The 57,671-nt window shown below is 42.1% G+C and carries 49 protein-coding genes (2 of these 49 running past the window's edge); 18 read left to right on the top strand and 31 right to left on the bottom strand.

The genetic code is table 11. The annotated features are described in order from the left end of the window. The 6 genes from MJ612_RS05490 to MJ612_RS05515 all read right to left on the bottom strand — a co-directional run. Positions 1-608 carry the 5' portion of an ABC transporter permease gene (locus MJ612_RS05490; RefSeq protein ID WP_222619605.1) on the bottom strand. 244 nt of this gene lie to the left of the window's left edge, so only the first 608 of its 852 coding nucleotides appear in the window; the start codon lies at positions 606-608; its stop codon lies off the left edge, out of view. A gap of 114 nt (positions 609-722) precedes the next feature. Then, entirely contained in the window at positions 723-1,835 is a 1,113-nt protein-coding gene (gene gmd / locus MJ612_RS05495) for a GDP-mannose 4,6-dehydratase (RefSeq protein WP_187030226.1), read from the bottom strand. Between the two features lie 93 nt (positions 1,836-1,928). Beyond that, entirely contained in the window at positions 1,929-2,873 is a 945-nt protein-coding gene (fcl, locus tag MJ612_RS05500; protein WP_187030228.1) for a GDP-L-fucose synthase, read from the bottom strand. A gap of 107 nt (positions 2,874-2,980) precedes the next feature. Further along, the gene (locus MJ612_RS05505; RefSeq protein WP_187030230.1) at positions 2,981-5,359 is read right to left on the bottom strand and encodes a GumC family protein; all 2,379 of its coding nucleotides are present in this window, start codon (positions 5,357-5,359) and stop codon (positions 2,981-2,983) included. Positions 5,360-5,390: 31 nt separating this feature from the next. Then, complete coding sequence (locus tag MJ612_RS05510) at positions 5,391-6,170, bottom strand: polysaccharide biosynthesis/export family protein (RefSeq protein WP_187030232.1); 780 nt, start codon at positions 6,168-6,170, stop codon at positions 5,391-5,393. Between the two features lie 128 nt (positions 6,171-6,298). Then, a complete protein-coding gene (locus MJ612_RS05515; RefSeq protein WP_187030234.1) occupies positions 6,299-6,973 on the bottom strand; it encodes a DUF481 domain-containing protein in 675 nt (224 codons plus the stop codon). Positions 6,974-7,304: 331 nt separating this feature from the next. Between MJ612_RS05515 and MJ612_RS05520 the strand changes: the two genes are divergently transcribed. Both MJ612_RS05520 and MJ612_RS05525 read left to right on the top strand, forming a co-directional pair. After that, positions 7,305-7,979, top strand: coding sequence for an HD domain-containing protein (locus tag MJ612_RS05520; protein WP_250419063.1), 675 nt, complete (start codon positions 7,305-7,307; stop codon positions 7,977-7,979). A 98-nt stretch (positions 7,980-8,077) separates the two neighbouring features. Beyond that, on the top strand, positions 8,078-10,072 hold the full coding sequence (locus MJ612_RS05525) for a cation:proton antiporter domain-containing protein (RefSeq protein ID WP_187030236.1): 1,995 nt from the start codon (positions 8,078-8,080) through the stop codon (positions 10,070-10,072). A gap of 36 nt (positions 10,073-10,108) precedes the next feature. Here MJ612_RS05525 and MJ612_RS05530 read toward each other — a convergent pair whose 3' ends face one another. Further along, on the bottom strand, positions 10,109-10,705 hold the full coding sequence (locus MJ612_RS05530) for a DUF4136 domain-containing protein (RefSeq protein ID WP_187030238.1): 597 nt from the start codon (positions 10,703-10,705) through the stop codon (positions 10,109-10,111). 200 nt (positions 10,706-10,905) lie between these two features. On the opposite strand from MJ612_RS05530, the gene MJ612_RS05535 reads away from it, so the two are divergent. The 5 genes from MJ612_RS05535 to MJ612_RS05555 all read left to right on the top strand — a co-directional run bounded on the left by MJ612_RS05535 (position 10,906) and on the right by MJ612_RS05555 (position 19,217). Next, the gene (locus MJ612_RS05535) at positions 10,906-12,195 is read left to right on the top strand and encodes an acetyl-CoA hydrolase/transferase family protein (RefSeq protein ID WP_187030240.1); all 1,290 of its coding nucleotides are present in this window, start codon (positions 10,906-10,908) and stop codon (positions 12,193-12,195) included. A 55-nt stretch (positions 12,196-12,250) separates the two neighbouring features. Beyond that, on the top strand, positions 12,251-12,694 hold the full coding sequence (locus MJ612_RS05540) for a DUF1206 domain-containing protein (RefSeq protein WP_250419064.1): 444 nt from the start codon (positions 12,251-12,253) through the stop codon (positions 12,692-12,694). A gap of 140 nt (positions 12,695-12,834) precedes the next feature. Further along, the gene (locus MJ612_RS05545; RefSeq protein WP_250419065.1) at positions 12,835-13,083 is read left to right on the top strand and encodes a DUF1206 domain-containing protein; all 249 of its coding nucleotides are present in this window, start codon (positions 12,835-12,837) and stop codon (positions 13,081-13,083) included. A gap of 224 nt (positions 13,084-13,307) precedes the next feature. Continuing rightward, positions 13,308-14,666 carry a sigma-54-dependent transcriptional regulator gene (locus MJ612_RS05550; RefSeq protein WP_187030242.1) on the top strand — a complete coding sequence of 453 codons (1,359 nt, stop codon included), beginning with the start codon at positions 13,308-13,310 and terminating at the stop codon, positions 14,664-14,666. A 264-nt stretch (positions 14,667-14,930) separates the two neighbouring features. Further along, positions 14,931-19,217, top strand: coding sequence for a PAS domain-containing hybrid sensor histidine kinase/response regulator (locus tag MJ612_RS05555; protein WP_187030244.1), 4,287 nt, complete (start codon positions 14,931-14,933; stop codon positions 19,215-19,217). Between the two features lie 24 nt (positions 19,218-19,241). Here the strand turns inward: MJ612_RS05555 and MJ612_RS05560 are convergent, their stop codons facing one another. From MJ612_RS05560 to MJ612_RS05630, 15 genes are all read right to left on the bottom strand, one after another. Next, positions 19,242-20,054 (bottom strand): ion transporter, encoded by an 813-nt coding sequence (locus MJ612_RS05560; RefSeq protein ID WP_222619606.1) that lies wholly within the window; start codon positions 20,052-20,054, stop codon positions 19,242-19,244. A gap of 161 nt (positions 20,055-20,215) precedes the next feature. Beyond that, entirely contained in the window at positions 20,216-20,581 is a 366-nt protein-coding gene (locus MJ612_RS05565) for a cyclic nucleotide-binding domain-containing protein (protein ID WP_187030248.1), read from the bottom strand. A 62-nt stretch (positions 20,582-20,643) separates the two neighbouring features. Further along, a complete protein-coding gene (locus MJ612_RS05570; RefSeq protein ID WP_187030250.1) occupies positions 20,644-21,555 on the bottom strand; it encodes a universal stress protein in 912 nt (303 codons plus the stop codon). Between the two features lie 151 nt (positions 21,556-21,706). Continuing rightward, positions 21,707-22,438, bottom strand: coding sequence for a sulfite exporter TauE/SafE family protein (locus MJ612_RS05575; RefSeq protein ID WP_187030252.1), 732 nt, complete (start codon positions 22,436-22,438; stop codon positions 21,707-21,709). 2 nt (positions 22,439-22,440) lie between these two features. Continuing rightward, positions 22,441-22,911, bottom strand: coding sequence for a FixH family protein (locus MJ612_RS05580; RefSeq protein WP_187030254.1), 471 nt, complete (start codon positions 22,909-22,911; stop codon positions 22,441-22,443). An 89-nt stretch (positions 22,912-23,000) separates the two neighbouring features. Beyond that, the gene (ccoG, locus tag MJ612_RS05585; RefSeq protein WP_187030257.1) at positions 23,001-24,404 is read right to left on the bottom strand and encodes a cytochrome c oxidase accessory protein CcoG; all 1,404 of its coding nucleotides are present in this window, start codon (positions 24,402-24,404) and stop codon (positions 23,001-23,003) included. Between the two features lie 316 nt (positions 24,405-24,720). Then, on the bottom strand, positions 24,721-25,911 hold the full coding sequence (locus tag MJ612_RS05590) for a c-type cytochrome (protein WP_250419066.1): 1,191 nt from the start codon (positions 25,909-25,911) through the stop codon (positions 24,721-24,723). 17 nt (positions 25,912-25,928) lie between these two features. Next, on the bottom strand, positions 25,929-26,123 hold the full coding sequence (locus MJ612_RS05595; RefSeq protein WP_187030261.1) for a hypothetical protein: 195 nt from the start codon (positions 26,121-26,123) through the stop codon (positions 25,929-25,931). 88 nt (positions 26,124-26,211) lie between these two features. After that, positions 26,212-28,404 (bottom strand): cytochrome-c oxidase, cbb3-type subunit I, encoded by a 2,193-nt coding sequence (ccoN, locus tag MJ612_RS05600; RefSeq protein WP_222619607.1) that lies wholly within the window; start codon positions 28,402-28,404, stop codon positions 26,212-26,214. Positions 28,405-28,658: 254 nt separating this feature from the next. Beyond that, positions 28,659-28,832 carry a cbb3-type cytochrome oxidase assembly protein CcoS gene (gene ccoS, locus MJ612_RS05605; RefSeq protein WP_187030263.1) on the bottom strand — a complete coding sequence of 58 codons (174 nt, stop codon included), beginning with the start codon at positions 28,830-28,832 and terminating at the stop codon, positions 28,659-28,661. Positions 28,833-28,897: 65 nt separating this feature from the next. Continuing rightward, a complete protein-coding gene (locus MJ612_RS05610) occupies positions 28,898-31,303 on the bottom strand; it encodes a heavy metal translocating P-type ATPase (RefSeq protein WP_187030266.1) in 2,406 nt (801 codons plus the stop codon). Between the two features lie 364 nt (positions 31,304-31,667). After that, entirely contained in the window at positions 31,668-32,375 is a 708-nt protein-coding gene (locus tag MJ612_RS05615) for a Crp/Fnr family transcriptional regulator (protein WP_187030268.1), read from the bottom strand. Between the two features lie 164 nt (positions 32,376-32,539). Then, positions 32,540-32,974, bottom strand: a complete 435-nt coding sequence (locus MJ612_RS05620; protein WP_187030269.1) for a helix-turn-helix domain-containing protein — start codon at positions 32,972-32,974, stop codon at positions 32,540-32,542. A gap of 604 nt (positions 32,975-33,578) precedes the next feature. Then, complete coding sequence (locus tag MJ612_RS05625) at positions 33,579-34,106, bottom strand: plastocyanin/azurin family copper-binding protein (protein WP_187030270.1); 528 nt, start codon at positions 34,104-34,106, stop codon at positions 33,579-33,581. Positions 34,107-34,127: 21 nt separating this feature from the next. Continuing rightward, positions 34,128-35,861 carry a L,D-transpeptidase family protein gene (locus MJ612_RS05630; protein ID WP_187030272.1) on the bottom strand — a complete coding sequence of 578 codons (1,734 nt, stop codon included), beginning with the start codon at positions 35,859-35,861 and terminating at the stop codon, positions 34,128-34,130. 285 nt (positions 35,862-36,146) lie between these two features. On the opposite strand from MJ612_RS05630, the gene MJ612_RS05635 reads away from it, so the two are divergent. Beyond that, a complete protein-coding gene (locus tag MJ612_RS05635; RefSeq protein ID WP_250419067.1) occupies positions 36,147-38,045 on the top strand; it encodes a M1 family metallopeptidase in 1,899 nt (632 codons plus the stop codon). A gap of 122 nt (positions 38,046-38,167) precedes the next feature. On the opposite strand, the gene MJ612_RS05640 is transcribed toward MJ612_RS05635, so the two are convergent. Continuing rightward, a complete protein-coding gene (locus MJ612_RS05640) occupies positions 38,168-38,659 on the bottom strand; it encodes a YciE/YciF ferroxidase family protein (RefSeq protein WP_187030274.1) in 492 nt (163 codons plus the stop codon). A gap of 334 nt (positions 38,660-38,993) precedes the next feature. Between MJ612_RS05640 and MJ612_RS05645 the strand changes: the two genes are divergently transcribed. Continuing rightward, positions 38,994-39,887, top strand: coding sequence for a cyanophycinase (locus tag MJ612_RS05645; RefSeq protein ID WP_187030276.1), 894 nt, complete (start codon positions 38,994-38,996; stop codon positions 39,885-39,887). A gap of 36 nt (positions 39,888-39,923) precedes the next feature. Here MJ612_RS05645 and MJ612_RS05650 read toward each other — a convergent pair whose 3' ends face one another. After that, complete coding sequence (locus MJ612_RS05650) at positions 39,924-40,958, bottom strand: isoaspartyl peptidase/L-asparaginase family protein (protein ID WP_394802020.1); 1,035 nt, start codon at positions 40,956-40,958, stop codon at positions 39,924-39,926. A 91-nt stretch (positions 40,959-41,049) separates the two neighbouring features. On the opposite strand from MJ612_RS05650, the gene MJ612_RS05655 reads away from it, so the two are divergent. Together MJ612_RS05655 and MJ612_RS05660 are read left to right on the top strand one after the other, a co-directional pair. After that, entirely contained in the window at positions 41,050-41,421 is a 372-nt protein-coding gene (locus MJ612_RS05655; protein ID WP_187030278.1) for a DUF3127 domain-containing protein, read from the top strand. A gap of 145 nt (positions 41,422-41,566) precedes the next feature. Then, complete coding sequence (locus tag MJ612_RS05660) at positions 41,567-42,187, top strand: AlbA family DNA-binding domain-containing protein (protein WP_187030280.1); 621 nt, start codon at positions 41,567-41,569, stop codon at positions 42,185-42,187. Here MJ612_RS05660 and MJ612_RS05665 read toward each other — a convergent pair. Next, positions 42,184-42,654: a toxin-antitoxin system YwqK family antitoxin gene (locus tag MJ612_RS05665; RefSeq protein WP_187030282.1), complete on the bottom strand. Its 471-nt coding sequence runs from the start codon at positions 42,652-42,654 to the stop codon at positions 42,184-42,186. The genes MJ612_RS05660 and MJ612_RS05665 overlap by 4 nt on opposite strands. A gap of 285 nt (positions 42,655-42,939) precedes the next feature. On the opposite strand from MJ612_RS05665, the gene MJ612_RS05670 reads away from it, so the two are divergent. Then, complete coding sequence (locus MJ612_RS05670; RefSeq protein ID WP_187030284.1) at positions 42,940-44,373, top strand: PhoH family protein; 1,434 nt, start codon at positions 42,940-42,942, stop codon at positions 44,371-44,373. 133 nt (positions 44,374-44,506) lie between these two features. Here the strand turns inward: MJ612_RS05670 and MJ612_RS05675 are convergent, their stop codons facing one another. Both MJ612_RS05675 and MJ612_RS05680 read right to left on the bottom strand, forming a co-directional pair. Beyond that, positions 44,507-45,037, bottom strand: coding sequence for a DinB family protein (locus MJ612_RS05675; RefSeq protein ID WP_187030286.1), 531 nt, complete (start codon positions 45,035-45,037; stop codon positions 44,507-44,509). Positions 45,038-45,041: 4 nt separating this feature from the next. Next, positions 45,042-45,599: an SRPBCC family protein gene (locus MJ612_RS05680; protein WP_187030287.1), complete on the bottom strand. Its 558-nt coding sequence runs from the start codon at positions 45,597-45,599 to the stop codon at positions 45,042-45,044. Positions 45,600-45,811: 212 nt separating this feature from the next. Between MJ612_RS05680 and MJ612_RS05685 the strand changes: the two genes are divergently transcribed. The 4 genes from MJ612_RS05685 (at position 45,812) to MJ612_RS05700 (ending at position 50,116) form a co-directional block, all read left to right on the top strand. Further along, positions 45,812-46,261 carry a YkvA family protein gene (locus tag MJ612_RS05685; RefSeq protein ID WP_187030289.1) on the top strand — a complete coding sequence of 150 codons (450 nt, stop codon included), beginning with the start codon at positions 45,812-45,814 and terminating at the stop codon, positions 46,259-46,261. A gap of 348 nt (positions 46,262-46,609) precedes the next feature. After that, the gene (locus MJ612_RS05690) at positions 46,610-48,913 is read left to right on the top strand and encodes a S46 family peptidase (RefSeq protein ID WP_187030291.1); all 2,304 of its coding nucleotides are present in this window, start codon (positions 46,610-46,612) and stop codon (positions 48,911-48,913) included. 125 nt (positions 48,914-49,038) lie between these two features. Further along, positions 49,039-49,590 carry a cupin domain-containing protein gene (locus MJ612_RS05695; protein WP_187030293.1) on the top strand — a complete coding sequence of 184 codons (552 nt, stop codon included), beginning with the start codon at positions 49,039-49,041 and terminating at the stop codon, positions 49,588-49,590. 82 nt (positions 49,591-49,672) lie between these two features. Next, the gene (locus tag MJ612_RS05700; RefSeq protein WP_187030295.1) at positions 49,673-50,116 is read left to right on the top strand and encodes a hypothetical protein; all 444 of its coding nucleotides are present in this window, start codon (positions 49,673-49,675) and stop codon (positions 50,114-50,116) included. Between the two features lie 42 nt (positions 50,117-50,158). On the opposite strand, the gene MJ612_RS05705 is transcribed toward MJ612_RS05700, so the two are convergent. Then, positions 50,159-51,301, bottom strand: coding sequence for a DEAD/DEAH box helicase (locus MJ612_RS05705; protein ID WP_187030297.1), 1,143 nt, complete (start codon positions 51,299-51,301; stop codon positions 50,159-50,161). An 88-nt stretch (positions 51,302-51,389) separates the two neighbouring features. After that, positions 51,390-53,819 (bottom strand): DUF5686 and carboxypeptidase-like regulatory domain-containing protein, encoded by a 2,430-nt coding sequence (locus MJ612_RS05710; protein ID WP_187030299.1) that lies wholly within the window; start codon positions 53,817-53,819, stop codon positions 51,390-51,392. A 282-nt stretch (positions 53,820-54,101) separates the two neighbouring features. Here MJ612_RS05710 and MJ612_RS05715 point away from each other — a divergent pair, with 282 nt between their 5' ends. Beyond that, positions 54,102-55,259, top strand: coding sequence for an acyltransferase family protein (locus MJ612_RS05715; protein WP_187030301.1), 1,158 nt, complete (start codon positions 54,102-54,104; stop codon positions 55,257-55,259). 163 nt (positions 55,260-55,422) lie between these two features. Here the strand turns inward: MJ612_RS05715 and MJ612_RS05720 are convergent, their stop codons facing one another. Beyond that, on the bottom strand, positions 55,423-56,295 hold the full coding sequence (locus MJ612_RS05720) for an SDR family oxidoreductase (protein ID WP_187030303.1): 873 nt from the start codon (positions 56,293-56,295) through the stop codon (positions 55,423-55,425). A 129-nt stretch (positions 56,296-56,424) separates the two neighbouring features. Between MJ612_RS05720 and MJ612_RS05725 the strand changes: the two genes are divergently transcribed. Next, on the top strand, positions 56,425-56,829 hold the full coding sequence (locus MJ612_RS05725) for a nuclease A inhibitor family protein (protein WP_187030305.1): 405 nt from the start codon (positions 56,425-56,427) through the stop codon (positions 56,827-56,829). Between the two features lie 59 nt (positions 56,830-56,888). On the opposite strand, the gene MJ612_RS05730 is transcribed toward MJ612_RS05725, so the two are convergent. Beyond that, a protein-coding gene (locus tag MJ612_RS05730; protein ID WP_187030307.1) for a DNA/RNA non-specific endonuclease crosses the window boundary here: on the bottom strand, positions 56,889-57,671 show its 3' portion. 105 nt of this gene lie beyond the right edge of the window; the window shows 783 of its 888 coding nt (coding positions 106-888); the start codon falls outside the window, past its right edge — the gene reads right to left on this strand; it ends in the stop codon at positions 56,889-56,891.

Genomic DNA, 57,671 nt, shown 5'->3' on the forward strand with positions numbered 1-57,671 from the left:
ATACCGAATGTTATTAGAAATTTAAGGTCCCTGTATTTGGTGGTCATAGCTGATATCAGCATTCCGAACCCTAAGCCTAATGCAGCCATTAGTACAATCAGGAACGGAACCAGCACTAATGCCCAGTTGGGCTGCACCTGCGCACCTATAACTATAAAATACCCCAGCAATACCAGGAACAGGACAAACTGAACTCCAAATTTGAGAAGGTTGGATACTACTATAGATAGTGGCATAATTAACCTCGGGAAATATACCTTACCAAAGATATTGGCATTTTGGATAAAAGTACTTGAAGTTGAGGTAAGGCATTCGGAAAAATAATTCCAACCAACTATACCAGCTAGGTAGAATAAAGGTCCAGGTATACCTTCGGTTGAGATACCTGCTATGTTGCCGAAAACAATAGTAAAAGTTATAGTTGTAAAAATTGGCTGCAGAAAAAACCATATGGGACCAAGAATAGTTTGCTTATAAACAGCTACAAAATCGCGACGAACAAACATCTGCAACAGATCGCGGTAGCGCCAGACTTCCTTTAGCTGTAAATCAAAAAGACCGGAACTTGGCTTAATAACCAGTGTCCAGTCTTCCTCCTCTTCTTTCATGAAAGTTTTGTTAGTAAGGTGTTCCATAAAAAATACCTCAAAAGGAACTATAAAAATAGTGAATCCTTTTGAGGTATATTAATAAGTGAAGCTATTTTTTTAATTTACATAGCCCTATTCGTGATAGTTCAGCACGCGGTGCCCACCCTCCATCAAATAAGTATCACGCTTAAATAGCTCTATATCTGCCTGCATCATATCTTTAACTAATGCAGGAAGGTCATATTTAGGCTCCCATCCTAGCTTGGTTTTAGATTTGGTAGCATCACCGATTAGCAGTTCTACTTCTGTAGGACGGAAGTAATTTGGATCTACACATACCACTTCCTTGCCTAACTCAATCTGATATTCTGGATTATTGCAGGCAGCAACATATCCTTTTTCGTCTACACCTTCACCTTTAAAGGCAATATCAATGCCTACTTCAGCAAAAGACATCTTCACAAAATCACGAACAGTTGTTGTTACACCTGTTGCAATAACGAAGTCTTCAGGCGTGTCCTGCTGTAGAATCAGCCACATAGCTTCAACATAATCCTTAGCATGTCCCCAGTCACGCTTGGCATCCATATTACCTAAGTATAGTTTGTCCTGCAAACCTAAAGCGATACGTGATGCAGCTCTTGTTATCTTGCGGGTTACAAAGGTCTCACCACGCAGCGGAGACTCGTGGTTGAACAGAATACCGTTGCAGGCAAACATGTTGTAAGCCTCACGGTAGTTCACTGTAATCCAGTAAGCATAAAGCTTAGCTACTGCATAAGGAGAGCGTGGATAAAAAGGTGTAGTTTCAGTTTGTGGTACTGCCTGAACTAAACCATATAGTTCCGAAGTTGATGCCTGATAAACTCTGGTTTTTTCAGTTAATCCTAGAATACGGATTGCTTCAAGAATACGTAATGTACCTAAACCATCGGCGTTTGCAGTATATTCAGGCGTATCAAAGCTAACCTTCACGTGGCTCATCGCTGCAAGGTTATAGATCTCATCAGGTTGTGTTTCCTGAATAATCCTGATCAGGTTAGTAGAATCTGTAAGATCACCGTAATGTAACTTGAAGTTGATGTTCTTCTCGTGCGGATCCTGGTACAGGTGATCGATACGATCGGTATTAAACATAGAACTTCTACGTTTTACACCATGTACTTTATATCCTTTACTTAATAATAGTTCGGCTAGATATGCACCGTCCTGGCCAGTAACACCGGTTATAAGGGCTGTCTTCATTATATTCGATTTGTAAAATAGAGATAAGTATATTTCAGATGCTCTATACTTATACTTCAGAGAATAGTTTCAGAAATTTTATACTTTCTACCATTAAGAAAGTGCAGGCATAGTAAGTTTTTGTTTAAAGTCAGCATATGCCAGTGCGATCCCTTCACGCAAATTAATTTTATGCATAAACCCTGTGTTATGCAACTTGCTTACATCCATTAGTTTACGTGGAGTACCATCTGGCTTTGTAGTATCGAAAACCAATTCCCCCTCAAAACCAATAACGTCTTTTACCAGGAGTGCGAGATCTTTAATCGAGATGTCTTCGCCGGTGCCAATATTAACAAGTTCACGCTCATTGTAATGCTCCATAAGGTAAAGACAAGCCTCAGCCAGGTCATCTGCAAACAAAAATTCACGCATTGGGCTACCAGTTCCCCAAACTACAACTTCAGAGGCTCCATTTTCCTTAGCTTCATGAAACTTACGAATAAGGGCAGGTAAGACATGCGAATTGTTTAGATCATAATTATCGTTATAGCCATACAAGTTAGTTGGCATAACACTAATAAAATTGCAGCCATATTGGTCTCTGTAGGCTTCACATAATTTAATACCTGCAATTTTCGCAATAGCATATGGTTCGTTTGTCTGTTCTAATGCTCCAGTTAATAGATACTCTTCTTTTAGTGGCTGAGGAGCCATCTTCGGATAGATACAGGATGAGCCAAGGAACATCATTTTTTTAACACTGCTCTTAAAAGCAGCATCAATTATGTTAGCTTCTATCATTAAGTTATCGTACAGGAACTCAGCTCTAAAAGTATTATTAGCATGAATACCACCTACTTTAGCGGCAGCCAGAAATACATAATCTGGTTGTTCAGTTGCAAAGAACTCTTGTACTTGTTGTTGATTACGAAGATCAAGCTCTGAGGAAGTGCGTGTTATAATATGATTAAAACCATTTGCCTGAAGTTTACGGCATATTGCGGAACCGACCATTCCTCTATGTCCTGCAACATATATTTTTGAATTAATTTCCATAGTGAAGGGTGTAGAAAAATAATGTAAGTTATAAAGACTAATATTTATAAAAGTAAGGTTTAGCAGTACCTTACGTTGGTACTATACTTTTGGTGCATTACGAAGGCTTAAAATTTAAACTTTTTCCACCACGGTTGGTGCTCTAAGTCATCTGCATAGTAACCGTACCCATAACCATATCCATACCCATAACCATAATTAAGCTTACGGTAATCTACATCATTAAATAAAATTGCAGTATTTCTAATTTTGCCAGATTCATACTGTTGCTGAATATTTGCAAGGAACGACTTCATCGTATAATCTTGTCGCACCATATAGATATTAGCATCTGCAATCTGCATAAGCTCTAAACCATCGGAAAGAATACCAACTGGCGGGGTATCCAAGATAATGTAATCATAAGAGTTTCTAAGCTTATTTATTAAGTCTTCCATTCGCTTATTCAGAAGTAATTCAGAAGGATTAGGTGGGATGTCACCAGAAGGTAGTATGTGTAAATGTTCCTGAATTGACTGATGAATTACATCTTCTAGTTTGGCATAACCTGCTAAATAATTACTTAAGCCTATAGTGCTGCTAACACCATAATCAGTATTATTATTCGGTTTTCGCATGTCTGCGTTGACCAGAAGAGTTCTTTCGCCTGAAATTGAAATAATATAAGCTAGATTTTTAGCAGAAAAAGTTTTCCCTTCTCCACTAATTGAAGATGTAACAACAAAAATCTTCCCTGATCCATTCTCTGCATTAGACATGAATCGTAAGTTGGAGCGAACAGTTCTGAAGGCCTCCGCTAAAGCAGATTTAGGACTTTGATCTATCAGGCTAGCGCTTCCTTTTTTGTTATGCCCAACCATACCAAGAACAGGCAATGTTGTGTTACGGTTGATGTCTTCAAGACTGTTAACTTTATTATTAAAAAAATCTTTCCCAAAAATGAAGCCTACAGGTATTGCTAAACCTAACAATAATGCAGTGATGTAGTTCTTGGATGTATTGGGGGCGGTTTGAGCAGAAACAGCTGCTTCACTAAGTATAGTAACATCAGATGTATTGGCAGCTTTAGCTATACCTGCTTCTGCACGCTTTTCCATCAGGAACACATAAAGATTCTCACTGAGGCTATAGAGGCGCTGAATATTAATCAGCTTTCGTTCAGCAGTTGGTAAGCGCTGCAATTGGCTTGATGCTTCACCTATGCGTCTATTTAAATCCCGAAGGGCAATATTATTGGCAGCCTCTATACTTTTAAGATTTTCAAGTATACTTCGTGTTAACTCGGCAACCTGCTGTCTTTTAACTTTTAACTCGTTTGCTACAATGGGATTAGAACCAATGTCATTTTTATTTATTACTTCTATCTCACCTTGCAATTGTACGATGTTACTTATCAACCCATTTAGAATGGGATCATTTATACCTAAATTAGATGGAATGACTAATTGATCTAAAGTTTTGCCTTGTTGTAAGTAGTTGCGCAGGTAATTATAGTATTTATCATTTACTAGAAGTAACGCTTTCTCTTCTTCTAATGTCTGAATCTGTTGTGCAAATTTATTTCCCTCGCTGCTTACATCTAATCGTGAATTATCTTTCTTAAAAGATTCTAATCTACTTTCAATAAAGTAAAGTGAATCACTAATTTGCTGGAGCTGCTCATCAATAAAATCAAGGGTATTTATAGCATTTGAGTTTTTAATGTACAGGTTATTTAACCTGTATGTCTCCATGTGCGCATTAAGAAACTCTTTTTCTTTCTCGGGTGTGGTACCACTAATTTTTAGAACTAATGCAGAAGCGCCACCGGGCATTTGTGAGATATCGAGCCTTGAAGCATATGCTCCGGCCAGGTCTTCTGTTTTATTAATGCTAAACAATAGTTCATTGGGAACATCTGTAACTCCCGAGTTTTTAAGGGATATTGAAAAGGTAAACTTGTCAATACTGTAGTTTCTTCCTGACTTATACCTTTTACCAATGACAAGATTATTCCAGTGGGAGTTCTCAGTACTTAATGTGTACTCTGTAGAACTAATGGGTGTAACCTTAAAAAGTATACCATATGGTATGTTTAACGAAGAAGAATCAAAATGTACAACAAAAGGTGATAGTGCTTTATACACCTCAGTTAATTTTACATTTCCCTGCTGATAATAACTAACCTCAAATTCTAACTTATTTAAAGTTTGCTTGACAAGACTTTTAGTTTTTAAAAGTACAGATTCATTTGTTAGGTCACGGGAACCTTCAAAGACCTCATCCCCATAAAGCAATGCTGCTGCAGATGCCCCCTGCTCCACCGGCTTTACGATCATTACAGAAGATTTTACTTCATATAATGGAATTGTATATCTATTAATCAGGAAAGCAGCTATGAGTGCTATAAGCACCGAAGCTACTACCCAATACCAGTATCTTAGTACTTTTAAGAGCAGATTCTGAAAATCAAACCCGTTATTTTGCTTATTCAATGTATTTTCCAAAGTCAATTTCCTGAAAAATAATTAGGAGTTGCTACAGTAATCTGGATAGCAATAAACTAATTGTTGTAATTAATGATAGTGTCAGACTCACATTGGCAATCAGATTTTCTCTGACATTTTTAGCTGGTAGTGGATCCACTACTATCATGTCGTTGGGTTGTAAGTAAAAATTCTTTTGAGCTATAGTATTATCATCTAATAAGCTGAAAGTATATAGCTTTGCTGTACCAGCTTCATATCTAACTAACTTTATCCTACCTCTGTCGGCATAAGGGCTAAATCCACCTGCAGTAGCAATAGCCTCCATCAAGTTTATATTATCTTGATATGTTGTAAACTGGCCCTGGCTACCTACTTCCCCTAAAACTGAAAATCGAAAAGTTAAGAAGCGTAGGTTTACAGTAGGATCAGTTAAGAAAGGCTTTAGTGCTTCAGTAAGTTTTACCCTGGCTTCAGCCATAGTTAACCCTTGTAAATTGACTTTCCCGACTGTTGGAATTAATATATTGCCTTCTGCATCTAAAGTATATCCTTCTAATACAGGATCAGAAGTAGTTGTTGCTGTAGAAGCTGCACCCAAAAAATTATATTCGGCAGGAGTAGTAGTTTGAACTTTAAGCGAGATAACATCTCCTGGTTTTAAAGTATAGATAGGGCGCTGCAAGTCAAAAGTTTTTAACAGCTCATCTGCTTTTGCCTGATTTCTGGAGTCAGGTTTATCCTGGAGTAGAACTAGTCTCTTTTGAGGTATACAGGAGGCAAATATAAGGATACATAAAAGTATCCAGCATATAGAAAGGGTGTTTCGCATTTTAAAGTGCTTCTACACTATAGGTTTTAGATCTTAAAACACCATACAAGATGGTTTATACTTATTCTAGCTTGTGAAATTACAAAAAAACTCTGATTTATCTCTCAGTACTTTACTAATTAACTAAACTAAAAGTTTAATTGAACTCCGTTTGAAATAGCATAAACGAATTTAGTGACTGGCACAATTGGCTTATCCTCAAAGGTGCAGTTAAAAGCAGTTTTAAAGCTTAATGTATTATTCAGCTTCACAAGAAGATTAGCATCCCCACTTACCCTGTTACGAAAAGAATCAATCTTATCATCGTAGCCTGTTTGATAATAAACTATAGCTTCGGTTGCTACATGGTCATTCAGAACTACTTTATTGCTGATATAATTTGTGAGCTTTACCAGATTTGATTCAAGGATTCCAGCTTCTATTTCAGGTGATAGCCACTTCTCATATTCATGCATTATACCTGACCCAATGTATAAATTCGTTTTTTCCTTTCTAAGTATAGCAAACCTTCCACCCAACCCTGCCAGGTTACGCAATTCCATTCCGCGTGCTTTGTCAGCCTGAAGTTGAGTAAAAATTTCATAAGACAGGCGGCGGCGGCGATGAAGATTTACTCTGAAATGCGCATACCCGTTACTCGCTATAGTATTGCGTTGCTCTTTATTGTCGTAGTTTATAAGCAGGTAGTTGTAATAACCAAGAACCAAATAGCTATGTTTAGCCGAAATATACGCCGCGTCGCTGTTAAAAGTGAACTGCAGAAAATTATTCGGATTATCTTTTCCGGCATTGCGATTAAACATTGAAAAGTTTAGTCCTGCTTTGCCCGTTATATAATTACTGGAGTCCTGCTCTACCCGTGCACGTTCAATATTTAAAATCTGCGCTTCAACTTGTGTTATTATACTTGTCAAGAAAACACATATTATAAAGAAAGACTTAACATTAAACTTTCGCCTTTGCTCAAGTATAAATTTATGTGCTACTATTTTTACCAGTGTTGGAATATACATTATCGAAAACATGTTTCAAGTCTACAGCATATTTCATAAAACACCAAAATGTTTTAGAATTCAGGGTTTGTTCAGTTACTGCAGTTAGCAGACTTGTAGATTAAACTTTAAATAAGCAGTTTTGAGCAACTATAAAACAATGCTGACACAACAGGAAATCATAGATCAAACTGCTACCCATGTACAGGCGCTTTTATCCGGAGAAGGTTCCGGGCACGATTGGTGGCACATACTTCGGGTATGGAATAACGCTAAGACAATAGCTGCCACCGAAAAAGCAGACTTATTTATAGTGGAATTGGCAGCGTTGCTACATGATATCGGCGACCATAAATTTCATAATGGAGACGAAACGATAGGTCCTCGCATGGCTACTGAATGGCTTACACAACTTAAAGTAGAAGACAACATTATTGCTACCATAGTAGCTATTATCAAAGAGTTATCTTTTAAAGGAGCCGGTACAACTTCAGATATGAGCAGTCTGGAAGGCTGCATAGTTCAGGATGCTGACCGACTCGACGCGATTGGGGCAATAGGTATAGCCCGCACTTTTGCCTATGGCGGACATAAGAACCGTGAAATATATAACCCTCATATTTCTCCGGAACTACATAATTCTTTCGAAGCTTACAAAAGCAGCACAGCTCCCACAATAAACCATTTCTATGAAAAGCTTTTGCTGCTAAAAGACCGTATGCACACTAAAACAGCCAGAGCTCTGGCCGAACAGCGTCATAAATTTATGGAAGTTTACCTGGAACAATTTTATGCTGAGTGGGAAGGAAAACTCTAAATCAATACTTTAAACGCTTATTTATAATACGCTTTTAATCTTGCAATTACGTACCTAAGCATATAAATTAAATCAGAAGCCCAAATTCGTACTACTCTATGGATTTACCAATTTTAGAAGATGTAGTGATCATTCTTGGGTTAGCTGTAGTTGTGATCCTCCTTTTTCAGCGGCTTAAACTACCAACTATACTTGGTTTTTTGATTACAGGTGTTATTGCCGGTCCCTATGGGTTCAGCCTGATAAACGACATCCATAACATTGAGATGCTGGCCGAAATTGGTGTTATACTTTTGCTTTTTATAATTGGCATTGAGTTTTCGTTGCGAAGGCTGGCGTTAATCAAACGCACAATACTTGTGGGTGGGGCTATGCAGGTTTTCGGCTCTATTGTTTTGATAGCGGCCATAATGCGAATGGTTAATGATACTTTCGGTGAATCTGTATTTGTAGGTTTTCTGATAGCACTTAGCAGCACAGCCATTGTTTTAAAACTACTGCAGGATAAGGGTGAGATATACAGTCCGCATGGTAAGGTGGCTTTGGGTATACTTATCTTTCAGGATATTGTGGTAGTACCCATGATGCTGCTTGCCCCGCTGCTGACAGGTAAAGTTGATGATGTCGGGTTTCAGTTGCTGCTGATGCTTTTAAAAGGCTTACTTGTAATAGCTGTAGTACTTATTAGCGCCAGGTATTTTGTGCCTCGGTTGCTATATATGGTTGCGCAAACCAAAAGTAAAGAGCTCTTCATACTCTCTATCATTGCTATTTGTTTTATTGTAGCTTGGCTAACTTCTAGTCTGGGGCTATCGCTGGCGCTAGGGGCTTTTATGGCTGGCTTAATTATTTCAGAGTCGGAGTATAGCTACCAGGCTACAAGCAATATCCTCCCCTTTCGCGAGATTTTTACCAGTTTCTTCTTCGTCTCTATCGGGATGCTTTTAGATTTTAACTTTTTGTTACGGCATTTACCACTTATAGTAGTTTTTACATTTTTCACCTTCCTGATAAAGGCACTTGTTGCAACTTTTGCGGCACGTATACTTCAATATCCACTCCGTACAGCTATACTTACAGGCATTTCATTGTTCCAGGTTGGTGAGTTTGCATTTATACTTTCCAAGGCTGGCATTACTTATGGTTTGCTCACCCCTACTACCTACCAGTATTTTCTTTCGGTGTCACTGCTTACAATGGCGCTTACTCCTTTTGTCTTTCAATATGCACAGCGCATTGCTTCTTTTGTCAGCTTAAAATTAGTAGGTAAACATGAAGCCATCCCTTTCGAAACACTAAACCAGCAAACCAATGATGATTTGCCGGAGCTAGATGACCACATTGTTATCATTGGATTTGGTATAAATGGCAGAAATGTGGCTAAAGCTGCCCGCTATGCACACATACCCTATACTATAATTGAAATGAATGCAGTAACCGTAAAAAAGGAGCGTCAACATGGTGAGCCTATACTTTTCGGAGATGCTGTACACGCCATGATACTCTCCCATGTAAATGTACACAAAGCACGCGTGGTCGTTATTGCCATTTCAGATCCGGATGCCACCAAACGTATTATCGCAGCCATCCGACAAATAAGTGATAAAGTACATATAATAGTCAGGACCAGATTTGTAGAAGAGATGAAAGAAAACTTTATGGTTGGTGCCGACGAAGTTATACCTGAAGAGTTCGAAACATCTATCGAGATATTTACCCGGGTGCTCTCAAAGTATCTGATGCCACGCGATGAAATAGAGCGGTTTACCCAGCAGATCAGGTCTGATAATTACGATATGCTGCGGAGCATGCAAGGTTCCGGGGGTGTAATCTCAAACTTAAGCGCAGATCTCCCTGATATAGAAGTGGCAAGTTTACGCGTATTTACCAACGATGCTTCTATTATAAATCTTCCTTTAAGTGAGATCAACCTGCGCCTACGGTTTGGCATCACTATAGTAGCAATTAAACGCGAAGGCAACACTATACTTGATATCAATGCCAAAACAATACTAAAACAGGGTGATATAGTATATGTAGTAGGTAAACCAGACGATGTCTTCCGCTTCGGAAATTTCCTGAAAGCAGAGTAGTGACTTCTTACTGCACGCTGATAAGTTTGTTTATACTTACCGTTTCGTTAGAGTTTCCAGCACTTTTTCTACTTCACCGTGCACTGTACCGTAATTTGCTTTGAAATTTGAAATAGCGCCTTCAGACCAGCCACGCCACATCAGCTCATTTGTTGCCGGATTTACAAAATCAATTATTAACGTGCCACTTCGGTAAAGGTCTACTGCACGATAGCCAGGTAATGTTGCGTGTCCATAGCTATACCTGTACCCCGACATGTAAGCATAACTATAACCAAAACCATCTGAAAAATTAGCAGGATTATCCTTCTCAACAGGCACTGATACACTCACATCATAAGCCAGCAGCACATCAGGTTTACCGGAAGTAGCTTTTGTAAAACCTTTTTGCTGTAGCTCCTCCTCTATTGCTTTTCTTAGATGCTGATTTAGGGTAGCATTATAGTCTTTATCATAAGCAACTGGCGCAACTGGCTGGTCCTGAAGCCATGCATAAGTTCGAAGCTTTGCCGTATTAGCACCGGTAGCAGCCACCGCATTGGGTCTGGATGCTACGTTGCTCGTAACGCAGCTAAAAGCGATAAAACAAAGAGTTGGAAAGTATAGGAAGAAGAGTAACGTGTGCTTTTTCATAGTATAAAGTATAAGGAACTAGTACGCAGATTGTGCTACTAAAAGTTTATACCTGCTGTTTATGCAGCCAATTTAGTAAACTCCTCTGATAGGTGATGATTATCATTTTAAAAAATTAGCATCGGAAGTAGCTTGCCGGCATCATAAAAACATAACAACTACCATAACTATAAAGTATAGTTTGGATAAACAATAGAACCATGGCAAACACTACTCCTACGTATACTTCCGCTGAAGAAGCCTTATCAGTTATCAAATCTGGCGACAGGGTCTTTTTACATGGAAGTGCCGCAACACCACAATACATGATCCGGAAGCTGGCAGAACGGGCAGACGAACTGCGTAATGTAGAACTGGTAAGTATAAGTACATTCGGGGATATGCCCTGCGCTGAAGAACGCTACGCAGATTCTTTTTATATAAACTCGTTGTTTGTTTCGGCTAACGTGCGCGATGCTGTAAACAGTGGCCGTGGCGATTACGTGCCAATCTTTTTAAGTGAGATCCCTCAGCTTTTCAGGCTAGGAATTATGCCGCTTGATGTCGCCATCGTTCATGTTTCGCCACCCGACAGGCATGGATTCTGTTCATTAGGAGTTTCTGTTGATATCGCCCGCGAAGCCGTTAAAAGCGCTAAGCACGTTATTGCCCAGGTAAATCCCCAGATGCCTCGCACCCATGGCGATGCCTTGATCCACATCCGTCGTTTTGATGCTTTAGTCGAAGTAAACGAGCCTTTACCGGAAGTAGACTATAGCCAACGAATTACTGAAACAGAAGAGGCAATCGGCCGCTATGTTGCAGAAATGGTAGAAGATAAAGCTACCTTACAAATGGGGATCGGAGCTATACCTGATGCAGTACTTAAAAGTCTTACCAACCATAAAGGCTTGGGTATTCATACAGAGATGTTTTCTAATGGTATACTCCCGCTTATTGAAAGTGGTGTGATAACAAATGAGCATAAAAAAGTATTACGCGGCCGCATTGCCACTGCTTTTATTGCCGGTAACCGTGCCCTCTATGATTATGTAGATGACAACCCACTTATAACCATGTGCAGCACCGATTTTGCAAATGATGTATCGGTAATTAAAACGAATAACAAAGTCACAGCCATTAACAGCGCTATTGAGATTGACCTTACCGGACAGGTAGTTTCAGATTCAATCGGTACGTACCAGTTTTCAGGAGTTGGTGGCCAGATGGACTTTATCCGTGGAGCTGCTTTATCTAAGGGAGGCAAGCCTATAATCGCACTTCCTTCGGTAACACATAAAGGTGTATCGCGCATTACGCCATTTCTTAATCCGGGTGGTGGTGTGGTTACTACCCGGGCACATGTACATTATGTAGTTACCGAATATGGCGTAGCTTACTTGTATGGCAAGAACCTGCGACAACGAGCAAAAGCACTCATCGAGATTGCGCACCCAAGTCATCGCGAAAGGCTTACAGAAGAAGCAGCTAAACGTTTTAAAAACCTGTAACATCTAAAACATATAGTTGAGATATACGTGTATAGGTATAACTTAAACACTATATATGGTCGATATATCTCAACACATACCGTCTCCACCTCCAGCGTGGGTGCAGCGTATGGCCAGGTTCGGGCTAACCGCAAAAGGAGTTGTCTACTGCCTGGTTGGTATACTTGCTTTTATGGCAGCTTTCGAACTGGGCGGAAAATCTGCACAGTCTTCTGATAAAACGGGTGTTTTCCAGTTTGTGCTGGAACAATCTTTTGGTCGAATACTTCTGGCTATAATTGCACTGGGTCTTTTGTGTTATACTATCTGGCGTTTTATCCAGGCATTTCGGGATACGGAACATAAAGGCGACTCGGCCAAAGGTATAGGCAAGCGCATCCGGTATGCATTTAGCGGTTTAATTTATGGGGCACTGGCTTTTTACGCTGCACAACTTGTTCTTGGCAATGGTGGTGGCTCAGGCGGCGATTCACGTCAAACGCTTTTCGTGAGCTTTTAGAGCAGCCTTTCGGGCAGTGGCTGGTAGGTTTAGTTGCCGTAGGTACTGCTATTGCTGGCTTTTACCAGATCTACCTGGGGCTATCAGAGAAGTATAAAAAGAATGTACAGGGTGCAGGCCTGAAACATGAAGTAGAAAGCATGATGATTAAGGCTGGGAAAATAGGCTATGTAGCCCGGGGTATAGTCTGGATCATTATAGGCTATCTATTTTTAAAAGCAGCCATGCAGTCTAACCCCAGCCAAGCTGGTGGCAGCGGCAGCGCTTTCTCATTCTTGGAGAACTCTTCTTATGGATCATTTTTATTAGGTGCTGTTGCCGTTGGTCTTATATGTTACGGCATCTTTATGTTCATGAGGGCCCGACACCAGGTAATCAACGTCAGCTAAACTATAAACTGAAGTATAAACTAGTCCCGGGTTTACAATAAGCAGCCTAAGGCAGTAGTTTATACTTCGGTTTAAGCACATAATAATATCAACTATAGTTTTAAATAACCTTTAATCTGATCTGGAATAGTACGCTTTGGGTACCAATGAGCATCAGATAAATTTTAATGAAAAAATTGTTGTAGTATATTTGAATACAAAGTGTTTCTGTGCGTGAATAATACATGAAGAATACCCCTTTTAAAATCTTCATTCTGGATGATGATGTGTGGTACAGCGAATTGCTGGAGTATCATCTTTCTCTAAACCCTGACTATGAGATCAAGAAGTTTCATTCTGCGAAAGACTTATTTGAAGGTCTGCATGAGAAACCTGATGTTGTTACCGTAGACTATTCTCTTCCTGATAAAAATGGTGGCGAGGTACTGAAGCTTATAAAAGAGCGCAACCCTGATATTCAGGTCATCATCATTTCAGGACAGGAAGATGTGGCAACAGCAGTGTCTTTACTTAAACAGGGTGCTTACGATTACATTGTAAAAGACGAAGAAACTCCCGAACGTCTTTGGAATACCATAAACAAAGTCCGGGAAAACATCTCTTTACGCAAAGAAATAAATTACCTGCGCGAAGAGATAGGCCAGAAGTATGACTTCAGCAAAGTGATCATTGGTAATAGCGAGGCCATTAAAAGAGTATTCTCGCTGATGGATAAAGCTACCAAAACAAACATCACTGTATCTATAAACGGCGAAACAGGCACTGGTAAAGAATTGGTTGCCAAAGCTATACATTACAACAGCACACGCAAAAAACAACCTTATGTAGCTGTAAACGTGGCTGCAATTCCTAAAGAACTTATAGAGAGTGAACTATTTGGCCATGAAAAAGGGGCATTTACAGGTGCTACTGCCCGCAGGATCGGTAAGTTTGAAGAAGCCAACAAAGGCACTATTTTCCTGGATGAGATTGGCGAATTAGACATAAGCCTGCAAGCCAAACTTCTGCGCGTACTCCAGGAAAAAGAAATAACAAGAGTCGGAGGAAATGCGGTGGTTCCTATTGATGTCCGGATTATAGTTGCTACTCATAAAAACCTGGCAGAAGAAGTTAAAAAAGGTACTTTCAGGGAAGACTTATATTATCGTTTACTTGGCCTACCTATCCAGTTACCACCACTTCGCGAGCGTGGCAGCGATATTCTGGTTCTTGCCAGATATTTTATGGATGGTTTTGCAAAAGAGAACAGTTTACCTCGAAAAAGTCTCTCCACCGGGGCACAGGCAAAGCTGCTCTCCTATTCTTTCCCGGGTAACGTGCGCGAATTACGTGCCTTAGTAGAGCTGGCCATGGTGCTTGCTGATGAAGATGTGATACAGGAGCAGGATATCAACTTTACGGCGACAAGCCATGAAAAAGACTTTCTAGCTAAAGAACAATCGTTAAAGACTTATACTACTAAAATCATCCAATACTTCCTGGACAAGTATGACTCTAACGTTTTGCTGGTTGCAGATAAACTAGACATTGGAAAATCAACCATCTACCGTATGATACAAAGCAATGAACTTAAAGTAAAGTAAGTTTCAAAGACTTATCAATCCTAGTGCATAAATAGCACGAATCTTATATAGCCACCACCCCCTCAGTCAGTACAAGCAGTTTGTTCGAATTTCTTTTTAATTCACTGCAAAATACATTATCCGGCTTATAATCAGTAGTTACTCATAGCTGCAATTATACTTTAACAATAAAAATAATTCCTCCTTCAACAACTTCACCTTAAAGTATAGAAATAGAAAATATTAATATCAAAAAGCTGTAACTTGCATTAAATTTTGACATTAATGGGAGTTTCACTAGATGTAGCAGCACTGCAGCAACAATTGGCAGAAGAGCGCAGAGCACGTGTAGCGGCAGAAGAGTTAGCCAAACAAAAGGCAAATGAGCTATTTGAATTACAGCAAAAGTTAAATTTCCCCGGTTTTGAAAACCACCCGCAAGTACAGTCAGAGTTTCAGGAAGAATACCCGGACCCTATCTTCAGGGTTAATACATCTGGCAATATACTTTATGTAAATACTGTCGGACAGCAGTTATTAAATTTACTTTCAGCAAAACGCTTACAAAGTTTAAAGCGTTTTTTTCAAGCAAAAGTCTTTAAAGCGCAAAAGGCCGCTAAACCGATCACTCTTGAAACAAATCTGCTGGGTAGCTATTACTTATTATTCCTGGTTTCACTCCCAGACAAAGGCTATGTAAATATCTACATGAATAATATTACGGAACGCCGGAAGGCCGAACTAGCACTCGAAGAAAGCCAGAACTTCGTCCGTAATATAGCCCATACCATACCCAACATCATTTACATCTATGATCTGGAGCAGGACCACAGCATTTATGTTAACGAGCACCTGCATTCAGTATTAGGTTATACTGATCAGGATATAGCTGACATGGAAGGCCATGTTTTTGGATCACTGTTACTGCCTGATCAGCTGCCTAAAATGTACAGCCATACTTACGGGATGTTCAGTGCCCTGGATGGTGAGGTGCATGAGATAGAATACCTGGTAAAAAGCAAAACCGGCGAACATAAAAACCTGCTCTGCCGAGAAAGCGTGTTTAAGCGAAAAGAGAACGGGCAGGTACAGCAGGTAATTGGCTCAGCTGAAGATGTTACTACCCTCCGAAGAAACAGCATCGAGCTGAAAGAACAGAAAGAATTCTACGAATCTATCTTTGATAATATAGCATCAGATATAGCGGTATATGATGCTGAGCTGAGATACAAATACGTTAATCCTACTGCAGTTTCTGACCCTGCGCTTCGTACATGGATCATTGGTAAAACAAACGAAGAATACTGCAGCTACAGAAATGTACCCCTGGACCGCATCAAAAACAGGAGTCAGTACCTGGATCTTACCCGAACCAGTAAAAAACATACTGAGTTTGAAGAAGTAATCATTAATAAAGAAGGCGAAAAAGGCTATTACCTTCGAAAGTTAAGCCCGGTTGTTGATCAGCAAGGCGACTTACAGATGATCATTGGATATGGTCTGAACATTACAGACCTGAGACGCGCACAGGAAGAGATTACGCTCAGCGAAGCCAAGAACAGAGCCATTCTGGCTGCTATTCCCGATCTTATGTTTATCATTAACAAGGATGGGATATACCTGGACATGAAAAATGTGGAGCAGGAACATTTACTTGTACCAAAATCAGAAGTAATAGGTGCACACATAAAAAGCATGCTACCTGAGCAGGTGTATAAACCTATACTTGCCTTAATACATAAGGTAATTGAAACCGGAATTCCCGAACGCACAGATTATGAACTGACCCTGGAGGATGGTCTGCATCATTATGAAGGCAGGATCATAAAGTATAGTGATCAGGAGGTGCTGGCAATTATCCGTGACACTACCGAAGAACGCAAAGCCGCACAGGCAGCAAAAGAACAAAATGACTTCATCAGGTTAGTGATGGACTCCAGCCCAAGCCTTATTTATGTAAAAGATGGGGAAGGCCGGTTTATACTTGCTAATAAAGCAGTTGCTGATCTTTTTGAAATACCTTTAGACCGCTTGATGGTGGAACAGGGTGATCATCTGTATGTTAATCCTGAAGACAGAGACCTGTTCATTCAAAATGATAAACGGGTAATTCTGGAAAACCGTGAATTTGTAACGGAAGAACGATTTACGAAGCCGGATGGTCAATTGTTTTGGTTCAAAACCATTAAGCGACCATTGGTAACATCAGATGGCCAGGTTCATGTGTTGGGCATTTCAACGGACATTACAGCACAGCATCTGGCCAGCAAACAGTTAGAAAAAAGCGAAGAACTTCACCGGCTGCTTTCCGAAAACTCTAAAGATGTTATCAGTTTACATGAATTGGATGGCCGTTACATTTATATCTCTAAAGGAGTTGAAGAGATGCTAGGTTATACTGTTTCTGAAGTGATCGGAAATGTACCCAAGCATCTTATTTATCACGCCGACCTGAAGCAACTGTACAAAGCCTTTGATGAGGTATTAAAGTATAAACGCAACATAACTGTTGAGCACAGGCTTGCACGCAAAAACGGAACCAACTTCTGGGTAGAAACAAACCTGAAACCTATACTTGACAGTGAAGGTAATGTAGTAAAAATACAGTCATCAGCCCGTGATATTACATTGCGCCGTAAAAATGCTGAAGCGCTTAAGACCAGTGAGAAGAAATACAGAGACCTGATCAACTATAGCCAAGCCTACATCTGCACGCACGACTTGGACGGCATTGTATTATCTGTTAACCCTTACCTGATAAACATGCTGGGTTATTCAGAAGATGAGATGGTGGGTAAGCCCCTTAACTGCTTTTTCCCGGAAGCTCACCGGGATAATTTTGGAGATTATGTGGCGCGGTTCCAGGAATCTAACATTGTAGATGGCGTATTATGTATCCTGAACAAAGAAAATCAGGAACGTTACCTCTATTACCAGAACTATAAGGTAGAAGAACCAGGTATGGCTCCTTATATTATAGGTATAGCCCAGGACATAACTGACCGTATGCTTACTGAGCAGGAGCTTAAAAACGCCAAGGAAGCAGCAGAGGAAACAGCCAGGGTTAAAGAAAATTTCCTGGCCAACATGAGCCATGAAATACGTACCCCAATGAACGGTATTCTGGGGATGGCAGGTCTGCTACAAAAAACCAAACTTGATGATGTTCAGTCAAACTACCTAAAGATTATTAAACAATCAGCAGACAACCTGTTGGTTGTAATAAATGATATATTGGACATAGCTAAAATAGAAGCTGGTAAAATGGAGTTAGAACAGATTCCGTTTAACCTGTCCGATACCATCCGTAATTCTTTCCAGACCCTGAATTATAAGGCCGAAGAAAAAGAGATCAGCTATACGTTAGACCAGCTTGAGCTATCGCAGCCAATGTTACTAGGCGACCCTTACCGGCTAAACCAGGTTCTGCTTAATTTACTTAACAATGCCATTAAATTTACCGACGAAGGTTGTGTAAAACTAACCTGCCAGGTACTACAGGAGTCAGATTCAGATATAAGCTTAGAGTTTGCTGTGCAGGATACAGGTATAGGGATACCGGAAGCAAAGCAGCAGATCATTTTTGAAGGTTTTACGCAGGCTTATTCCAGCACAACGCGTAAGTACGGTGGCAGTGGGCTTGGTCTGAGCATTTGTAAAAACTTGATAGAGATGCAGAGCGGCCGTATCTGGGTTGAGAGCAATGAAGGCCAGGGAAGTGTTTTCAAGTTTACAATTACTTATCCTAAATCGGAGCTAACGGAGCAAACCGGTTTAACTAAAACAGAAATTAACTATAACAGCTTAAGCCGCTTACATGTACTTATAGCTGAAGACAATGAAGTGAACATTTTCCTGGCACAGTCTATCCTGGAAGATTGGAAATTTAAGGTAGATGTTGCCCATAATGGTCGGGAAGCAGTTGAACTGGCAGAGGCAAATTCATACGACATCATTTTGATGGATATACAGATGCCAGAGTTAAGCGGACTTGATGCAACCCAAAAAATCCGTTCCAATTCAGATAAGGCAAAGGCAAATGTACCAATCATTGCTCTTACAGCTAATGCGTTGAAAGGCGATGCCGAAAAATACCTGAACGCCGGAATGAATGATTATATCTCCAAGCCTTTTGAAGAAGAATTACTGTATACTAAAATTGCCTCGCTTCTACCCCATAAAATAAATGTAGCAGCTAACTCACCAGCAGAGAAAGAAGCTATACATTCAGGTCAGAAACTTTATGACCTGGAAATGGTCACTAAAATGGCGCGCGGTAACCAGGCATTTATCAACCGAACCATTGAGCTATTTATGCAGACGGCACCACAAACTGTAACGGCAATGCTGGATGCGGCAGAAACAAATAATTACCAACAGGTTAGTGCCACAGCCCATAAATTAAAATCAACTATAGATACGCTCCGAATAGAGCAGCTAAGACCAGTAGTAAGGCAGATCGAGTTAAACGCAAAACAAGGTACTAATCTGAAGGAAGTATACGACCAAGTAGAGTTTATAAACAATCATATTCAACTGGTTATAAACCAAATAGCACAGGAAATAAAATAGTTTACTTTAACTTAAGTAGCTATTTTATTTTCGTGTTCCATTTAACAGATAGCCACAATTATAGCAATACCTTGCGTCTGGCAAGTGCCCTTCTGTATGGCAGTTCGGGCAAAGATTAGTATTGATCATACTCTTTTCTGTTCTCGATAACTCTACTGTAACTATACCAGTCGGTACAGCTATTATGCCATATCCTAAAATCATAACACAACTAGCCAGTATTTGCCCCAGCGGAGTTGCCGGAGCAATATCTCCGTAACCTACAGTAGTTAGTGTTACAATTGCCCAGTAGATACTCTTTGGTATACTTGTAAAGCCGCTTGCAGCTCCTTCTATCACGTACATCATAGAGCCAATAATTACTACCAGTAATAAAACTGTTCCTATAAAGACGGCTATTTTGGTAAAACTTGCCCGCAGTGCACGCGTCAGAACCTGGCCTTCATTTATAAAATGTGTAAGCTTAAATATACGCGCTAACCTAAGTAGCCTTAACACTCTTACCACTAGAAAATACTGGGCACCAACTATAAATAAGCTTAGATAAGTAGGTATGATCGAGATGAGATCTACCAGCCCGAAAAAGGAGAAAATATACTTAAATGGCTTCGGTGAACTGTAAATACGGAGCAGGTACTCAAGTGTAAACAGTATGGTAAATGCCCACTCCAGCCTTTGAAAATATGGTAGGTATAGCTTCCTGAGATAGGTAACGGTTTCCAGGGATACGGTGGTGACACTTACCAGAATAAGGATAAGCAGAAGTATATCAAATGTTTTTCCGGCTGGTGTTTCAGACTCAAACACAACTGTGTATAGCTTTTGCTTTAAAGTCATAGATTCTGGAGGCATACGGGATTATACGTTACATGCCATCAGATGCTATACTGTTTTTAAAATAGGAATACATTTCTGTATAAAGTTTATAGTGTTGTATTCGTGTAAAAACAGAAAAGCCACTCGTAATAAGTGGCTTTTCTGTTTTTACATAAATCAGGTTATTCGTATGATGCTGAAGTTAACATAGTTTGTTTACTTAATTGCTGTATCAGGTATAATCTTAATGGAGCATTTACTTGAAGCATTTGTTGCAGTTCTTCTTTTGAAATACATAAAACTTCAAGCTGCTCGATAGCAATAACTGTCTGGCTATAGGTTTTATGCATTAGGTCAGGGAGCCCGATTAGTGCACCTGCCTGCACTACACATGGCTCACCACCCGAGGGTATTACGCTTGCACTACCCTTAACAAGATAATAAAGAGCCAGGTTAGGATTACCCGAAGCAATCAGGCAAGTATCCGGAGCAATGGTTTTTAAATTACCCTTTACCTGCCCCTCCTCTATCATTTTCCTGAAAATCATACTCAGGTAACTCTAAGTTTTCAAATAATTAGCTGCATGGCCTGCACTGATGCAAGAACAGTTTACTTTAAAAGTATAAGCTCTTTTTGCATATCCTGCTGGTTATCCTGCTTATTTTTGCAATTAGCGCAGCAACCTGAACAAGGCTTTGTTTTTAACTGCCTGAATGTAACCAAAGGTATCTGCGTATGATACGCCATTGTTTTAACATAAGCATTACTGAATAAGCGCTCCATCAGGTAATTATCCTGTGTAGCAAGTATAAGCATATCAGCTTCTTCGTGACCGGCAAAATCACTTATGCCTTCCAGCATATCTTCTTCTTCAAGTAATTTGTAGGATAAAGTATAAGCAGAAAGTAGTTCCTGCACTTCACGCATGGCAGCCTTAATACGGCTTCTGTGAGATCGCTCTGCGGAACTATAAACCTGCACTAACGTAAGTCCGGCACCTGCCTGGTTAGCAAAATCTGCGATTCTTCTCAGCACCTGCACATCGTGGTCTGTAAAGTCAGTTGCAAAAACAAGATGCTTTAATTTCTGAAAAGGAACATTCAACGGAATAGTTATGACAGGACATTCGAGCACTTCTATTACGGCAGATGCATGATTTGCTCTTAGTTGTTCATCTGTAGGTGCCGGGCTTGCTTCCATCAGCACCAGGTCCACAAAGTAATCCTGAACAATAGCTTTTATACTTTTACGCAACGTATCAGGGCGAACCAGGCATTCAAAACGAGTGAAACCGGTTCCAGCCTCATGCTGGCGTAGTAAAACGCGTTCCCCAAATGAGCGAAGGGTTTGGATCAGCCTGCTTTGTTGTGTAAATGTAAGCTCTGGCACTTGTGTAGTATGAACCAGAAGCAGTTCCGCGCCAAAAGCTTTTGCAAGCTGCCCGGCATATTTTAAGAGCTTCTCGCTTACCTGATCAAAATTAACTGGTACCAGTATGCGTTTTACCTGATTTATTGCCATAGTTTCCGTGTTTTGTTTACTGTAAAAATACTGCAGGAACCAAGTATATGCAGTGAGCAAGGTCACCGGTAAAAATGACTTAAGTCAGTTTATGACAAACCAACAGATGGGTAATAAAAAAGCTGTAAGCGTTATACTTACAGCTTTTACCTTATTCGGCCTTTGCAACAACTGGCTTAGTGCAGCAACTCATCTCCGTTTTATGTGCAGTCGTTTCAACTACTTTCGGGCTTAAGTAAGGTATACCTAAACCAAGTCCGCGAACTATAAAAAGTATAGCCAGCGTCATGCCTATGTAAGGTACGGCTCTGTTAAACATACCCCGCACTTTAAGGCTGATCAGTTTACCGGAAAGCGATACAAGGAATATCAGCGGGAATGTACCTAAACCAAACAGTGCCATATATAGCATGGCTCCTCCAACGCCCGGCGCACTAATAGCACCAGCAAGTGCAATGTATACAAATCCGCAAGGCAGTAATCCGTTCAGGAGGCCAACCATAAACAGTGAACCCAGTGAGTTCTTCTGGAAATAATATCCCAACTTCTGGCGCACCCACATCATCAGTTTATCAGTTCCTAACACACTGGATGACTTACCTTTAATAGCAGCTGGCAAAACTAATAGTAGAAGTATAAGCACACCGGATACTATAGAAACTGTCTGTTGCAAACCTGCCATCTGGAGTGACTCACCAAAGGCTCCGGCCAGTGCACCAAGCGATGCATAAGTTACAATCCTGCCGCTATTGTACAGGAGCCGGCCGGCATAGTATCGCCAGCCGGTGCTCCCGACAAAGGGTAGCGCCATTGCTATAGGGCCGCACATCCCGACACAATGGAAACTACCAACTAATCCGAAAATAAAACCTGCCCAGATCATGGCTACTTTATTTGTATGGTTTTCTCAGTATAATAAGTCTCTTCGCCATCACTAAAGTCAACGCGTACTTTCCACAGGCCACTCTCCAGATTACCTGTTTCAAGTAACTGGCTTTGGTCCCGCCCTAGCTGCAATGGTAGCTGCTCGTCCATTTCATCATTTGATGGCCTGAAGAGTGTAATGGTACCTGTCAGGCTTTTGTCTTTGTAAGTAGCAGGCAACTGCAGAAGTATAGATTTTGCCTCTGCATTATAGCTAAGCATCACATCTCCCAATGCCTGCGTGCGTTTTACTTTTTCAATCTGATCCTGGTACTGAATCTCCTGCTCGTAATAGTTTTTGCTAACAAGATCTACATCCTGGTTCATTGCTTTATACACGAACATGGCGATATAGCCCATAAAACAAACCATTGCGCCCACAATCATATATGGCCAAAGCGTGAAACTTTTGTTTATATCTGAAGCTTTCATTTTAATTTCTCTTTTGTACTTCTTTTGTCACTTCTACCTGAGTACCTTAACTATAGTTACTGGAGAAGTCCTTATTCCTCTTCGACGAATTAGCTGGCTGGACCCAGGAATTTTGTTTCTGTGGTTGTGATCAACTCATTGCCGTGGTACACTCCTATTTCTATTTCGGAGTTCATGCCTGTTAATTCTTCTTTCGCTAGCTCTGTAAAGAATACTCCTTCCACAATTCCCTGAGCCGGAAGCACCAGCTCATTACCCACCACTTTTATAGAACCATCTTTACCTATCAGCTTTAAAGTAAGCGGCATGTCATGGTTGGTCTTATTTATAACAGAGATGTTATACAGGTTCTTGATGTGCCCCTGCTCTGTTTTCTGATACAACTGACCAGGCGTGCGTAGTATAGTTGCTTCGGCTTCGTCACGGGTTAGCAGTAGTGTAGTAAGTGCTGTTAAAAGTATAACCAGCACAGCAGTATAGCCCATTACCCGGTTTGTGAAGAATGTCCACTTCGTACCCTTTTCAATTGCTTCTTCCGATTCATAACGGATCAAACCTTCCGGCTTATCGATCATGCGCATAATGTCGTTGCAGGCATCTATGCAAGCGGTACAGTTGATACACTCCAGCTGCTGCGCGCCATTTCTGATATCTATACCTGTCGGGCAAACCTGCACGCACTGGTTACAATCAATACAATCGCCTTCGGTACGTTCCTGGTTCTTGCGCAGCTTGCCTCGTGGTTCGCCCCGGCCATAATCATAGGCTACTACTACCGTTTTCTTATCCTGCATTACGCCTTGCAGGCGCCCGTACGGACAAACTATAGTACAAACCTGCTCCCGGAACGAAGCAAATACCCAGTAGAAAACACCTGTAAAACCCAGTAGAGACCCGAAACCGATCATGTGGTTGAAAGGACCTTCCGTAATGACTTTCTGCAGTTCGTCTATACCTATAACATAAGCCAGAAACAGATTTGAGATAATGAAAGAGATAAGAAGGAAAACAGCGGTTTTAGACCCTTTTTTAAGTATCTTCTCCGTATTCCAGGGCATCTTGTCAAGCGCCTTCTGTTTGGTATAATCTCCTTCAATGGCATACTCTATTCTACGGAAGACCATCTCCAGGAAAATGGTCTGGGGGCATACCCAGCCACAAAAGATGCGTCCGTATACGACCGTGAAAAGAATGATGAATACGACCAGAGTTAGGAAAGCTACTACAAGTATAAAAAAGTCCTGGGGCCAGAACAGCACCCCGAAAATGACAAACTTGCGCTCTACGATGTTAAGCATGAGCAGCGGCAAGCCGTTGACCTTTATGAAAGGTCCTGCAAATAAAAGCGCCAGCAATAAATAGCTAACATATTTGCGGTAGTTGTATAGTTTACCTTTTGGCTTACGGGGGTAAACCCAAACGCGCTTACCCTGGTCATCTACTGTGGAGATGTGGTCCCGAAACTCATCGGTTGGTTTTATTTTTGTTGCCATGGCAGTGGTAATTTGTGCGGATATTAGTCCTGCCTGATTTATAATTATGAATGACTGAATTTTGAATGAGTGAATACTATTGGAGCGAACCACCCTCAATTCATCACTATGTTCCCAAAATCTAGTGTTACAAAATTCCCCATTATGGCAGTTATAAAAGATGACTTACGTCATAGAATGAGGTGATTGTGGTCAGTTATAGTTACAACAGCTGCCCGACTGAACAGCTATAGTTGGTGCAGATATAAAATAAAAGTTGCAGGCACCTAAGTATAAGCACCTGCAACCTTAACATTCTCGTTTTCAAAACTATACTTTACTCTTTCTCGCCCTGTGGCTCTTTCGCATTAGCCGGGTTAGAGCCTTTCAGGCTCAGGATGTAACTGGATACTTCCAGGATCTGGTCTTTGGTAAGCTTGCCCTGCCAAGGCACCATACCTTTGGCCGGTACGCCATACTTCACGGTCTTAAAGATCTCGTTCACATCTCCACCGTGCAGCCAGTATTCATCAGTTAAATTCGGGCCAACAGTACCCTGTCCTTCAGGGCCATGGCAGGCAGCACAGTTTGTACTGAATAACTTCTTACCAGACTCTAGTGCTGTAGCATCTGTAAGTGGCTTATAGTCAGTAACCGCATTCGGGTCGTCTGGTGTGGCAGCGGCTAGTAAAGCAGCCTGCTCCATCTCCATCTCGTATTCTTCTGTCTGCAGCGAGCCTATCTTAAACACATGGTAGTGAAGCATATAACCAACTGCGAAAACTATACTTACATAGAACATCATTTTCCACCAAGGTGGCAGGTCGTTGTCATATTCCTGTATGCCATCAAAGTCATGGTGCGAGTGGATCTCGTTTTTAGCCTTACCAGTTACCAGTGTTGCATCACCACGCATCAGGAACAATACTCTACCCGCTAAAGAGCTTCTAAAATCTTCATCATGGATAGAATCGCCCAGCATTGGTATAAACAACCGGAACATCATCACCAATACCAGTATAGTTAGCAGGATAATTACAGTAGCCAGACCAAACGTGAATAGTAGCACTGGAGGAAGATCCATGAAGGCAACATCCTTTTCTGCGGCAGCTGCTTCTGCAGCTTTCGGGTCAGTAGTTGGTGTTGCAGGCGCTTCAGCTACTACTTCAGCTGGCTTCTCACTTTCCTGCTGAATAAAGGCAATTACATTTTTGATATCATCATCTGACAACGACGTACCAAAAGCAGGCATCGGCACCTTGTTGAACTTCTCGAACAGCGCTACCGCATCTTTGTCACCTGCCTGCACCAGTTCCTGTGAGTTTTTGATAAACTTAACCAGCCACTCCTCGCCACGACGTTTGTGTGCGTCTTTTAAAGCCGGTCCTACGACATCAGTATCTATACTGTGGCAGGCAGTACAATTGCCATCAAAAATGGCTTTACCTGCTACGGCATCCTGTGCCTGCACAGCCGGTGTGCCCAACAAAAGCAGACCAGCCACCAGGCCTAGGCTGCTTTTAGCCATTATTTTTGTTAAAGAGTTCATTGTCTTACGCTATCAAAAGTGGTGTCTTCAGTTTCTTCGTCGCATGCGATAGCGCTCATCGTGTGCGCATACTTTTTGTCCATCAGGGCAACGTATACTATAAGGCCCAGAAAGAACACAAAAAAGATACTGAACGAGATAAGCGGGTATATTTCGATGCCGTCTATGGCTTGCAAAACATTCTTGTACATAATTTTAGACTTTAGATGTTAGTACTTAGATGCCAGATTTTCTACAGCAGATTTTGAAGCCTATTGCCTAAAATCCAGCGTCTAAAATCTATTCTGTTACTTCTTCTTTTACCTTGATATCTGTACCCAGGCGTTGCAGGTAAGCAATCAATGCTACAATTTCCTTCTCAGGTTTCACTTCGATGCCTTCTTTTGCAAGGTCAGCTGTGATACCTTTCGCCTGCTTCATCAGCTCGTCGTTAGAGTTAGCGATGTATTCATCCTCGTAAGGAACGCCCAGTTGTTTCAGCACGCGCAATTTATCTTCTGTTGTGCTCTGGTCTATATCCTGCTCAAACAACCATGGGTAAGATGGCATAATAGAGCCTGGCGACATAGAAGTTGGGTCCATCATGTGGTGGTAGTGCCATGAATTAGGATACTTGCCTCCCACTCTGTGCAGATCCGGACCGGTACGCTTAGAGCCCCACAGGAAGTTGTGATCATACACAAACTCACCTGCTTTAGAGTACTCTCCGTAGCGTTCAGTTTCTGACCTGAATGGACGAACCATTTGTGTGTGGCAGTTAACGCAACCTTCTTTTATGTATAAGTCACGACCTTGCAGCTCCAGCGAAGTATATGGTTTAACACTAGCTATAGTTGGCACGTTAGACTTAATCACAAAAGCAGGTATAAACTCAACCAGACCACCGATAAGTATAGCTACTGTTGCCCAGATCGCCATTTGTGTTGGACGCTTCTCGATCCAAGAGTGCCAGTGGCCCGCATTGTTTGATACAGTTGGTACAATTACCGGTGCTTCAGTTCTTTCATTAGCCTCCAGCGAGCCAGACTTAACTGTTTTAACCAGGTTGTAAACCATCAGGAACACGCCACTCAGGTATAGCACACCACCTATACCACGCATGTAGTACATCGGCACGATCTGAAGCACTGTCTCCAGGAAGTTAGAATACTGTAGTGTACCTTCTGCTGTGAACTGTTTCCACATTAAGCCTTGTGTAAAGCCTGCCCAGTACATTGGTATGGCATAGAAAAGTATACCCAGCGTACCTAACCAGAAGTGCGCATTGGCAAGCTTCTTAGAGTATAGTTGTGTTTTATAGATGCGAGGAAATAACCAGTAAAGCATCGCAAAAGTAAGGAAGCCGTTCCAGCCAAGAGCGCCCACGTGCACGTGAGCTACTATCCAGTCAGTAAAGTGAGCTATAGCGTTTACGTTTTTCAGAGAAAGCATCGGGCCTTCGAACGTTGCCATACCATATGCAGTGATAGCAACAACCATAAACTTCAGGATAGGCTCTTCGCGAACTTTATCCCAGGCGCCACGCAGTGTAAGCAAACCGTTGATCATACCACCCCAGCTTGGTGCAAGCAGCATCACAGAGAAAACCACACCCAGTGACTGTGCCCAGTCTGGTAATGAAGTATAAAGTAAGTGGTGCGGACCAGCCCAGATATAAATGAAGATCAGCGACCAGAAGTGGATGATAGATAATCTATAAGAGTAAACCGGACGGTTAGCAGCTTTAGGCAGGAAGTAGTACATCAGGCCTAGGAATGGCGTTGTTAAGAAGAACGCAACCGCATTGTGGCCATACCACCACTGTACCAGCGCATCCTGCACCCCTGCATAACCAGAGTAGCTCTTGAACAGGTTAACCGGCATCTCATAAGAGTTTACGATGTGCAGCACCGCAACTGTCAGGAAAGTAGCGATATAGAACCAGATGGCAACATACATGTGCTTTTCACGGCGCTTGGCAAGTGTACCAAACATGTTCCAGCCAAATACCACCCAGATCAGCGTAATGGCAATATCAATTGGCCACTCCAACTCGGCATACTCTTTTGAGGTTGTCATACCCAGCGGAAGCGTGATAACGGCAGAAACGATGATAAGCTGCCAGCCCCAGAAGTTAATTTTACTGAGCAGGTCAGAATACATACGGGTCTTGCAAAGACGCTGCAGCGAGTAATAAACCCCCATAAAGATGGCGTTACCCACAAAAGCAAAAATAACCGCGTTTGTGTGCAAAGGCCTTACACGACCAAAGGTGGTATACTGTGTTCCCATGTTCATGTCTGGGTTTGCCAGCTGGAAGGCGATGATCACCCCTATCAGCATACCGGCAATGCCCCAGAACACGGTGGCTATACCAAAATCCCGAACGATCTTATTGTCATAAAAGAACGTGTCGGTCACACCCCGGTCCGTACCTTTTGGTACTACCTTGTCAGGTGCATTTTTTAAGACTTCAGCTACATTAGTTGACATGTGCGGTGTCCTCCGTTTTGTTTAAGTGTTGTATTTGTTTTGAATTCTAGTCTTTAACTATGGCTACAAATTTCCGCAAGAGCGCCTCGGGAAAAGATGATTAATATCATTCCTATTGGTGATTGATATCAGCCAAGGGAGTTAGAGAGGTATGAGTTTAGGAGTTAAAGAGTGTACAGAACTATAGTTCTCAGCTATAATTTACTGCCTTGGTTAACGCTAAACCTATTTTAGGGGCATTGCTAAGCAGCTCTTTATTCTTTCGGTTTCTTCCTATTCTTTGCAGGGATCTCATTATCGAATAACATGCGAACGGCTGGTGTGTAGTCGTCATCATACTGCCCCGAGCGAACTGCCCACAGGAAAGCTCCCAGGAATGCAGCTGCTACTGTCACGCTTATAGCTATCATTAAAAAGATGATATACATTTTAGTAAAGAATTAAAGAGTTAGCGAAGTATGAGTTAAGGAGAAAACTCATTATACATTAGTCATTACAATCCCGCTCGTTTGGCGGCGATATTCACAGATATAGTTGCGAACACGATCACGCTGAGTGAGCTTATCGGCATAAGTATAGCCGACACAATTGGCGAGAAAAGCCCCTGTACGGCAAGTGTCAGCCCGATCACGTTATAAACCAGCGACACAGCGAACGTAGCCAGAATGATTCTCATGGTCGTTTTAGAGAACTTCAGAAATTTGCTCAGTTTATTGAAAGCAGTAGCATCCAAAATGGCATCGCAGGATGGTGAAAAGTTGGTAATACTGTTTGTAAGGGCTATCCCAGCATCACTTTGGCGCAGGGCACCGGCATCGTTCAGGCCGTCACCCACCATCATTACCTGATGGTGCTGGTTTTTAAGCTGTTGTATATATTCCAGTTTCTGAACCGGGCTTTGGTTAAAATTAAGTTCAGCAGAAGTACCCAATAGTTCTTTCAGCCTAGCTTCTTCGTGGTTGTTGTCCCCTGAAAGTACTGCCAGTTTTTTATCATTCAGCTCTTTCAGAATATCTTTCAAGCCCTGGCGGTACACGTTATAGAAAGTATAGTAGCCAAGTATAACTCCATTAATGGATACATAAACTGTTGTCTTAAGTGTATCTTTAACAGCATCCACATTAACTCCTATATATGAGGCAGATCCGACCCGAACTATACTTCCGTTTACTTCTCCAATCAATCCTTTCCCGGTAAACTCCTGAAAGTTGAGTATCTCTGTCGTTTCACCTTTCAGGCTCAGGAAAATGCGCTGGCTAAGTGGGTGCGTAGAGTGGCTTAAAACAGATTTTATACTTTGCTCCTGCGCTGCTGTCAGTGCTTTTCCCTTATAGGTAAGTTCAGCAGCGCTTGGCTCCGTAAGTGTACCGGTCTTATCGAAAACAACGGTATCTATTTTGGCCAGCGTTTCTACTACAGCCGTATTTTTAAGGTAAAACTTGTTCTTCCCAAATATCCTTAAGGTATGGCCATGCACAAATGGTGTAGCCAGAGAAAGTGCACATGGGCAGGCGATGATCAGTACCGATATGAAGGCTTTCATGGCCATATCCATGTCGCGGGGCACCCAGTAAATAAGCGCACCTGCAGCAACTATTAGTGTAACTATAATGAACCATTTACCTGCAACGTTGGCATAGGTGCCTACACTCTGCTCTTCGTTCTTCGAGAAAACACTGTCGTTCCAGAGCTGGGTCAGGTAACCCTGCGATACTTCTTTTACCACTTCCAGTTCTATACTTTCACCAACCTGGCGGCCACCGGCATAGATCACTTCGCCCATCACCTTCTCTACCGGTTCAGATTCCCCACTCACGAAACTATAGTCTATCATAGCCTGACCACGCAATAGTATAGCATCGGCTGGTATGAGCTCCTGGTTACGGATACGGATGCGATCCCCAACTTTCAGGTTACGAACAGCTACAGCTTCTTCCTCGCTATTCTCTTTCAGCACTGTTACCGATACCGGGAAATAGGAAGTATAATCTCTGTCGAAGGAAAGGGTGTCGTAGGTTTTCTGCTGGAAGTATTTACCGATCAGCATAAAGAAAACCAGCCCGGTAAACGAATCGAAGTAGCCCGGGCCAGTGCCGGTTGTAACCTGGTAGATACTAACCAAGAACAATGCAAGCAAACCTGTAGCAATTGGCAAATCGATGTTGACCATGCGCTGCTTTATACCTTCTAAAGCCGAAGTAAAGAACCCACGCGCGCTGTATACAAAAACCGGAATTGCCAGCAGAAAGCTCAGGTATCCGAAGAAAGAACCAAAAGTGCGCTGCAAACCGCCTGTTATAGCCAGGTAATCCGGGAAAGCCAGCAGCATGACATTACCAAAGCAAAAACCCGCAATACCTAGTTTGTAAATGATCGCACGGTTTGGCTTGGAAGTTTTTTTTCCGTCAGTGTCAGCCAGCGTAATTTCAGGCTCGTAGCCGATCCGGGCTAACAAGGTAACCACCTCACGCAGGTTTGTCTTCTGATGAAAATAGGTCAGCGATACTTCTTTGCGCAGGAAATTTACAGTAGATTCAGAAATGCCCGGATTTAGCTTGAACAGATTTTCCAACAACCAGATACAGGAGCTGCAGTGCATCTGTGGGGCATAAAACGTGATCTTGCAGATATTATCGTCTTTAAAACTGATCAGTTGGGCTTCTACACCGGCATCGTCGAGGTAAGCAAAACGTGCTTCTGAAACTGGTTTTTTGCCTGTTATGCCCGGGTTTTCCTCCAGGTTATAATAGTTGCAGAGATTATTTTCCTCTAAAAGTTCGTAAACGGTCTTGCAGCCGGAGCAGCAAAAAGCTTTATCGTCGGCTATAATTAATTCATCCACGCAGGAGTCCCCGCAATGGTAGCATGTATGGACATTGGTTTGGAGTGCGGCTTCCATCTCAATTTCTAATTATGGTCTTTTACAAAGGTAAAATGCCGCCCTTCCCTAAATGATGACGAGTGTCATTTTAAGTGGTGATTGATATCACTGATTAGTACTATAAAGCTAAAGACATTTGTATTGTTAAAGCTGCTGGAAGGAAGCCTCAGGAAGAGTTTCAGACAAGTATAAGCCCGGGAAATTTTGTAAGCAGATAACAGGCCGTACAGGTATAGATTTATACTTGAAGGCCAACCAGAGAAAAAAGGTGTTTTGTTTTTAAGTTTAGTATAGGTGAACAAAGTATGGTAAGACATACTGAAACAGAAAAGGCAGGCTACAATGAGCCTGCCTTTTGTTTTTTATACTTCAATGCCTTTCCTTAATCGTAAAGATGGCAGATCTTAAATAGTTTGTCCGGGGCTAGTATGGTAATGCTGCTGCCTTTTGTTGTGATGATGTTTTCATCTTTGAATTCCGATAGTAACCGTATAGTTGTTTCCTTGGCTGTACCAACTATAGAAGCTAGGTCTTCCCTGGAAATAGAAATCGTAAATTTATTATCGCCTTCCTGCTGCTGGTAGGTCTTCTGTAACAACAAAAGGGCTTCTGCCAAGCGCTCACGTACAGGCTTGTACGCCATCTGCACCATGCGTTCTTCGGCTTCGCCCAGTGCTCTCGAAAAAAGCTTCATCAACCCGCTGGAAAAATCAACATTTGTTGCAATAAGGTCCATGAACTGCGATTTAGGTATAAAGCAAACTACAGCATCATCAAGCGCTACCGCCGACGCAGAATAGTTCGAGTCAGCCATTAATGCCCTGTATCCTACTACATCTCCGGGTTTTGCCAGCCGTATAATCTGCTCTTTTCCATCGCTACCCATTTTGGTAACCTTAACCTTACCGGAATTGATACAATGCAAGCCGGCAGGGCGAGTACCTTCATGAAAGATTACCTGGCCTTTTTTAAAGGTAAAGCAAGACTTGGCAGCACTAACATCTTCCAACTCATTGCCCTTACAGCAACCAAGAAGGGAGTTCTTCCGGGAAACGCAATTACGACAGTCTGGCGCTGTGAATCTTATCATACAATTTCAAATAGTGCCGTAAATGTAAGCATTAGCACCATATTTCCTAATGACAGCAACAGCCTTTCTAATTCAATTGTTCCTGAAACACTATAGTAAGCAACTATAAATCAAGCACCTATAGCAAAACAAATAACCAATATCCAATAAAGTCTCTTTATTATTTATACTTCCGGGTTGAAAACGGAAAAGGAATTATCTGTATAGAAGAACACAATCTGCTTCACTTGCTTATTTGAATTAAGACTTGTTAAATCCGGGAAAACAGGCAGTTTCGGATTTTGTATTTTAACAGGCTCTGTTTCCTTATCAGCTGGTTCAAACAGCGGACTTAAAGTGTGAGTTTGGTCTGCTATTTTTGCTTCAGGTTGTACATCTGCTTTTACTATTTCTTTTAGCATTTCTCCTTCGCCTAAGAGCAGCCAGTTCAGGTTGATCTGCCTATATTTGCCTATCACTTTGATAATCACATCAAGACTAGGCTTGTTACGCCCGCTCATAATATGACTAAGGATGGCTCTTGGCACTTCTATACTATCAGCAAACTGAGAGTTGGTTAGCTTATAGTATTCCATTAAGTGCTGTATTCTATCTATCATATAAAGAGCTAAAACTTCACAAACAAATGTATAAGACTTCTATATACCATGCAACTATCACTATCTGTTAAACTACAAAATGAGGCTCAATAAAGCTCTAACAGATACAGTACAACAGATTAATTTACAATAATTTATCAAACTTCAATTGTTTATTTAAGAATCAATTTACAAATGTATATACAAATGTTAATTACTTAAGTCCCTATTGAATAATTGTATTAGACAGTATTTATAAGATATAGACAAGTGATGTAAGAAAACATAACCCGTTGTGACTGATATTTTAACTAAATTATAGAACTGACAGTATGTCACTTTACTTTTACCCTTTTGTGGATAATTCGAGTTATCCACAAAAGGGTAAATCATTCAAGTCTAATCAGTTACGAAGTAACTATAAATTGATGATTTAACTCTTGGTTTTGAAAGTGTGTTAACTCTGAATGAGTGCAATTAAATTTACTGTTTAATGTAAAATATATACCACAGCGAATTTGTACTTCGCAAAGATCCTAACTTTAAATCCAAAAAAGGAATAATAAAAAACACCATCTCCTGCCGAATGGCAGGAGATGGTGTTTTTTATTATTCTGGTTGCTTCTTATTTTACGATCAGTTTCCCATGCATCCTTTTCCAGTGGTCAGGGTAAGTACAAACAAAATCGTAAGTACCAGGCGTCGGCGCTTTAAACTCATGCGTTACTGTCTGGCCGGGTTTTGCCAATGGAGTCCAGGCAATTATATGTTTGCTATCAGGGATATAATTTCCGGAAGCACCTGTTTTATTCCCTGCCAGTGCCACTTCTTTATACTTGCCACTGGTAGTAAGCACAAAGTTATGGATCATGGTAAGGTCGGTGCCTTCGTTGACTAAGGATAGCGTTATGAGCGCATCTTTAGCTACCTGTACTGTATCCTGGTCAAAAGCCATTTCTTCTGCAGTGTTACCTGTCGCGCGAAGTATAATCTCTACTTTAGGCTGTAGAGTTGTATCCCCTGGCAGCTTACTAGCTCCTGCAGTAGTGTCTTCTAAATTTTCTTCCAGGGTACCTGTTTCCTGCTTAATACCGTCACAAGCTGTTAAACTATAACCAAGCACCATTGCAATAAAAAAAACTTCTCTTCTCATGCTTCGCTCCTTTCCGGGATATTACCCAAAGAACTCTTTAGCAAGCTTTTTATCGTGCCCATAGATGTCGTCTCTGAAGTGCACTTTCCCCTGCTCATCAACCCAGCTTGTAAAGTACACCAGGTATACCTGCATCTTCTTAGGCAATGTTACCCATTCTTCCTCGCCGGTATCAATCGTTTCTCTTATTCTTTGTTCATCCCACTCCGGCATGTCCTGCAATAAGTATTTTGCAAGTTCAACAGGCTTTTCAAGGCGAACACACCCATGGCTAAACCCTCTTTCTGTTTGGTTAAACAACGCATCTGCAGGCGTATCGTGCAGGTATACGTTATAAGAGTTCGGGAATAAGAATTTTAAATCTCCTAACGAGTTCTTAGGCCCCGGGCGCTGACGCACCATGTATGGAAAGTTCTTTTCAGTAACACTGGCCCAGTCTATACTATATGCTGAAATTGGCTTCGGATCTTTCTCCTTTGTTACAATTTCCATATCCTGGCTTTCCAGGTAGCCCGGGTTTCTCAGCATGGCAGGCTTTATCTCTTTTTCTACGATGGTATTAGGTACATTCCAGTAAGGCGCCAGTACTACAAACTCCAGCTTATCACTAAATATAGGTGTTGAGTTTAGCTCTTTTCCTACGATTACCTTCATCTCGAATACCTTCTTATAAGACCGCTCAGCTTCAGGGTCGTTTTCAGGATCTTCGTAGATATACAGCTTATATTCCGGTATATTTACCCAGATATACTTCTGATCCAGGCTCTTTGGAACCAGGCGCTTCGGTATCCAGCGCCAGCGCTCCATATTCATCATGATCTGCTGAATGCGGTCTTCGACAGGTACGTTCATCATACGCAGTGTATTACCACCAACTTTCCCATCCTGGTCCAGCCCGTGCAAGCGCTGAAACTCTTTCACCTGCTGCACCAGTGTATCATCAAATTTGCGCATGTTAGGGTCATTCACATTTATCGGTTGCCCCGGATTTAGGCGCTTGCGCAACTGTATAACAGCAGCGGAGGTATCGCCTTTTTGCAGCATTTTCGTTTTACCGATATCTACCTTCTCCCAACCGCCTTTTGCCTGTAGTGCTCTATACTTGTGCAGGGTCTCGCGCAGGTCTATATAGCCTTTATGTAACGCTTCAAACTCATAGTAAGGGTAAGTACTTTCACGTTCCTGAAGTATAGTTTGCAGGGCCTTATGCAGCTTTATCTTGTTCTTCTTTACATTCCAGTCTATAGAACCAACCTCACCAGGATTAACCCTGCCACGGTAAAAATCTGAAGCATAATTAAAATAGGAAGCAGTAAGGCCTACATCTATCTGTTGCTGCAGTTCCAGCCGGGCAGAGTCTTGTCTGCCCATATCTTCATATTGCTTGAATAAGCTTTTAAACTCAACCAGTTTATACTTCTTCGGGTCCAATCCTTCTTTGGTAGCATTATCAATCGTAGCCAAGAATTTCTCAGCTTCGGGTACCAGTTCATTATCGCGGAACCAGGCAAGTTTATAGTCGCGCTCGCCATAAAACAGGTACATCAGGTCAGCATGCTGTTTAAACTCAGGCTGCTTGCTGATGTAACTCTTTATATATAGACTGTCTGTAGTGGCCTGAGGCAATTCTTTTATGCCAAGTATTTCTCCAATCTCTTTCCCCTGCCCGCTGCCGTCTGATTTATTACAGGATGCTAAAGCAGCAACAATAAAAAGCAGGTATATGTAGTATATTTTATTCTGATAAGGGTTCATGTCATTTTATTTAGTGAATTGTTGCCTGAATCTGACGTCATAAGCTGATCAAGTTCAACACCAATCTGCGTTTAATACAAATTATATCTCTATATAGACTTACTAATAAGCATTTCACCTTTATGTACTTCAACTTTATACAAAAAGTTATTCATGATTCATTAAAACAATCTGAAGCTCCCACCAAGTATAAATACTACCTGAAAATGTAACAGAGCAGCATTGGCAAAGTTTTTATGGTTAAACCTAAATCCTTAACTTACCCAATAAAGTAATCAGCTACGTATGAAGCCTTATCAGAAATATTTACTAGGATTGGGGATGGCCGGAAGCCTGCACCTCTCCGCTTGCACCACTCAAACTACCACTAACTCCGAAACTATGACCACAGAACAGAAGACCCAGGAACAGGTATCAGAAGATGTGCATAGCTATGCTGAACCAGGCAAAGCCATTGCCCGTCACCTCGACCTAGACATTGCCGTTAACTTCGACGCTAAAACTATAAGCGGCACTGCCAGCTATACTATTGACAATGTTGCTAAAGGCAATGAGATCATTTTTGATACCCGGGGCCTGCAGATAGAGAAAGTATACCTGGGCGATGATAAAGAAGAAACAACGTTCCGTTTAGGAGAAGCTGATAAGTTTTTAGGTCAGCCACTTTATGTAACTATAAAGCCTGAGACCAAACGCGTTACCATACAATATAAAACATCTCCGGATGCCGCCGCACTGCAATGGTTAAACCCACAGCAAACCGCAGGTAAAAAATACCCGTTCTTGTTCACACAATCGCAGGCTATACTTGCCCGCACCTGGATTCCGATACAGGACAGCCCGGGCGTGCGCATCACTTACAATGCCAAAGTGCAGGTACCAAAAGAACTGATGGCAGTAATGAGCGCCGAAAACCCAATGGAGAAAAATAACACCGGGGTTTATACTTTCCAGATGAAGCAGCAGATCCCGTCTTACCTGATGGCGCTCTCGGTTGGTGATATGACTTTCCGGAAAGTTGGCCCGCAAACAGGTATTTATGCGGAGCCGGCAACTATAGAAGCCGCAGCCTATGAGTTTGCAGAAATGGATAAAATGCTGGTAGCTGCTGAAAAGATCTACGGCAAGTACAGATGGGACCGCTATGACTTACTGGTGCTACCTCCTTCTTTCCCGTTCGGTGGCATGGAGAACCCACGCCTGACCTTTGTAACGCCAACTGTACTGGCAAAAGACCGCTCACTTACCAGCCTGATTGCGCACGAACTTGCCCATAGTTGGAGCGGTAACCTGGTAACAAATGCTACCTGGAACGATTTCTGGCTGAACGAAGGCTTTACCGTATACTTTGAGCGCCGCATTATGGAAGAGCTTTATGGTAAATCTTATGCTGATATGTTAGCTGTGCTCGGCTATCAGGACCTGAACAACACTATAAAAGAACTTGGTGCAGATAGCGAAGACACGCGCCTGAAACTGGACCTGGAAGGCCGTGATCCGGATGAAGGTTTAACTGATATTGCCTACGAAAAAGGAAATCTGTTCCTGCGCCACATCGAGATGGCAGTTGGCCGCGAAAAGTTTGATGAATTTGTAAACAAGTACTTCAACACGTTCGCCTTCCAGAGTACTACCACCGATAAATTCCTTGATTTCCTTCGAAAAGAGCTGATCAAAGGTGACACTGAGCTTGCCGATAAAATTGACATAGAAGGGTGGGTATACACAGCCGGTTTACCAGAAAACCATATCAAGCCTACCTCCGAACGTTTTACACAAGTTGAAGAAACCTATAAAGCCTGGAAAAATGGCCAACCAGCAAATCAGTTAGTAACCAAAGACTGGTCTAGTCATGAATGGCTGCATTTTATACGTATGCTGCCAGAGCAGATGAGCCAGCAGCAAATGGCAGATTTAGATAAAGCCTTTAACTTCACCAATTCCGGTAATTCAGAAGTGCTGGCAGCCTGGTTCCTACATGCTATCCGTAACAACTATGTAACTGCCGATAAAGCACTGGAGACTTTCCTGACAAACGTAGGAAGACGCAAATTCCTGGTGCCAATCTATAAAGCGCTTGTAGCATCTCCGGAAGGTAAAAAGAAGGCGTTGGCCATTTATGCCAAGGCCAGACCAAATTACCATGCGGTTTCAACTGTTACCTTGGATGAACTGCTGAAGTAACAACTATAAAGTATAGAAAAAGAAGAAGCCCAACCAAAAATGGTTGGGCTTCTTTTATGTATACTCTGTGGCTTTCTTACCTGCTTGGGTAGCCAGGCGAAACAACAGAGTTTTTTTCTTGATTAACGTTCGGCTTTAATGTTCACAGACTGTTCTGCGATCATGGTCAGCTTCTGGTCAGTTGTTTTTTCTTCGTCAAGTGTAATGCCTAGCTCTTTCTCCACATCTTGCATGCCTAGTTGTTTAGCATAAGTGCAAACAGTACCATAAGCAGCAATCTCATAATGTTCTACTCTCTGGGCACATGCAATAAGCGCAGCATCCATCACGCTTTGGTCAGCACGCTCGCTCATCATGGATTCGCATTCTTTAATAATGCCTTCCATGGCCTTGCAGTGTTCTGAACTGGCTTTCTCACCAATCATGTTAAAAACATTGTCTAGTCGCTTTATCTGCTGCTCTGTTACCATTAAATGTTCTTCAAAAGCAGCTTTCAGTTTTTCTGAAGATGCAGCCTTGATCATTTTTGGTAACGCTTTTGTAATTTGATGTTCAGCGCTGTAAATGTCTTTTAGTTCGTGGATCATCAGATCCTTTAAGTTGTTTAATTTCATAGCTTGGAAAGGTTTAGCGTCTAACAAATTCTCATAAAGAGCTTGTGGCATTCTATACGTGAGCCCTTGCCGATGGTTAAATAAAATAGTAATTTATTTAACCAACATACCCTAAATCACAGATAAAACAATAAACCATATAACATTACCTATATTATATAAATCTCACTTATTGCAAAGCTGTTAACCGGAACTGATGCAATTTTTTTGGCACGGTTTTGCAACGAAAAAGTATAAGAACGGTAAAGTTTGAAAGTAATCCGGTTGCTTGTAGTAAAGTTTACTGGTGTAGCAGTTGAGAGAGGCGACAAACAAAGTATAAAAACTATAACCTGTGGAAAAACCAAAAGGAAAACTGATTGCCATCGGCGGTAACGAAGACAAAGGCACTTACCCTAATCCTAAGTCTAAAAAGAAATACTACCTGGACTTTTTTGAACTAGGTATATTAAAACGTTTTTTACAGGAAATACCGGCCAAATCACCACAGGTAGAAATAATTACAACCGCATCGCTTATACCCGAAGAAGTAGGAGAACGCTACATGAGCGCCTTTGGAATTTTAGGTGCAGAAAATGCTAGGCTGATGCACATTAAAACTGAAGAAGACGCTCTAAAACCTGAATACCTGGAGCGTATTAAAAATGCCGATGGCATTATGATGAGCGGAGGAAACCAGTCCCGGCTGACTCAAATATTCGGGGGAACAGCGTTCTTGGACATTCTTAAAAAGAAATATTATGAAGATCCGTTTGTAGTAGCCGGCACCAGTGCCGGGGCTATGGCTATGTCTAAAATCATGATCAAGGGCGGCAATATTTCTGATTCACTGTTACGGGACTCCGTTAAAATAGCACATGGACTTGGTTTTATTGAAGGTGTTATCATTGACTCACACTTTGTAGCCCGTGGCAGGTTTGGGCGCTTAATGGAAGCTGTTGTGATACACCCTAAAACAATAGGAATAGGTCTCGGCGAAGACACAGGCGTACTTATTACAGACGGTGACCTGATCGAAACAATAGGATCAAACCTGGTGGTAATTATTGATGGACATAATGTAGGCTATACCAATGTGCACCATGTTTCTCCGGGTCGCCCAATCTCTATCGAAGGTCTGTTGATGCACGTTCTGGCTAAGGGTAACATTTATAATATAGATACCCGGGAGTTCTTTAAAGATGAAGAGGCACTGCAGCACAGTTTGCTACAGGCCTCCCAACGCTAATCCGCCTAAGGTGGCAACCCGCAAGTATAGCATCGCTTATAGCTTTTGACTTGCCACCGCTACTTCCTCTCTGTAAATTGCTACCAGCGGTTCCAGGTTATTGATCTTGCAGGCACGGTACATTCCTGCAGAATTAAATGGCATGGCAACATTACCTGCGTTATCAACGGCTATTAAGCCACCTTCCCCGCCTAGTTTCACCAGTTTATCCATTACTACCTTGTCGCAGGCCTGCTGTAAAGTATAGCCTTTATATTCCATTAAGCAGGAAACATCGTAAGCCACCACAGCTCTCAGAAAAAACTCACCGTGACCGGTGCAGGAAATGGCACAGGTATAGTTATTAGCATAAGTACCAGCGCCTATTACCGGTGTATCGCCTATTCGGTTATAGTTCTTATTGGTCATGCCTCCTGTTGATGTTGCAGCTGCTACATTTCCATGTTGGTCTAATGCCACAGCCCCTACAGTACCAAATTTCTCATCTCCGGCTGTGTGGTCCAGCATAAACATATCAGAATCACGTACCTCACTCCATTGTTTGTAGCGAAGGGCATCAAAAAAGTATTCTTCCGGTTCGAAAACCAGATGCTGTTTACGGGCAAATTCTTCGGCGCCATAGCCACTCATAAATACATGGTCTGAATACTCCAGTATAGCTCTTGCCAATGAAACAGGATTTTTAAGGCTATACACCCCGGCTACAGCCCCGGCCTGTAGTGTTTTACCACACATAATAGCTGCATCCATTTCGTGTTTGCCATGTTTTGTAAACACAGATCCCTTTCCTGCATTAAACAGAGGCGTATCTTCCAGATCTTCTACTGTTTTCTGAACAGCATCGAGTGCAGTACCGCCATCAGCCAGAATTTTGCTACCAATTTCCAACGCCTTGTTCAAGGCTGTTTTATACTTTACTTCAAGTGCCGGGGTCATCGAAGACGGTGTAATAGTTCCGGCTCCTCCATGAATGGCAATAGAGAAATTACCCATTTGCATTAATTTTTGGTACAACTCATCATACTTTACGGTGCTATGCAGCCACAGTTCATCCGGGGTTAAAGTTTGCAAAAAAAGTACACTTAAACCGTAGCAAAACACTTAAACCACATTAAAATTTAGTATCTTTGTTTTTAGTTAATAAATAAAAAATACAGAAATTATGTCGTTTGATATCCAAGGAAAACTGCACGAAATTTTTGCGGAAAACCAGGTAAGTGATAAATTCAGAAAGCGCGAGTTTGTGCTCGAGATTCCGGATGGATCTTATACCCAGTACGCTAAGTTTCAGCTAACTCAGGATAAGTGCAACCTGCTAGACCAGTTCCAGAAAGGACAGGAAGTAAAGGTAACTTTTAATTTATCGGGTAAGCCATTTGTGAAGAACGGTGAAACCTTATACTTTACTAACCTGCAGGCCTGGAGACTTGAAGCTGCAAATGGTGGCGGTAACTTCGGCGGAGCTCCTGCTTCGGCACCTGCGCAGGCACCTACGTTCTATTCTTCTGATGCAGATAACGATTTACCTTTCTAAGTATAGGTATCATATACAGAATGCAGAAAAGCGAGCTTAAGGCTCGCTTTTTTTATGGCTACCTGAGCCAACCTTTCACGTAAACTGTAGTAAAAAACACGCTCCGTAAGGTTATACTTTACTAAAGCGTTAACAGAGCTATACTATGGATGAACTCCAGCGCCTTATCTGGCAGGGCGAGAATGACCAGGTGGATTTTAAACAACGGGTTACCCAACCTGAAAAAATTGCCCGTACCATGGTGTCTTTTGCAAATACACGCGGGGGCGTAATACTGATCGGAGTTAAAGATAATGGTATCATTTGTGGCATAGACCCGGAAGAAGAAAAACATACCCTGCACCTGGCTGCCAATTTTTACTGCGATCCGCCAGTTGCGCTCACCTACGACGAACTGGAAGTTGACCACCATACCGTACTGAAGGTAACCATACCGGAGAGCCGGCATAAACCACACTTTGCTAAGGTAAAAGAAGACGACTGGCGTGGCTATGTGCGTGTAAAGGATACCAGCGTACAAACCAGCAAAATGGTAGACAAAGTGTTGCAGCACGAAAGCCCTGTTTTTGAACGGATTCCGCTGGACCGCCACGAAAACGCAGCCCTTGAAATATTACAGAAGCAGCCCCGCCTAACCCTGAAGCAGTATATGAAAGCAGCTAACCTATCGGAGCGGCGTGCCCATCGGATACTTATAAAGCTTGTAATACATGGTTACCTGCGCCTGCACGATAAAGAAAAGGAAGACTATTATACGTTAAGCTAATCTTTATACCTCAGCAGGTTACCTTTCAGGTAGGTTTCGGTATGGGTTAAGTTCCCTTGTTCATCAAATACCTGCCACTCTCCCTCCCAATAATAATGAGCCATGGTACTGTCGCGGTATAACTTTGCGTTGCCCGATTTAGCCAAGTTGCCATTCTCGTGGTACCGCCAGACCTGTATTACAGGTGAGTTACGGGTATACTTTTCTTTCATGTACAATCCGCCACCAGGGTAATAATAGCGCCATGTACCTACTTCTTTGCCATGCTTAAACCGCCCGTTCCTGATCAGGTCCTTATCATCATTTATATAGATCTTCCAGCGGCCATGGTATTCTTTGTTCTTATCAAAAGCATTTACCTGAAACGGGTTGTACCACCTTTTTATCTTATAGGGTACCGCAATCTGAGCTGTACAAATAGTTGGCAGTAACATCAAAAACAGGATGTAAAGGCATTTTCGGTTCATAGTTTTTGGGTAGTATGGATTTATATAACTAAGATAAGAAATTTAATGATTTGATTAAACACCTTATTCAAAGCTAACCCGCTCATCTTCAGCAGGCTTCTAAAGTATAACAACTGGTATCATAAATTTTATTTCTGATCTATAGTAAAATTTATATAAATGGCATCACCACCGGTAATGGTTTAACGTACAACAGCATAAAGCTCATAACCACCTATTATACCCTGAGCTATACTTGCTGCATCTTCACGCAGCTTATTGGTTTTCACCCTTAACCAAGATTTTATGCCAAAAGCAAACCCATTACCCGAGAATAATAAACCTGTCAAAGCCAAAACCGCATCCAGAGAAAAAACAAGCAGTGTACGTGTACCAAAAACAGCTATAAAAGCACTAACTGATACAGAACGCAAGGTTTTTGTGCTGGATACCTCTGTTATACTTTACGACCATAGTGCTATCCAGAATTTTCAGGAGCACGACGTGGCTATACCTATCACAGTGCTGGAAGAACTTGATAACTTCAAGAAAGGCAATGACATTAAAAACTTCGAAGCCCGTGAATTTATCAGGTTCATAGATAAACTATCTGCGGAGCACAAATTGCAGGAATGGCTGCCACTAAACGGAAAAACCAAGGGCAACTTCCGGGTGATCATGAACGAAAGCACCAACCTGGATGCTGTTAAAGTGTTTGGTGATAAAAATGACCATCGTATACTTAACTCAGCACTTCAGATACAGCAGGAACAACCCGACCGCAAAGTAGTACTGGTTACAAAAGACATTAACCTACGCCTCAAGGCCCGTGCGCTTAACCTAATATCAGAGGATTATGAAACCGGCAAAATACAGGATGTAGCAGGTTTGTATACTGGTAACGATACACTAGAAGACATACCGGCCAACCTGATAAATGATTTATATGAAAAAGGGGTAAGTGAAGTAGAAAAGGTAATGCCAACACCACCTGCCGATAACCACTTTTTTGTACTCAAAAGCTTCAAAAATTCTATACTTTCCTTTTATAACTCCCGAGAGAAACTGCTGGAGCGGGTAGACAAGCAATCGGCATTTGGTATAAAGCCTCGTAATGCAGAGCAAACCTTTGCTCTGCATGCCCTGCTGAACCCGAACATAAAACTGGTGTCGATACAAGGTGTGGCAGGCACAGGTAAAACCCTGTTGGCTTTGGCAAGCGCACTGGAGCAGCGCCGCGACTATAAACAGATCTACCTGGCCCGCCCTATCGTGCCGCTCAGCAACAAAGACATTGGTTACCTGCCCGGAGACATTAAATCCAAGCTTAACCCGTATATGGAGCCGCTATGGGATAACCTGAAGTATATACAGAACCAGTTCCCGGAGAACAGCAAAGAGTACCAGAAGATACGGGATATGGTGGACCTGGAGAAACTGGTGATTACACCTTTGGCTTACATCCGTGGCCGCAGCTTATCGAATATTATTTTTATAGTTGATGAAGCCCAGAACCTGACCCCGCACGAGGTTAAAACCATTATTTCGCGGGCTGGCGAAAACACTAAGATCATCTTTACCGGAGACATTTACCAGATCGACACACCATACCTCGACTCTCAAAGTAATGGTTTATCTTATTTAATAGATCGTGCTAAAAATCACCCGCTTTATGCGCACGTTACCCTCATGAAAGGCGAACGCTCCGAACTAGCAAACCTGGCAAACGAACTACTATAGTTAGAGAATTTGGGAAGTAAGAAGTATGAATTAGAAAGTTAGAAAGTTAGAAAGTTAAAGCCGCGGCTAAATATAGCCGCGGCTTTTGTGTTATAGCTGTGAAGTATAGTTTATACTGCTGAAACGTTACTTTTTATGCATTCAGGTAGCGCGACTTCAGGATATTCATGTGGTGCCGTTCGTGGGCTGCAATTACGTGTATAATACCCCGGAGCGTAATTTCTTTGCTGTTAGCTATACCTACATTATCCAGCATTTCATTGGTAAAACTACGGAACAGGTATAAATTAGACTTCCGTACCAACTCATACTCTTCCAGCATATCGGTTAACTTACGATTATCTGCATTAGAGTTCTCTGCATAGCCATTTTCATCAAAGCCAGGCAACGACGCTTGTTCTCCGCGGGCAATACATAAGGCACGGTAAGCAAAAATACGTTCAGAATCCAGCATGTGCTGAAACAGCTCTTTTATACTCCACTTTCCTTCGGCATAAGCCTCCTCTGCACGGGTGTCATCTAAATTATGCAACAGCTGGCGCAGGTCCTTTGCCTGTTCTTCCAGTATATCCAGCACCTCTCCCTGCTCCGGAAGCTGATCTATATAAACATGGTAATAAGCAGGGTATTCAGATGCTTGTGGTCTTGTGATGGTTAATGCCATAGTTTTATTGGTTAGATGCGTTTGTATTCAGTGTGGTTGCAAGCAATGTTTGCAGGTTTTGTAATCCTTGCTGCAATTCTTCTTCGGTTTTATTTTTCTGCCATACACCTTTATAAAGCGCCAGGGGGTTATCTTCCAGCGGAGTGGTTTGCTGCCATGTTACTAGTGTTCCGTTCTCCTGCTCTTCCAGTATAAAGCTACCTATAGTTCTAACAGATTTGCCTTGCTCGGTTAATACATAACCTAAGCTATCGGGAGCAACACTTTGTGTTAAAACCATCTGCCAGTTACCTGTTTTGTCTCCTATCCAGCTCTGCCTTGCTCCTACTCCGCGGTGTGGTCCGCCATACATATAAATAACCGTTGGATCGTAGTTTTTATTCCAGGCGCTCCAGTTTTTCCAGTCAGTAGGGTTGTTCAGGTAAGGAAAAATCTGCTCTGGTGTAGCATTGATCTTTATACTTTGCCTGATCTTTATTTCGCCGGGTAACGTGGTGGAAAACCAAAATAAACCGGCCGCCAGCATTACCAGTACCACAGACATTCTTAGCAACAGCTTCATAAGGTTTTAGAAATAAGGGTATAACAGCCTTGTACTTTGGGCTGATTTCAACTACCAATTTAAAAGAACTAATGAGTACAAATCAATAGGGTATGCATATATATTTTTAACCAGCATTATACCTGTTATACATTGGGTTCAAAAGCAATTAAAGCAGCTTTATAAGCTGCTAATCCGTAGAGTAAAGCATTTAATAAATATAAGAGAGAACCATGTTACAGGATTTAATACAAAAAGGATTGCGCTTGTCGCAACATGCTATATTCAGGAGATTTATAAGTAAAGCAGGTGGCTTTTTAGGGAAACCAGCAAAACTGGCCATGCTGCTTACCTCCGCCTACGACAAACTAATTGACACCAAAAGTACCGAAAGCGGATTTACACAGGTAAAAGAGATCATGCAGACTTTCATCAGGTTGGTAAAGGCATATATTAATGGCAGCTACCGTGCAGTGTCTAACAGATCCTTACTTGTTGGTGTCGGTGTACTTCTATACCTGGTTACACCGTTAGATGTGATACCAGACTTTATACCCGTATTAGGCTTGCTCGATGATATCAGCCTTATGGCTTGGTTTGTAGATGCCTTCCAGAAAGAAATTTCCAATTTCAGAGCCTGGGAACAAAACCGAAACGTTGAACCAACAATGGGAGTACTTTAGGGGAGTTAGAGAAGGAAGAGATTAAGAGTTAGAGAAGTAAGAAATAAGAACCTATACTTACTACGTTACTTGAGAAAGTATAAAAGCCGTTGCAGTAAGATGCAATGGCTTTTTCTATTTGAATTATTGTTACTCCCCTCCCACCTAAACTTTTTAATCTTCTAACTTTCTAACCTCCCAACTTCTTAACTTCCTCAACTCATACTTCCCTAACTCCTAAACTCATCCCTCCCAACTTCTTAACTCATCCATCTTTAACTCCCAAACTCTTACCTCTCTAACTTTTTAACTTTCTAACTTTTAAAGTAATTTCAGGCAATCAAATTTTAAACAACTATACATTCACCCATGATCAGCAAACGCATTTTTGCTTTTATAGCAGCTGCCTGGTTAAGTATAGGTATAAGCTCCGCACGCCCCGACGAAGGTATGTGGTTACCTATGCTACTAAAGCAGCTAAACGAGTCTGACATGCAGAAAAAGGGCCTTAAGCTCTCTGCCGAAGACATTTATAGTGTAAACCAGTCCAGCCTGAAAGATGCTATCGTATCGTTTGGCGGATTCTGTACCGGCGAAATGATCTCTTCTGAGGGTCTTTTGCTTACGAACCACCACTGCGGTTACGGCCAGGTGCAACAACATAGTTCTGTAGAAAATGACTACCTGACCAACGGTTTCTGGGCGATGAACAAGTCTCAGGAATTACCAAACCCGGGCCTTACTGCCACATTTATTGTGCGCATGGAAGACGTGACCAAACAGATCTTGGCTGGCGCTGATGTTGCTAAAACCGAAGCAGACCGCGAAGCCATCATACAGAAGAACATTGCTAAAGTTCGTCAGGCTTCTACAGCCGGCACGCATTACGATGCTGTAATAAAGCCATACTTTTATGGCAATGAGTACTACATGTACATCACCGAAACTTTCAAGGATGTGCGTTTAGTGGGTGCGCCGCCATCATCAATCGGTAAATTTGGTGGCGACACGGATAACTGGATGTGGCCACGCCATACCGGTGACTTTTCACTGTTCCGTATTTATGCAGGACCAAACAACGAACCTGCTGAGTACTCTCCTAACAACAAACCATACAAGCCAAAGCACCACCTGCCTATCTCGCTGAGCGGTGTGAAAGAAAATGACTTTACGCTGGTTTTTGGATTCCCGGGCCGTACCAACGAGTACCTGACCTCGCATGCTATCGAAGAGATATACAAGGTTTCTAACCCTGCTAAGATCAAGATTCGCGATACAAAGCTCAACATCCTGGACAAGGACATGAAAGCTTCGGATGCGGTTCGTATTCAGTATGCAGCTAAGCATGCAAGTATAGCCAATGCATGGAAGAAGTGGATAGGTGAGAACCGTGGCTTGCGCAAAGCCAATACAATAGAAAAGAAAAAAGAGCTGGAGCGCCAGTTTAATACCTGGGTAAACGCTGACCCTGCTCGCAAGCAACAGTATGGCGACCTGATGACCGAGTTTGAAAAGAACTATAAAGCATTGGATGGCATTACGATATCCCGCGATTACATTATGGAAGCTGCCAACGGTATTGAGCTTATTCGTTATGCTACAGGCTACGCAAAACTACAGCAACTGATTGATACCAAAGCATCTCAGGCCGAGATAAACGCTGAGGTTGAAAAACTGGAGAAATCAGCTGCCGGCTTCTTTAAAGACTACAACGCCCCTACTGATAAAAAGGTATTTGCTGCGCTGATGGGCTTATACTATAACGACCTTGACAAAAAGCTGCTGCCTGAAGCAGTAAGAACTGCAGGTACAAAGTATAAAGGCGACTTCGCTAAAATGGCTGATGATATTTACAGCAAATCAAACCTGACCTCGGAAGCCGGTGCTAAAAAACTACTGGCTGATGTTAAAGCTGGTAAAACTTCAGGCCTTAAAAACGATCCGGCTTTTGCACTTGCCAACGCTATTGACAGCCACTATAAAACACAGGTATTGCCAACTTATACTTCGGTAAACGACAACCTGAACCTGCTGTACAGAACTTATATGACTGGCCTGCGTGCCATGCAACAGGACAAGAAGTTTTACCCGGATGCTAACTCAACGCTACGCGTAGCTTACGGTAAAGTGGAGCCTTATGAGCCACTGGATGGCGTGCAGTATAACTACTATACTACTCTGGAAGGCATTATGGAGAAAGCTGCCATGACAGATGTACCTGATTATGTGATACCTGCCAAACTGCGTGAACTATACGAGAAGAAAGACTACGGTCCGTACGGCGTGAATGGTGAATTACCAGTTGCCTTCATTGCTTCTAATCACACAACAGGTGGTAACTCTGGTTCTCCGGTTATAAATGCTAATGGCCAGCTGATCGGTACCAACTTCGACCGTAACTGGGAAGGCACCATGAGCGACATCGCTTACAACCCTGACCAGGTACGTAACATTGCTGTGGATGCCCGTTACATGCTGTTTATAGTTGATAAATTTGCCGGTGCCGGTCACCTGGTAAAAGAGATGACACTGGTAACAGACAACACATCAGGTCTGCCACAGGTTGATGCCCGCAAAGCAACTCCAGAAAAAGAGCTTTCTAAAAAAGAGAAACGCAAAGCAGAAAAAGCCGCTAAAAAAGCTAAAAAGAAAGAAGCTGTTGAAGTTAACTAAGCACAACTATACTTATAGTCACCAGAAGCCCCGCCTATACTTTAGGTGGGGCTTTTTATTTTATCAAGTTGTTTTACGTATACTATTTCACAATATGTTTATATAAAACCAAGCTGCGCACTGTTATGAAAATTACTTTACCTTACACTATTAAAAACAAAGCCGGTGAGAAACTGACTTTTACAGGAATTACTGTTAAAGATGGCATTGAATACCTGGAAGCTGAAAATGAAGTACAACCTGGAGCAGGTCCGCCCATGCATGTGCATTACAGGCAGGATGAAAGCTTAACTGTTGTTTCCGGTAGAATGGGTTACCAAGAACCTGGTGGTGAGGCAAAGTATGCCGGGCCTGGAGAATCAGCGCTTTTTAAAGCAGGAACACCCCACAGGTTCTGGAATGCAGGCACCGATGTATTATTCTGTAAGGGCTATATCACGCCACCCGATAACGTCGTCTATTTTCTATCAGAGATGTACAAATCGATAGATCAGAATGGTAGCAGGCCCGGCATGTACGACGTCGCTTTTTTACTTCACAGGTATAGATCTGAATTCGACATGCTAGGTATTCCAGGGTTTGTTCGAAAGGTTTTATTTCCGGTTGTTTTGTTCTTTGGCAACCTAACCGGCAAACACAGAAAATTTGCTGATGCTCCTCCACCGCTTTACCATTAATATTCCATACCTAAAATTTTAAAGTATAAATTTTGACTATAAAAGGTATAGTTATACTTTACGCTATGATTTTGCTTAACTCATGCTAAAGTCAAATATAAAAATTAGACAACTACAATACTTAGCTATCTGTGCCGTATTACTGCTAACTATAGCAGTGATTTATATATACATTCTCTCTCCTTGGATGTACCCTAACGAAATGGCTAGGCTTGAGCTTCTTAAATTGAAATCCCATCAACAAGCTATACTTAAAGCACAAGAAGATTTTAACAATAGTAACTATAGAATTATTTCTTGGGGGCTTATGGATAGCGAGTCTCCCATTATCACTCAGGCTGAGTTACTGAAAGAAAGATTCAACATTCAAACTATCTATGGTGGTTGTATTCGAAGTGATATTATGGCCAGTTATGACAGCACGATGAGAGTGTTAACAACAGAAAAATTCGGTAAAGACACATTAAATAAAACAATCTCGGAAGCGATAGATAAAGCAACTACAAGAAAAAATTCATTAGAATAGCCTGTCTATCCAATTTTTATACTTAATAAAAGTTATAATTCATCATACTCCTTGCAGATCAATCTCATCGGTTGGAAGTATAGTTACCTGTTTGCCCATTTTCTTCTGTATGATCTTGAAGTGATGCGCATCTTCGGGAGTGATCAACGAAACGGCTTTACCCGAAGCTTCTGCCCTGCCGGTGCGGCCAATGCGGTGCACGTAATCTTTAGGAGAGCGTGGCAACTCATAGTTTATTACATAAGGCAAGAACTTAATATCAATACCGCGGGAAGCAAGGTCGGTAGCCACCAGCACGCGAATCTTACCGGCTTTAAACTGCTTTAGTGCTTCGGTGCGTGCTCCCTGGCTTTTATCGCCATGCAGGGCAGCTGCTTCTATCCCATTTTTCTTCAATTTGCCAACTATATTATCTGCCGTACGGATGGATGAGGCAAATACCAGTACCTGCTGCATGTTTTCCTGGTTTATCAGGTAGCGCAGTAATGGACCTTTCTTTTCCGTTGATACCTGGTAGGCTACCTGGTCAATCAGTTCAGGTACCGAGGCTTCAGCCTCTACCTCTATAGTTAAAGGGTTGTGCAATTGGGTATCAACTATAGTTTTTACGTCGCCACCCAATGTAGCCGAAAACAAAAGGTTCTGGCGTTTGGCAGGCAATAAAGCAAAGATTCGATCCATCTCCTCTTTAAAGCCCAAGTTCAGCATTTTGTCAGCTTCGTCCAGTACTAAAATCTCTACTTCCGATAACTTTACTGCATTGTGGTCTATCAGGTCCAGTAAGCGGCCAGGCGTTGCCACCAGTACATCCGTACCGCTCAGTTTCATCATCTGCGGGTTTATAGACACGCCACCGTAAACAGCCATTGTCTTCACCTTCTGAGGCAGATGGATACTCAGGTTATAGAAGGTCTCCTCTACCTGCACAGCCAGTTCGCGGGTTGGTACCAGCACCAGCGCTTTTACAAAACGATTTCGGGAGGCGGCTTTCTTTTGCAGCAGATCCAGTATTGGCAAAGCAAACGCAGCCGTTTTACCAGATCCTGTCTGCGCAATGCCGAGCACGTCGCTCCCCTTTAGTACAGCAGGTATCGCCTGCTCCTGTATAGGGTAAGCAGCAGTATAACCTTGCTCTTTAATAGCTTTAAGAAGTGCCTGAGACAGACCGAGAGTTGAAAATGACATGCAGTATACCTTGATTTATACCTGTAAAGGTACAACTATAAAAGTGAACTGAACAGAAGGTGAGCGCCGGGATGAAGTATAATCTAAACTATAGTTTGAAATGCACTGATGCTTTAACGCCGAAGTTCTTTACATCCGCGGTATCCAGGTGCGTTACTCGGTGTATAAAATGTATTCTTAGAAATTTAAAGATATTGTCTACACCATACCCCAGTTCTACATAAGGTTCTTTGGAGAGCGATTTAAAAGTCTGGTATGGGGTGCCATCCGTATTCGTGGCAGGTATCAGGTCCAGGTTCTGCTGGCTTATGGTACCATATAATATATCACCGGCTGCAAATAAACGCCACTTCAGTTTACGCACCAAAGGCAGGCTGTTCAGAAACAACCCTTCGAAATGCTGCTCATACGACAAAGCCGCATAAGTATCGCTGGCAAACTCAAATGACTGCATTAAACTATAAGCCGATTTAGAGTAGAAAGGAGTTTCGTTGCCCAGGTGTACTTCCAGGAGCGGATATGGCACCGGCGAGAATACTTTACCGGCCTTTACTTCATAAATAGCAGTACCTAAGCTACCGGTGCGTAACCGTTGCCTGATACCGCCATCCAATCGCTGGTAATTTAATGTAGAACCCATCACATCATCCAACCCTAAGGTATAGCGTAACGATATAACAGGCCATTTCCCTTTGCTTAGACTAATACGGTCGTTACCGTTCTCTACAAACACTTCTTTTCGGGCTATCTGCAACGCATAGCTCACGGATGATGTAGTAAAGCTTTTAGCCACTTCTCCTGCTTCGCCAGTGTAGTATGCAAAATCGTATTGTGGCAGGTAAGTGCGGTTGCTGAACGTAATGCGCTGTGTAACTCCCCTGAACAGATCAGACTGAAAATAAGCACTGGCTTCTTTTATAAATACAGGTTTATCAAGTTTTCCGAACCGGGCAGAGGCCATGAATAATTTGGTAGCATCTGTTTTATCGGCGGTTAAACCTACCTGCTGCAGGTCTTCTTCATAAGAAATACCTAGTTCAGACCATTTCTCACGGTTCAGGATATACCTTACCTGTGTATTATACTTAACCTTTTCGTCGCGGGTGCCATAGGCAGCAAACCCACTGAACTCCCATTTATCACTGAAATTGATATTTGTCTTTGCTCCCAGTTGTATGCGGTGCCCTTCTATATTGTTATAAGCATAAGCATAAGGAATGGGGCCTATACTTACCTTTCCTGCTTTTTTATAGCCACCTACCAGTATGGTCATCAGTTCGGTGTAGCGTTTAATTTCAGGTGTGTTGTTTAATGAATCTATCTGCGCATACACCTGCAAGTCAGAAGTACTCAGGCTATCGTGGCGGTTCTGCACCCAAAATTCAGGCGCCTTGGCTTTACTTACATAGGCTGTAGGCTTATCAAAAAATGCAGCATCGTGTGGTTCAGTAACGCTAATATTTTTGTTAGATACATTGATACGGGCCAGTATATTCGGTAACGCTTTGTTGAGTTTGGCTACGTGCATGGTCATTTCGGTGCGGGATGGCAGCCATGCTCCTGCCTTTGTCTTCTCCAGCTCCTGCGTCAGGTTTATACCTTCCACATAATTAATGTTCGCAGACTTACTTACCGCCACATCAATTTTACGCAAAGCAAAATCACCTTCAGATATCCATATATACCCTTTAAATGCCAGATCCTGCGGGCGCTTAGGTGCGACTTTAATTTTGTAGCACCAGGTATTGCCTATATATAAACTGTCTTCCAGGTCATAGTTATAGTATACTTTCCAGCCATCGGCAATAGGGCTTATAAAGCTCTTGCTCAGTATGGTTACCCAGTTCTGGTAAAAGTTATGGTTCTTGTAAGATACCCCAAGTAATTCAGCAAAAATGTCGCTATCCTGCAGGCCAACACCTGCTACTTTAGTGGCTTTAACGATCTCTTTTGTACGTTCAGGGTCTCGGTTATAATAAAAGTCAGATAACGTTTCTGACATAAAGAACGGGTATACTTTTTTGCCTTTGCGGCTGGTTGCGGAGCTATCAGAAAGTATAGGCAGACTGGCAGCTTTCTTTTTCCCCGGCATATTCTCCACGCTTAGCTGCATAATACTATAAGCCTCGTACTGGTAAGCCTGCAACTGGCGTTTATCGTTCTGCTCTTTATGTGCCATCACCTGCCGCATCACCCGGAAGGCAGGATTCTCGCCCGGCCTTACAACAATCTCCTGCAGACCGATAGAGTTGAGTTCCAGTTCAAAATCGATTACCTGCCTGGCAACACCACGGGTTATCGCTTTGCTTTTGGTTTTATATCCGATAAAAGAAACAGTTATGGAATCGGCGGGCTGGTTGATCTTAATGCTATACTTTCCTTCGTCGTTGGTAGGTGCACCTGTGCCGGCTTTCTTTATAAATACGCTCACAAAAGGCAATGCTTCACCAGTAGCAGCATCTGTTACTTTACCTGTAATAACCTGCTGGGCCTGCAAATGAAAGCCAAGTAAAAACAAAAGCCAAGTAAAAGTAAGCCGATACACCGAAGTTGTTTTTGTTCAGCTTAAAAATAATATAATTATATATACTAAGTATAGAATGTTATAAAGTATTTAGTTAAAATATTTAAAATAGGATTTATATAATGTAATGCATATAATTTTGAGCCTTTAAGGACTTTATTTGCCTGTAAAATAGGTTTTGCATACACCTTCTATGATAATTACAAATTCATCATACTTATAACATACTTCGTAATAAGAAGTATATATTAAAATCCTTCTCCTAAACTTTAAAGTATGGAAAACATTGACTTCCAGTTACGCTTTAAAATAAGGTTACTATCACTGATCGCCATGTTATTGGTAGTTTATGTACATGCCTATACGTTCGAGTTAGACGGTTATAATGGTGCCTTAACTGCAGAAAAAAATTTCAATATCTTTATCCAGGATTTTATCTCTCAGGGGTTAGCCCGGGTAGCCACTCCCATCTTCTTTATACTTTCTGGTTTCCTGTTTTTTGCAGGTTATAAATTACAAGGGACGGTAGTGCTGCATAAGTATAAAAGCCGTGTTAAATCGTTGCTTATTCCTTTCATATGCTGGTCTTCATTTGGTATCGGGTTATATTATGCTTTACAGCTAATACCATTTACAGCACCCTTCTTTTCAAACCGGATTATCCAGAACCTAACACCAGAAGAGCTACTTTATACGTTAGTGGTTGATCCTATCCCTTACCAGTTGTGGTTCCTGCGAGATCTTATCGTTCTTGCACTGCTTTCCTCTGCCCTTTGGCTGCTTATAAAATATTTTAAGGAAGGCATTTTGTTGCTGATGCTGGTGCTCTGGCTTGCTGAAGCAGACATTATACTTTGCACAACAGAGGCATTGTTATTTTTCTCGGTTGGCTGCTACATTACAATAAAACCAAAGCTGGTAAAAAAGCTTACATCAGCTTATAACTACCTCCCACCGCTGCTTGGCTGGCTTGGTTTGCTCATCTTTAAAACAGAACTTATATACCTCGGTATAGGCCCTGAAATACTGCTTATGCTACTACATAAGCTGGCTATAGTGGCAGGTATAATAGCCGTGTGGGTAACCATAAATACCATAGCTGAGAAAACAGGCAGCCTTAGCCGGAAGTGGGTTTTTAATTCAGTATCTCCTTTCTTTATATTTGCTTTCCACGAGCCTCTTCTCACCATGCTTAAAAGAGGTTTACTGCACCTGCTGCACTCGAATCAGGGTTTTACTTCTTTTTTAGTTTACCTGTTTGCACCGGTTATAGCCATTCTGGTAAGTATAGTTTTGGCTAGGTTCCTGAGACAATATCTGCCTGCTCTTTTCTATATCCTGACAGGTAACAGGGACAAAGCTGCAGATATTTTCAACCCAGCTCTAAAGCACCAGCCCACGCCTGTTATCAGGAAACAAATACTGTCTTCCTGAATTTATATGGATTTCCCATCTTGGCCTGATTTCAACTATAATTTTTCAAAACTGACTTTATAGTTGTACATATGTAAGCTAGCTGAACAAGTATAATCTCAAGAAAAAGAGCAGAGACTAATGGCCCCTGCTCCTTTTATAAAAACAAAACTATAAACTATACTTACTGCCCTTTTCCGCGCATCTGCTTTTCCATAGCATCCCACATTTCCTGCGGAATCATATCGAAGCTGTTAAACTCGCCGGCACCATACAGCCACTCACCACCATCTATCGTTACCACCTCGCCATTTACAAAAGAAGCATAATCAGAAACCAAGTAAGCGGCAAGGTTTGCGAGCTCCTGATGCTCCCCGAAACGGCCTACAGGTATACGCTTCACCGGATCCAGTTTATCAGCCAGTTGTTTCGGGAACAGGCGTGTCCAGGCACCCTCGGTAGGGAAAGGCCCCGGAGCTATTGCATTGGAGCGGATGCCATACTTAGCCCACTCCGATGCAAGGGAACGCGTCATGGCCAGCACACCTGCTTTGGCACACGCCGATGGCACCACATAGCCAGAACCAGTCCAGGCATACGTAGTAACGATGTTAAGTATAGTTGCCGGCTGTTTACGCTCAATCCAGTGTTTGCCCAGAGCTAAGGTACAGTTATAGCTACCTTTCAGTACAATATCGGTTATTACATCAAAGGCTTTATGGCTCAGGCGTTCTGTCGGGCTTACAAAGTTACCGGCAGCATTATTTACCAGCACATCTACACCACCAAATTTATCAAGCGTAGCCTGTAGCATGGCTTCAATCTCATTATACTTCCGCACATCACAGGCTATTGGCAGCACCTGCCCACCGGTTTCCTGCATCAGTTCCTGTGCTGTTTTTTCCAGCACATCCAGCTTGCGGCTACATATTACCACATTAGCGCCAAGCTCCAGAAAGTATTTTACCATAGAGCGTCCGAGCCCGGTTCCTCCACCTGTTACGATAATGGTTTTACCCTGCAGGGCACCATCTTTCAGCATAGGTTCTGCCTTCATAAGGAATTTTCAGTTTTAGTTTGATCTGCTTCGTATAATAGCAGCACGTAAGATGCTGGCTCAATATAAGTATCCTTACTGGTAAATACCGAAAAAGTCTGATTCTTTTGATAACACTATACCTTAACTATGACTAAAGAACAGTTACAAGGCGAACTAATGCCCCTCATTGATGGCCTGCTGATGCGTAGCGAAACAGACAGCCCGTTTGAATTTTATTACTTCGATAACACACAGAACCTACCGCTTGATGCGGAAACTGCCGCCAAGCTGACAGGCAAAACCAATAGTACTGAAATAAAAACTGAGCCCCTTGATTACTTTTTCAGGAACATGGTGCGGCTGTACCCGGAAGATGGTGAAGACAGGAAACAGGAAGCGCAACGCTTTGCTTTGCTACAGCAAAAATTGCAGGAGCTGTTACGCGATGTGCAGGTTTACAAAGCTGACGAGATAAGTATAACCGCCTACATTTTAGGAACCACCCCGGAAGGTGACATAGCCGGAATAAGAACAGTAGTAGTTGAGACATGAAAACAAAACAGCCCGGCCATATAGCCGGGCTGCTTTAGTATGTAACTGGTATGGGTTGGTTATTGCGTCGGGCCGGTATCTACGCGTGCTTCGATAGTAGTTTGCACCGTAGAGGATACATTTGAAAGTAAGTTATAGCCCATCTTCGCTTCAATGGCATCTACAGTTGTGCGGTAAGATCCCCAGCTGGTGCTGATAGAGTTAGAGTTAGGCGTATCGATGGCAATAACACGGGTGCTGGTTGTAACACGGGCAGCGTCGCCTGTACCATTTGGCAATACAACTATAACTTTCCAGATGCGGTTAGGAACTGTTACTTTACCGCCAGCCAGTGTTTCTTTATAACCAGCACTACCAGTACCACCAATGCCATACTGCCCCATAATTACATACAACTCGTTGCCCTGGCTAACAAGCGTACGGCAATAGTTTTCCAGGTTTGCCCACGTCTGCTGGTTGTTGGTCGGAGCCTGCGGAATCATGTTGCTCATCAGGAACGTAGCCGAATTATCGGTAACTGTAAGGGTACGGTCTGCTGACGGACAGTTGTGCCCACGGTCGAAACCACTGCCGGTATAATCTGTTGGAGTTACGCGGTAAAAAGCAGTAGGCAGCGAGTTATCCGCACGAAAATCGTCCTGACGTGGTGTGCTGCCCAGCCAGGCGCTGCTTAAGTGCCAGCTTACCCAGTTCGGGGTTCCTCTGTAGCTGTTATACGACATAGAGTACTGGGCTTTGTTGATCAGGTAATTTGAGTAACTGGTGCCGGCGCCGCTTGGGTTACCCATCGCCATGTTATTGTCTTTAGTAGCTGTAGCATTAGCTACTTTCGCAACACCTCC

The organism is Pontibacter deserti, assembly GCF_023630255.1.
GTDB classification, from domain to species: Bacteria; Bacteroidota; Bacteroidia; order Cytophagales; family Hymenobacteraceae; genus Pontibacter; species Pontibacter deserti.

What these genes read in the sequence shown, in the direction of transcription:
- MJ612_RS05680 (WP_187030287.1), bottom strand. Translation starts at nt 45,599, where the DNA reads ATGAAGCTGTTGCTAAGAATGTCTGTGGTACTGGTAATGCTGGCGGCC.
- ccoN (WP_222619607.1), bottom strand. Translation starts at nt 28,404, where the DNA reads ATGTCAACTAATGTAGCTGAAGTCTTAAAAAATGCACCTGACAAGGTA.
- MJ612_RS05625 (WP_187030270.1), bottom strand. Translation starts at nt 34,106, where the DNA reads ATGAGAAGAGAAGTTTTTTTTATTGCAATGGTGCTTGGTTATAGTTTA.
- MJ612_RS05535 (WP_187030240.1), top strand. Translation starts at nt 10,906, where the DNA reads ATGGCAAACACTACTCCTACGTATACTTCCGCTGAAGAAGCCTTATCA.
- MJ612_RS05705 (WP_187030297.1), bottom strand. Translation starts at nt 51,301, where the DNA reads ATGTCATTTTCAACTCTCGGTCTGTCTCAGGCACTTCTTAAAGCTATT.
- MJ612_RS05720 (WP_187030303.1), bottom strand. Translation starts at nt 56,295, where the DNA reads ATGAAGGCAGAACCTATGCTGAAAGATGGTGCCCTGCAGGGTAAAACC.
- MJ612_RS05530 (WP_187030238.1), bottom strand. Translation starts at nt 10,705, where the DNA reads ATGAAAAAGCACACGTTACTCTTCTTCCTATACTTTCCAACTCTTTGT.
- MJ612_RS05615 (WP_187030268.1), bottom strand. Translation starts at nt 32,375, where the DNA reads ATGATAAGATTCACAGCGCCAGACTGTCGTAATTGCGTTTCCCGGAAG.
- MJ612_RS05580 (WP_187030254.1), bottom strand. Translation starts at nt 22,911, where the DNA reads ATGAAAGCTTCAGATATAAACAAAAGTTTCACGCTTTGGCCATATATG.
- MJ612_RS05690 (WP_187030291.1), top strand. Translation starts at nt 46,610, where the DNA reads ATGATCAGCAAACGCATTTTTGCTTTTATAGCAGCTGCCTGGTTAAGT.
- MJ612_RS05525 (WP_187030236.1), top strand. Translation starts at nt 8,078, where the DNA reads ATGGATTTACCAATTTTAGAAGATGTAGTGATCATTCTTGGGTTAGCT.
- MJ612_RS05660 (WP_187030280.1), top strand. Translation starts at nt 41,567, where the DNA reads ATGGATGAACTCCAGCGCCTTATCTGGCAGGGCGAGAATGACCAGGTG.
- MJ612_RS05620 (WP_187030269.1), bottom strand. Translation starts at nt 32,974, where the DNA reads ATGATAGATAGAATACAGCACTTAATGGAATACTATAAGCTAACCAAC.
- MJ612_RS05565 (WP_187030248.1), bottom strand. Translation starts at nt 20,581, where the DNA reads ATGATTTTCAGGAAAATGATAGAGGAGGGGCAGGTAAAGGGTAATTTA.
- MJ612_RS05555 (WP_187030244.1), top strand. Translation starts at nt 14,931, where the DNA reads ATGGGAGTTTCACTAGATGTAGCAGCACTGCAGCAACAATTGGCAGAA.
- gmd (WP_187030226.1), bottom strand. Translation starts at nt 1,835, where the DNA reads ATGAAGACAGCCCTTATAACCGGTGTTACTGGCCAGGACGGTGCATAT.
- MJ612_RS05655 (WP_187030278.1), top strand. Translation starts at nt 41,050, where the DNA reads ATGTCGTTTGATATCCAAGGAAAACTGCACGAAATTTTTGCGGAAAAC.
- MJ612_RS05575 (WP_187030252.1), bottom strand. Translation starts at nt 22,438, where the DNA reads ATGATCTGGGCAGGTTTTATTTTCGGATTAGTTGGTAGTTTCCATTGT.
- MJ612_RS05590 (WP_250419066.1), bottom strand. Translation starts at nt 25,911, where the DNA reads ATGGCTAAAAGCAGCCTAGGCCTGGTGGCTGGTCTGCTTTTGTTGGGC.
- MJ612_RS05635 (WP_250419067.1), top strand. Translation starts at nt 36,147, where the DNA reads ATGAAGCCTTATCAGAAATATTTACTAGGATTGGGGATGGCCGGAAGC.
- MJ612_RS05675 (WP_187030286.1), bottom strand. Translation starts at nt 45,037, where the DNA reads ATGGCATTAACCATCACAAGACCACAAGCATCTGAATACCCTGCTTAT.
- MJ612_RS05540 (WP_250419064.1), top strand. Translation starts at nt 12,251, where the DNA reads ATGGTCGATATATCTCAACACATACCGTCTCCACCTCCAGCGTGGGTG.
- ccoG (WP_187030257.1), bottom strand. Translation starts at nt 24,404, where the DNA reads ATGGCAACAAAAATAAAACCAACCGATGAGTTTCGGGACCACATCTCC.
- MJ612_RS05715 (WP_187030301.1), top strand. Translation starts at nt 54,102, where the DNA reads ATGGAAAACATTGACTTCCAGTTACGCTTTAAAATAAGGTTACTATCA.
- MJ612_RS05640 (WP_187030274.1), bottom strand. Translation starts at nt 38,659, where the DNA reads ATGAAATTAAACAACTTAAAGGATCTGATGATCCACGAACTAAAAGAC.
- fcl (WP_187030228.1), bottom strand. Translation starts at nt 2,873, where the DNA reads ATGGAAATTAATTCAAAAATATATGTTGCAGGACATAGAGGAATGGTC.
- MJ612_RS05560 (WP_222619606.1), bottom strand. Translation starts at nt 20,054, where the DNA reads ATGACTTTAAAGCAAAAGCTATACACAGTTGTGTTTGAGTCTGAAACA.
- MJ612_RS05630 (WP_187030272.1), bottom strand. Translation starts at nt 35,861, where the DNA reads ATGAACCCTTATCAGAATAAAATATACTACATATACCTGCTTTTTATT.
- MJ612_RS05510 (WP_187030232.1), bottom strand. Translation starts at nt 6,170, where the DNA reads ATGCGAAACACCCTTTCTATATGCTGGATACTTTTATGTATCCTTATA.
- MJ612_RS05595 (WP_187030261.1), bottom strand. Translation starts at nt 26,123, where the DNA reads ATGTACAAGAATGTTTTGCAAGCCATAGACGGCATCGAAATATACCCG.
- MJ612_RS05545 (WP_250419065.1), top strand. Translation starts at nt 12,835, where the DNA reads ATGATGATTAAGGCTGGGAAAATAGGCTATGTAGCCCGGGGTATAGTC.
- MJ612_RS05610 (WP_187030266.1), bottom strand. Translation starts at nt 31,303, where the DNA reads ATGGAAGCCGCACTCCAAACCAATGTCCATACATGCTACCATTGCGGG.
- MJ612_RS05685 (WP_187030289.1), top strand. Translation starts at nt 45,812, where the DNA reads ATGTTACAGGATTTAATACAAAAAGGATTGCGCTTGTCGCAACATGCT.
- MJ612_RS05695 (WP_187030293.1), top strand. Translation starts at nt 49,039, where the DNA reads ATGAAAATTACTTTACCTTACACTATTAAAAACAAAGCCGGTGAGAAA.
- ccoS (WP_187030263.1), bottom strand. Translation starts at nt 28,832, where the DNA reads ATGTATATCATCTTTTTAATGATAGCTATAAGCGTGACAGTAGCAGCT.
- MJ612_RS05570 (WP_187030250.1), bottom strand. Translation starts at nt 21,555, where the DNA reads ATGGCAATAAATCAGGTAAAACGCATACTGGTACCAGTTAATTTTGAT.
- MJ612_RS05515 (WP_187030234.1), bottom strand. Translation starts at nt 6,973, where the DNA reads ATGTTTAATCGCAATGCCGGAAAAGATAATCCGAATAATTTTCTGCAG.
- MJ612_RS05550 (WP_187030242.1), top strand. Translation starts at nt 13,308, where the DNA reads ATGAAGAATACCCCTTTTAAAATCTTCATTCTGGATGATGATGTGTGG.
- MJ612_RS05670 (WP_187030284.1), top strand. Translation starts at nt 42,940, where the DNA reads ATGCCAAAAGCAAACCCATTACCCGAGAATAATAAACCTGTCAAAGCC.
- MJ612_RS05700 (WP_187030295.1), top strand. Translation starts at nt 49,673, where the DNA reads ATGCTAAAGTCAAATATAAAAATTAGACAACTACAATACTTAGCTATC.
- MJ612_RS05725 (WP_187030305.1), top strand. Translation starts at nt 56,425, where the DNA reads ATGACTAAAGAACAGTTACAAGGCGAACTAATGCCCCTCATTGATGGC.
- MJ612_RS05665 (WP_187030282.1), bottom strand. Translation starts at nt 42,654, where the DNA reads ATGAACCGAAAATGCCTTTACATCCTGTTTTTGATGTTACTGCCAACT.